Source organism: Ruegeria sp. YTSC325, from assembly GCF_059609525.1.
In genome coordinates, this window is the sequence record NZ_JBXWLY010000001.1 from 445,475 (window position 1) to 503,145 (window position 57,671).

Annotated in this window: 53 protein-coding genes (2 of these 53 running past the window's edge); 20 read left to right on the forward strand and 33 right to left on the reverse strand. The window is 55.7% G+C overall.

Translation table 11 applies throughout. The annotated features are described in order from the left end of the window. From AC2FF7_RS02285 to AC2FF7_RS02320, 8 genes are all read right to left on the reverse strand, one after another. Window positions 1-306, reverse strand: partial view of a saccharopine dehydrogenase family protein gene (locus tag AC2FF7_RS02285; protein WP_496849888.1) — the beginning only. Its footprint begins 918 nt before the window's first position; only the first 306 of its 1,224 coding nucleotides appear in the window; the start codon lies at window positions 304-306; its stop codon lies beyond the left edge, outside the window. A gap of 23 nt (window positions 307-329) precedes the next feature. After that, window positions 330-2,219: a biosynthetic arginine decarboxylase gene (speA, locus tag AC2FF7_RS02290; protein ID WP_496905131.1), complete on the reverse strand. Its 1,890-nt coding sequence runs from the start codon at window positions 2,217-2,219 to the stop codon at window positions 330-332. A 102-nt stretch (window positions 2,220-2,321) separates the two neighbouring features. Beyond that, on the reverse strand, window positions 2,322-3,404 hold the full coding sequence (locus AC2FF7_RS02295; RefSeq protein WP_480867058.1) for a DUF1513 domain-containing protein: 1,083 nt from the start codon (window positions 3,402-3,404) through the stop codon (window positions 2,322-2,324). Between the two features lie 3 nt (window positions 3,405-3,407). Next, window positions 3,408-4,421, reverse strand: a complete 1,014-nt coding sequence (locus AC2FF7_RS02300) for an imelysin family protein (protein WP_480845532.1) — start codon at window positions 4,419-4,421, stop codon at window positions 3,408-3,410. Beyond that, entirely contained in the window at window positions 4,418-5,959 is a 1,542-nt protein-coding gene (locus AC2FF7_RS02305; protein ID WP_496905132.1) for a di-heme oxidoreductase family protein, read from the reverse strand. Before AC2FF7_RS02305 ends, AC2FF7_RS02300 begins: the two co-directional genes overlap by 4 nt. Continuing rightward, on the reverse strand, window positions 5,919-6,404 hold the full coding sequence (gene bfr, locus AC2FF7_RS02310) for a bacterioferritin (RefSeq protein ID WP_170751522.1): 486 nt from the start codon (window positions 6,402-6,404) through the stop codon (window positions 5,919-5,921). Before bfr ends, AC2FF7_RS02305 begins: the two co-directional genes overlap by 41 nt. Then, complete coding sequence (locus AC2FF7_RS02315) at window positions 6,352-6,645, reverse strand: (2Fe-2S)-binding protein (protein WP_170724151.1); 294 nt, start codon at window positions 6,643-6,645, stop codon at window positions 6,352-6,354. Before AC2FF7_RS02315 ends, bfr begins: the two co-directional genes overlap by 53 nt. Window positions 6,646-6,769: 124 nt before the next feature. Continuing rightward, complete coding sequence (locus AC2FF7_RS02320) at window positions 6,770-8,032, reverse strand: imelysin family protein (protein WP_480867061.1); 1,263 nt, start codon at window positions 8,030-8,032, stop codon at window positions 6,770-6,772. Window positions 8,033-8,233: 201 nt separating this feature from the next. On the opposite strand from AC2FF7_RS02320, the gene AC2FF7_RS02325 reads away from it, so the two are divergent. Continuing rightward, the gene (locus AC2FF7_RS02325; RefSeq protein ID WP_496905133.1) at window positions 8,234-8,746 is read left to right on the forward strand and encodes a hypothetical protein; all 513 of its coding nucleotides are present in this window, start codon (window positions 8,234-8,236) and stop codon (window positions 8,744-8,746) included. Window positions 8,747-8,767: 21 nt separating this feature from the next. Here the strand turns inward: AC2FF7_RS02325 and AC2FF7_RS02330 are convergent, their stop codons facing one another. The 5 genes from AC2FF7_RS02330 to AC2FF7_RS02350 all read right to left on the reverse strand — a co-directional run bounded on the left by AC2FF7_RS02330 (window position 8,768) and on the right by AC2FF7_RS02350 (window position 14,016). Further along, window positions 8,768-9,796 (reverse strand): endonuclease/exonuclease/phosphatase family protein, encoded by a 1,029-nt coding sequence (locus AC2FF7_RS02330; protein WP_496905134.1) that lies wholly within the window; start codon window positions 9,794-9,796, stop codon window positions 8,768-8,770. Then, the gene (gene ugpC, locus AC2FF7_RS02335) at window positions 9,793-10,839 is read right to left on the reverse strand and encodes a sn-glycerol-3-phosphate ABC transporter ATP-binding protein UgpC (RefSeq protein WP_496905135.1); all 1,047 of its coding nucleotides are present in this window, start codon (window positions 10,837-10,839) and stop codon (window positions 9,793-9,795) included. Before ugpC ends, AC2FF7_RS02330 begins: the two co-directional genes overlap by 4 nt. Window positions 10,840-10,850: 11 nt before the next feature. Further along, on the reverse strand, window positions 10,851-11,744 hold the full coding sequence (locus AC2FF7_RS02340; RefSeq protein WP_480867066.1) for an ABC transporter permease subunit: 894 nt from the start codon (window positions 11,742-11,744) through the stop codon (window positions 10,851-10,853). Between the two features lie 11 nt (window positions 11,745-11,755). Continuing rightward, entirely contained in the window at window positions 11,756-12,637 is an 882-nt protein-coding gene (locus AC2FF7_RS02345; RefSeq protein ID WP_170353343.1) for an ABC transporter permease subunit, read from the reverse strand. A 74-nt stretch (window positions 12,638-12,711) separates the two neighbouring features. After that, window positions 12,712-14,016, reverse strand: a complete 1,305-nt coding sequence (locus tag AC2FF7_RS02350) for an extracellular solute-binding protein (RefSeq protein WP_496905136.1) — start codon at window positions 14,014-14,016, stop codon at window positions 12,712-12,714. Window positions 14,017-14,234: 218 nt separating this feature from the next. Here AC2FF7_RS02350 and AC2FF7_RS02355 point away from each other — a divergent pair, with 218 nt between their 5' ends. Beyond that, window positions 14,235-15,248, forward strand: coding sequence for a LacI family DNA-binding transcriptional regulator (locus AC2FF7_RS02355; RefSeq protein ID WP_480867068.1), 1,014 nt, complete (start codon window positions 14,235-14,237; stop codon window positions 15,246-15,248). Window positions 15,249-15,585: 337 nt separating this feature from the next. Here AC2FF7_RS02355 and AC2FF7_RS02360 read toward each other — a convergent pair whose 3' ends face one another. Then, a complete protein-coding gene (locus AC2FF7_RS02360) occupies window positions 15,586-16,860 on the reverse strand; it encodes an adenylate/guanylate cyclase domain-containing protein (RefSeq protein WP_170355765.1) in 1,275 nt (424 codons plus the stop codon). 676 nt (window positions 16,861-17,536) lie between these two features. On the opposite strand from AC2FF7_RS02360, the gene AC2FF7_RS02365 reads away from it, so the two are divergent. The 8 genes from AC2FF7_RS02365 to AC2FF7_RS02400 all read left to right on the forward strand — a co-directional run bounded on the left by AC2FF7_RS02365 (window position 17,537) and on the right by AC2FF7_RS02400 (window position 28,422). Beyond that, entirely contained in the window at window positions 17,537-22,681 is a 5,145-nt protein-coding gene (locus AC2FF7_RS02365; RefSeq protein ID WP_496748832.1) for a RecQ family ATP-dependent DNA helicase, read from the forward strand. Between the two features lie 489 nt (window positions 22,682-23,170). Next, window positions 23,171-24,349: a tyrosine-type recombinase/integrase gene (locus tag AC2FF7_RS02370; RefSeq protein ID WP_496748821.1), complete on the forward strand. Its 1,179-nt coding sequence runs from the start codon at window positions 23,171-23,173 to the stop codon at window positions 24,347-24,349. Further along, window positions 24,274-24,900, forward strand: a complete 627-nt coding sequence (locus AC2FF7_RS02375) for a hypothetical protein (RefSeq protein ID WP_496748820.1) — start codon at window positions 24,274-24,276, stop codon at window positions 24,898-24,900. Before AC2FF7_RS02370 ends, AC2FF7_RS02375 begins: the two co-directional genes overlap by 76 nt. A 123-nt stretch (window positions 24,901-25,023) precedes the next feature. After that, complete coding sequence (locus AC2FF7_RS02380; RefSeq protein ID WP_496748819.1) at window positions 25,024-25,281, forward strand: helix-turn-helix transcriptional regulator; 258 nt, start codon at window positions 25,024-25,026, stop codon at window positions 25,279-25,281. A 56-nt stretch (window positions 25,282-25,337) separates the two neighbouring features. Next, window positions 25,338-26,297 (forward strand): DNA-primase RepB domain-containing protein, encoded by a 960-nt coding sequence (locus AC2FF7_RS02385; protein WP_496748818.1) that lies wholly within the window; start codon window positions 25,338-25,340, stop codon window positions 26,295-26,297. Then, window positions 26,294-27,442 carry an AAA family ATPase gene (locus tag AC2FF7_RS02390; RefSeq protein WP_496905137.1) on the forward strand — a complete coding sequence of 383 codons (1,149 nt, stop codon included), beginning with the start codon at window positions 26,294-26,296 and terminating at the stop codon, window positions 27,440-27,442. The genes AC2FF7_RS02385 and AC2FF7_RS02390 overlap by 4 nt, the downstream gene beginning before the upstream one ends. Before the next feature lie 300 nt (window positions 27,443-27,742). Next, window positions 27,743-28,120, forward strand: a complete 378-nt coding sequence (locus AC2FF7_RS02395) for a hypothetical protein (protein WP_496748816.1) — start codon at window positions 27,743-27,745, stop codon at window positions 28,118-28,120. A 2-nt stretch (window positions 28,121-28,122) separates the two neighbouring features. Continuing rightward, complete coding sequence (locus AC2FF7_RS02400; RefSeq protein WP_171727350.1) at window positions 28,123-28,422, forward strand: hypothetical protein; 300 nt, start codon at window positions 28,123-28,125, stop codon at window positions 28,420-28,422. Between the two features lie 324 nt (window positions 28,423-28,746). On the opposite strand, the gene AC2FF7_RS02405 is transcribed toward AC2FF7_RS02400, so the two are convergent. From AC2FF7_RS02405 to AC2FF7_RS02425, 5 genes are all read right to left on the reverse strand, one after another. Beyond that, window positions 28,747-29,166, reverse strand: coding sequence for a DUF3010 family protein (locus tag AC2FF7_RS02405; protein ID WP_170482268.1), 420 nt, complete (start codon window positions 29,164-29,166; stop codon window positions 28,747-28,749). A 492-nt stretch (window positions 29,167-29,658) separates the two neighbouring features. Continuing rightward, the gene (locus tag AC2FF7_RS02410; RefSeq protein ID WP_108862101.1) at window positions 29,659-30,570 is read right to left on the reverse strand and encodes a glycosyltransferase family 4 protein; all 912 of its coding nucleotides are present in this window, start codon (window positions 30,568-30,570) and stop codon (window positions 29,659-29,661) included. A gap of 13 nt (window positions 30,571-30,583) precedes the next feature. Beyond that, a complete protein-coding gene (locus AC2FF7_RS02415) occupies window positions 30,584-31,570 on the reverse strand; it encodes a glycosyltransferase family 2 protein (RefSeq protein ID WP_480869492.1) in 987 nt (328 codons plus the stop codon). Between the two features lie 20 nt (window positions 31,571-31,590). Next, complete coding sequence (locus tag AC2FF7_RS02420) at window positions 31,591-32,505, reverse strand: glycosyltransferase family 2 protein (protein WP_480869494.1); 915 nt, start codon at window positions 32,503-32,505, stop codon at window positions 31,591-31,593. Beyond that, window positions 32,502-33,740, reverse strand: coding sequence for an oligosaccharide flippase family protein (locus AC2FF7_RS02425; protein ID WP_496905138.1), 1,239 nt, complete (start codon window positions 33,738-33,740; stop codon window positions 32,502-32,504). Before AC2FF7_RS02425 ends, AC2FF7_RS02420 begins: the two co-directional genes overlap by 4 nt. Before the next feature lie 194 nt (window positions 33,741-33,934). Here AC2FF7_RS02425 and AC2FF7_RS02430 point away from each other — a divergent pair, with 194 nt between their 5' ends. Next, window positions 33,935-35,164 carry a polysaccharide biosynthesis/export family protein gene (locus tag AC2FF7_RS02430; RefSeq protein ID WP_496905139.1) on the forward strand — a complete coding sequence of 410 codons (1,230 nt, stop codon included), beginning with the start codon at window positions 33,935-33,937 and terminating at the stop codon, window positions 35,162-35,164. A gap of 1 nt (window position 35,165) precedes the next feature. Here the strand turns inward: AC2FF7_RS02430 and AC2FF7_RS02435 are convergent, their stop codons facing one another. The 4 genes from AC2FF7_RS02435 to AC2FF7_RS02450 all read right to left on the reverse strand — a co-directional run bounded on the left by AC2FF7_RS02435 (window position 35,166) and on the right by AC2FF7_RS02450 (window position 40,632). Continuing rightward, window positions 35,166-37,703, reverse strand: a complete 2,538-nt coding sequence (locus AC2FF7_RS02435; RefSeq protein WP_496905140.1) for an ATP-binding protein — start codon at window positions 37,701-37,703, stop codon at window positions 35,166-35,168. Between the two features lie 45 nt (window positions 37,704-37,748). Continuing rightward, window positions 37,749-38,255 (reverse strand): putative pterin-binding protein, encoded by a 507-nt coding sequence (locus tag AC2FF7_RS02440; protein ID WP_496905141.1) that lies wholly within the window; start codon window positions 38,253-38,255, stop codon window positions 37,749-37,751. A 101-nt stretch (window positions 38,256-38,356) separates the two neighbouring features. Beyond that, window positions 38,357-39,238 carry a UTP--glucose-1-phosphate uridylyltransferase gene (locus tag AC2FF7_RS02445; RefSeq protein ID WP_170752081.1) on the reverse strand — a complete coding sequence of 294 codons (882 nt, stop codon included), beginning with the start codon at window positions 39,236-39,238 and terminating at the stop codon, window positions 38,357-38,359. Between the two features lie 20 nt (window positions 39,239-39,258). Then, entirely contained in the window at window positions 39,259-40,632 is a 1,374-nt protein-coding gene (locus tag AC2FF7_RS02450; protein ID WP_234899560.1) for a WecB/TagA/CpsF family glycosyltransferase, read from the reverse strand. A gap of 251 nt (window positions 40,633-40,883) precedes the next feature. Here AC2FF7_RS02450 and AC2FF7_RS02455 point away from each other — a divergent pair, with 251 nt between their 5' ends. The 4 genes from AC2FF7_RS02455 (at window position 40,884) to AC2FF7_RS02470 (ending at window position 44,854) form a co-directional block, all read left to right on the forward strand. Beyond that, window positions 40,884-41,498: a response regulator transcription factor gene (locus AC2FF7_RS02455; RefSeq protein ID WP_170752082.1), complete on the forward strand. Its 615-nt coding sequence runs from the start codon at window positions 40,884-40,886 to the stop codon at window positions 41,496-41,498. 114 nt (window positions 41,499-41,612) lie between these two features. Beyond that, on the forward strand, window positions 41,613-43,094 hold the full coding sequence (locus AC2FF7_RS02460) for a GumC domain-containing protein (protein WP_480869509.1): 1,482 nt from the start codon (window positions 41,613-41,615) through the stop codon (window positions 43,092-43,094). 5 nt (window positions 43,095-43,099) lie between these two features. After that, the gene (locus AC2FF7_RS02465) at window positions 43,100-44,368 is read left to right on the forward strand and encodes an O-antigen ligase domain-containing protein (RefSeq protein WP_496905160.1); all 1,269 of its coding nucleotides are present in this window, start codon (window positions 43,100-43,102) and stop codon (window positions 44,366-44,368) included. A 204-nt stretch (window positions 44,369-44,572) separates the two neighbouring features. Beyond that, window positions 44,573-44,854: an HlyU family transcriptional regulator gene (locus AC2FF7_RS02470; protein WP_170752088.1), complete on the forward strand. Its 282-nt coding sequence runs from the start codon at window positions 44,573-44,575 to the stop codon at window positions 44,852-44,854. Window positions 44,855-45,267: 413 nt separating this feature from the next. On the opposite strand, the gene AC2FF7_RS02475 is transcribed toward AC2FF7_RS02470, so the two are convergent. After that, on the reverse strand, window positions 45,268-45,516 hold the full coding sequence (locus AC2FF7_RS02475) for a hypothetical protein (RefSeq protein WP_353394984.1): 249 nt from the start codon (window positions 45,514-45,516) through the stop codon (window positions 45,268-45,270). A gap of 40 nt (window positions 45,517-45,556) precedes the next feature. Further along, complete coding sequence (locus AC2FF7_RS02480; RefSeq protein WP_353394982.1) at window positions 45,557-47,416, reverse strand: Na/Pi cotransporter family protein; 1,860 nt, start codon at window positions 47,414-47,416, stop codon at window positions 45,557-45,559. Window positions 47,417-47,677: 261 nt separating this feature from the next. On the opposite strand from AC2FF7_RS02480, the gene AC2FF7_RS02485 reads away from it, so the two are divergent. Then, window positions 47,678-49,243, forward strand: a complete 1,566-nt coding sequence (locus tag AC2FF7_RS02485; RefSeq protein ID WP_353394980.1) for an inorganic phosphate transporter — start codon at window positions 47,678-47,680, stop codon at window positions 49,241-49,243. A gap of 336 nt (window positions 49,244-49,579) precedes the next feature. Then, entirely contained in the window at window positions 49,580-50,917 is a 1,338-nt protein-coding gene (locus AC2FF7_RS02490; RefSeq protein WP_496748823.1) for an alpha/beta fold hydrolase, read from the forward strand. A 114-nt stretch (window positions 50,918-51,031) separates the two neighbouring features. Here the strand turns inward: AC2FF7_RS02490 and AC2FF7_RS02495 are convergent, their stop codons facing one another. Together AC2FF7_RS02495 and AC2FF7_RS02500 are read right to left on the reverse strand one after the other, a co-directional pair. Beyond that, window positions 51,032-51,250: a GDCCVxC domain-containing (seleno)protein gene (locus AC2FF7_RS02495; protein ID WP_083828990.1), complete on the reverse strand. Its 219-nt coding sequence runs from the start codon at window positions 51,248-51,250 to the stop codon at window positions 51,032-51,034. 4 nt (window positions 51,251-51,254) lie between these two features. Further along, window positions 51,255-51,578: a hypothetical protein gene (locus AC2FF7_RS02500; RefSeq protein WP_480714488.1), complete on the reverse strand. Its 324-nt coding sequence runs from the start codon at window positions 51,576-51,578 to the stop codon at window positions 51,255-51,257. Between the two features lie 89 nt (window positions 51,579-51,667). Between AC2FF7_RS02500 and AC2FF7_RS02505 the strand changes: the two genes are divergently transcribed. Both AC2FF7_RS02505 and AC2FF7_RS02510 read left to right on the forward strand, forming a co-directional pair. Further along, window positions 51,668-52,057, forward strand: a complete 390-nt coding sequence (locus AC2FF7_RS02505) for a MerR family transcriptional regulator (protein ID WP_496748825.1) — start codon at window positions 51,668-51,670, stop codon at window positions 52,055-52,057. A 190-nt stretch (window positions 52,058-52,247) separates the two neighbouring features. Continuing rightward, a complete protein-coding gene (locus AC2FF7_RS02510) occupies window positions 52,248-53,045 on the forward strand; it encodes a GNAT family N-acetyltransferase (RefSeq protein WP_496748826.1) in 798 nt (265 codons plus the stop codon). Window positions 53,046-53,292: 247 nt separating this feature from the next. On the opposite strand, the gene AC2FF7_RS02515 is transcribed toward AC2FF7_RS02510, so the two are convergent. From AC2FF7_RS02515 to AC2FF7_RS02535, 5 genes are all read right to left on the reverse strand, one after another. Further along, window positions 53,293-53,967 (reverse strand): class I SAM-dependent methyltransferase, encoded by a 675-nt coding sequence (locus tag AC2FF7_RS02515; protein WP_496748827.1) that lies wholly within the window; start codon window positions 53,965-53,967, stop codon window positions 53,293-53,295. Window positions 53,968-54,141: 174 nt separating this feature from the next. After that, complete coding sequence (locus AC2FF7_RS02520) at window positions 54,142-54,912, reverse strand: DUF2182 domain-containing protein (RefSeq protein WP_496848258.1); 771 nt, start codon at window positions 54,910-54,912, stop codon at window positions 54,142-54,144. A gap of 28 nt (window positions 54,913-54,940) precedes the next feature. Continuing rightward, window positions 54,941-55,561, reverse strand: a complete 621-nt coding sequence (locus AC2FF7_RS02525; RefSeq protein WP_496848257.1) for a DUF1326 domain-containing protein — start codon at window positions 55,559-55,561, stop codon at window positions 54,941-54,943. Between the two features lie 246 nt (window positions 55,562-55,807). Then, window positions 55,808-56,002 carry a DUF1059 domain-containing protein gene (locus AC2FF7_RS02530; RefSeq protein WP_170519304.1) on the reverse strand — a complete coding sequence of 65 codons (195 nt, stop codon included), beginning with the start codon at window positions 56,000-56,002 and terminating at the stop codon, window positions 55,808-55,810. Between the two features lie 31 nt (window positions 56,003-56,033). After that, on the reverse strand, window positions 56,034-56,444 hold the full coding sequence (locus tag AC2FF7_RS02535; protein WP_496748830.1) for a GFA family protein: 411 nt from the start codon (window positions 56,442-56,444) through the stop codon (window positions 56,034-56,036). Window positions 56,445-56,603: 159 nt separating this feature from the next. Between AC2FF7_RS02535 and AC2FF7_RS02540 the strand changes: the two genes are divergently transcribed. After that, entirely contained in the window at window positions 56,604-57,500 is an 897-nt protein-coding gene (locus AC2FF7_RS02540) for a LysR family transcriptional regulator (RefSeq protein ID WP_480908502.1), read from the forward strand. A 55-nt stretch (window positions 57,501-57,555) separates the two neighbouring features. On the opposite strand, the gene AC2FF7_RS02545 is transcribed toward AC2FF7_RS02540, so the two are convergent. After that, window positions 57,556-57,671: the 3' end of a flavin-containing monooxygenase gene (locus AC2FF7_RS02545; RefSeq protein WP_480714496.1), read on the reverse strand. Its footprint extends 1,117 nt past the window's final position; the window shows 116 of its 1,233 coding nt (coding positions 1,118-1,233); its start codon lies beyond the right edge, outside the window — the gene reads right to left on this strand; it ends in the stop codon at window positions 57,556-57,558.

The following is a 57,671-nucleotide window of genomic DNA, read 5'->3' on the forward strand; positions in this document are numbered from 1 at the left end:
CTCAAGGCAGGCATCCATCAGCACCAGATCCTGATAGGGCAGGGCGAGGTTTACGAGGATCTCGGCCCCGGTTTCCTTGATCAGTTTGACCGTGTCTTCGACCTTGTAGGCGTCCAGTTCGGCGGTCTTGATCTCGACCCCAACGCGTTCTTTCACGGCTGCGGCGATGGCATCGCATTTCGATTTCGTGCGGCTGGCGAGAGTGATCTCGGTGAAGATGTCCGAGTTCATCGCCATCTTGTGCACGGCGGCGTGGGATACGCCGCCTGCGCCGACAACCAGTGTTTTGCCACTCAAAGTTCCCATGGGGGTCGTCTCCTCTCAGGGGGTTATTCGTAATAGGTGTAGCCGTTGATGGAGTCGCGATACGCGCTCATCAGGGTTTTGCGGTCTTTGGCCATCAGAGTACCGGTCGAGATCGCCTCGTCCACCATTTTGCGGAAGGCGGCGACACAGTCTTGGGGGTCGAACTCGACATAGGACAGGACCTGACTGATCGTATCGCCCTCTTGTTCATGCAGCAGGTCGAAGCCACCATCGGCGCGCAAGTCGATTGTGACGACGTTGGTGTCGCCAAACAGGTTGTGCAGATCGCCCAGCGTTTCCTGATAGGCACCGACGAAGAAGACGCCCATGAAGTACTCACTGTCCTCGGGCAGGGAATGCACCGGCAGGCTGGGCGAGACGCCGTCGGCCAGAATGAACCGGTCGATCTTGCCGTCACTGTCGCAGGTGATGTCGCTCAGCGCCGCGCGGCGGTCCGGCGTTTCGTTCAGCCCTTGCAGCGGGACGATTGGGTGAAGTTGGTCGATGGCCCAGACATCGGGCAGGGATTGGAACAGCGAGAAGTTGCAGTGGTAGATATCAGCCACTTTCTCAAGCTGGTCGTCCACATCCGTGTCCAGTTCCTCACTGGCCGCCAGCGCCTTGAGGCGGGCCATCAGCGACAGGTAGATACGCTCGGCGCGGGCCATCTGGCGCAGGTCGACATAGCCGCGGCGGAACAGGGCGCGCAGCTCGTTTCGGTAGAAAGTGGCGTCGTTCCAGCATTCCTGCAGGCGATCGCTACTGAGATATCCGTGAACGGCGGCAAGGTCGGCGACCAAATGGTGATCGTCGGGTTCAACTTCGGGGCCGGTCGGTGCATCGTAGAGGGTGCTCTCAAGCACGTTGAAGACCAGCATAGACGAGGTCGCCACCACGGCGCGCCCGCTTTCGGTGACCAGCGTAGGGTGCGCAATTTCGGCCTCATCCATGGCATAGGCAACGGTTTCGACCACGTTGGCGCAGTATTCCTCAACCGTGTAGTTGATCGAATTTTCGGCGGCCTTTTTCTCACCGGTATAGTCCACGCCCATACCACCGCCGAGGTCCAGGTGGGTCAGCGGTACGCCCTCGCGCGTGAGTTCGGTGTAATACCGGCACGCCTCGCCCACGGCGCGGCGCACGTCGTTGACGTCCTGCACCTGCGATCCCAGATGCGAGTGCTGTAGCTTCAGGCAGTGCAGCAGCCCTGCCGCCTTCAGCTTGTCCACGGTGGCGACCAGTTGGTCGGTGTTCATGCCAAAGGCCGAGCGATCGCCGGAGCTTTCTTCCCATTTGCCGCTGATCTGGTTGGTCAGTTTCACCCGCACGCCGATCAGGGGTTCGATGCCCAGCTCGTTATAGACCTCGATCACCGTGTCCGCCTCTTTCGGGCTTTCCAGAACGATGACGGTGTTGAAACCGATCTTGCGGGAGAGGATGGCCAGTTGGATGAATTCGGCATCCTTGACGCCGTTGCAGACGATCAGCGCCTCGGGGGCCAAACGATGGGCTAGCGCCACGACCAGTTCGGGCTTCGATCCGGCTTCAAGCCCATAGTTGTATTTCTTGCCGAACTCGACGATGCGGTCGACCACCTGTGCCTGCTGGTTGACCTTGATCGGAAACACGCCGCGATAGGGGCCTTTGTAGCCCACGCGTGCGATGGCGTCGGCAAAACTTTCGTTCAGATGCGCGATCTCATGTTCCAGATAGGAACTGACCCGCAGCACCATCGGCGCCTTGATCCCCCGGTCATCCAGATCGGCCAGAATACCCGGCAGGCTGATCGCAGCCGCGTCGGGGACCAGTGGGTTTCGCAGGCCGATCTCGCCCTGCTCTGTAACCTCGACAAGGCCCTTGCCCCATTTCTCAACTCCATAGATGGAATGCGGTGCGTCGGGCGTCTGTTTCAATCAAGTCAGTCCTTTGATCCGTGGGGGTGCGGTTTTGCGCCTGCCCATACGGCAGCAGTTTGATTCGTCCAAGTGTAATCTATGTGACGGGAAGTAACGAAGTTACGCGCAAGTGCCGACCGGGATCAAGTGATTGTCCCAATGGCAGTCTGGGTGGGCTGAGATGCGGACTGAGGAGGTGAAGGCTCCGATCTGCCCGGTTCCGGTGGTAAAGACAAATCCCGTGGGGCCGGGGCCGATGCCGCAGACATCCTCAAGAGTGAGAGCGGCGGTCAGCGCGCCGGTAGTGACGTCGAATTGATGCAACGCATCGCCGCGCGGGCATGTGATGGCGACGCTTTGGCCGTCTCTAGTAAAGGCGATGCTGCCGGCGTAGCCCTGAAGCGTGTTCTGGTCGGCTGCTGAGGCGGCCAACAAGAGGGGGTCCTCGCCGCGCTGGTGTAGACCCAGTAGCGGAGGATGCTGCGTCCTGTCCCCCTGCCATTGCATCGCAAACGCCACCACCCCATCAGACCGCACCGCCACATGGCGGATCGAATTCTTGTGCAGCGCTCTTGGCAGCGTGACCTGCTCTAGCACCGTGCCCGCCAAGTCCAGATAGGCCAGGCTTGGCTGCATCACGGGTAGGTTCAGCTTGGTGCGCCCCGTCTCGGGGTGGGTTTCTATCCCGCCATTTGCCACGACCAGCGTCTTGCCATCAGGCATCAGGCGCACGTCGTGCGGACCAACCCCGCCCGAGGGAAACTCGCCTTGTCGGGAATATGTCGCCGTGTCCCAGACGCCGATCAGACCCGTGCCCGCCTCATAGTCGTTTTCGGTAGTGAAGAGTTGCGAGCCATCCGCTGAAAACACGCCGTGGCCATAGAAATGGCGACCTTCGGGTGCTTTCAGCCGAGCCATCTCAGCACCTGCCGCGCAGTCGATGACCACAGCGAAAGTACCTGGTCGTCGGGCAAACGCGACGGCCTGCGCGCGGGATGGGTGGGCAGCTGCAGCATGGCCACGAGCTGGCAGCGGAAGGGAAAACTGAATGTCACCGTCTACTGCTAGCCCGACAAGCCGGTAGGAGTCGTCTGGAAAGAGCGCAGCGGCTAGAAAATCAGGCGCGCCGACAGCTGCCCAACCGCGCATCGGGACGAGACCTGTAGCCACCAGGCCGGCCAGAAAATGACGTCGGTTGGTCATCTGTCAATCCCCGTCCAATGAGTTGAACCCGGCGCTGATACCCAAAGTCGGGCCTAGCCGAGTTGCGGCAATCTGACGGGAATCTTCGATTGACTGCTGCAGAGCCTCGATACGAAGCCGTCCTTGCGGTGACGACACTCTGTCAAGTGTCGGATCATCCAAGGATTGTGCGCGGAGGATTGCTTTTTCGAATGCACGATTGAGATCGGCCGAAATTTCGGGGTGGTTTGCGGATAGATGTTTCGCCAGGTCTTTCAGTGCGATCAAAGATAGCTCTACGTGCCTCAGCGAGCGGCCAGAGCGACGTGCCTCGGCGCGCTTGGGACGGGGTCGATCGAAAGTCCCCATCGGACGCCCCAAACGTGTTTGGGCGGTGAATTCCAGCCCTGTGACCAGCGATTTAAATAACTCTTGCAGGGCTTCGTCATCCGAGCGGTAAGGGCTGTCGGCACCTGGCTGGGACAATGATGGCGCGTAAACTTTCCATTCTTCCGACATGGCGTTGGCATTGCTGTTGATGTCAATCGTGATGGCACGAATGAGCGCGCAACGATAAACCTCGGTACCCTGGTCCGAAAACTGAGGTTCGAAAATCATCTGTTCCAAAGCAAAAAATCCGCGACCGGCGATCGAGGTTTCAGCGAAGAGTTCAGGGGTTTCGACAGCAGTGTCCTCCGAAGCAATCAGCCCGGACAACGCTTTGGCTGTGAACCCCTTGGTGTCGGGCCAGAAAGCCAAAGCAAACGCACGATCGTCCACTTCGGATGGACCAAACCTAAGGTGGCTGGCGGAAATCCATTTGTCGAAAGCAGCGTGATAAGCGGCGCGCAGTTCAGACGATTCAGATGTACAATCGGCCTGCGCTGTTGCGGACAGCACAAAGGTCCCCTCTGACAATTCAGAAAATCTGGGCAGTATGTGTTCTTCAGTCACATCCGCAAGAACTTGCCCACGATCCTGTGCCGACACCACTGCAGGCAGACATATTGATAGGGCCAAAGCGAATTTACGCATCATAGACTCTCTAGAAAGCGGATCAGGGCGTCGCGATCGGGTTTTGGCATGGCAACAACTGTGTCACGAGCGGTCTGTGCTTCCCCTCCGTGCCACAAGATCGCTTCGAGCAGCGAGCGTGCGCGCCCGTCATGCAGAAACTGGGTATGACCCGAAACCTGTTGTGTCAGGCCCACTCCCCACAGAGGAGCAGTGCGCCATTCCCGGCCTGTGGCCCGCGCTTCGGGGCGGTTGTCGGCCAAACCTTCGCCCATATCGTGCAGCAACAGATCGGTGTAGGGCCAGATCAATTGGAAACTGTGCTCGGGGCGGTCTTCCAAGCGGTGAGTCACATATGACGGGGTGTGGCACGACGTGCATCCCGTTTCGTGGAACACCTGTTTTCCGCGGAGAACTTGTGGATCGTCCAAGTTGTGACGCTCGGGCACCCCCAGATTCCTGCTGTAAAAGGTGATCAGGTCCATGCCTTGCTGGTCGATCTCGAAAGTGCGGTCGTCGCCATCGCCATGCGGCGCCTTCACGCAATTCACCTGCAATTCAGTGCAATCGCCGTGGCCAGCAGGATAAAGCGGGCTTGAAATTCCGATATCTCCGGCAAAGGCCGCTGCCGATTGCTCCATGATCGTGGGCATTCCGGCCTTATGGCCAAAGCGGCCCATCATGGGCTGCGCATATTCTGTGGCCCAAACGATATTGGGTCGCCCGGAAATGCCGTCTCCGTCTGCGTCGTCGGGATCGGCCTTGGCCAGTAGGTCTTCGACCGGAATCGCTTCCAGCAATCCCAAGCCGATCATTTGTGGCGCGACCCGCGGGCTAAGCATGGCCTGAGGGTGTAACGGCCCGTAACCCAGATCTGCGGCGACATATGTCGGCTTGCGCAGCGTGACAGTTTCGCCATCTGCAAGCGTAACGAGGACGTCCTCATATGTGATGTCCAGCCGGTATTCTGCCGGATGGCCGGGCAGTGCCAGATCCTGCATCTGCCCGCCATAGTTTGGTTCAGGTTGCGTGGCGATGTAATCTTCGATCTCGGTAGGGTTGGCCCCGCCGGGGATCGATATGCGCAGGAACATCGACACGGCACTGTCATTCAGCCCATTTGGCGTATGACCGCGCCCGTCTTTGATGTGGCATCGCTGGCACGACCGCGCATTATAGAGCGGGCCCAGCCCATCTGACGCCAATGTCGATGACGGAGAGGAGACCCAGAGCTTTTTAAAAAGCCCATTGCCGACCTTGAAGTCCAGCTCCTGTTCGAATTCCAGATTGCCTGACGGTTGCGAAAACGCGTCCGCATCCGTGCGCAAACGAACAGTCGCCGCCCCTGCGGGCAACTCTTCGAACTGTTGCGGTGCGCTGAAATCTTCAGGCGGGGCGGTCACTTTGGCGATCCGCGCGGCCTCGTCTTCGGTTCTCGGCAGAAAGTTGAGGTGAAGGTCCTGCAATTCGCCGGACAGTGAGGGGGTGGCCGCCAAAGCCGCCACCGCCAAGATCGAAAGTTTACTCGCCTTCGTCCATTTTCGATGCGTTGAGATGCGCATAATTGGCTTCGCCAATCCTTTCATACAGATCAAGCTGCGTTTCGAGGAAGTCGATATGACCCTCTTCGTCGCTGATCAATTCTTCAAACAGGGACATGGTTACGTAGTCCCCGGCTTCGCGGCAGTATTCGCGGGCCTCAACATACAAAGCGCGCGCGTCGTGTTCGGCGGCCAGATCGCATTCCAGCGTTTCTTTGGGCGTTTGTCCGATCCGGAGAGGGTCCAGCTTTTGTAGGTTGGGGTGGCCTTCCAGAAAGATGATCCGTTCGATCAGCTTGTCTGCGTGGCCCATCTCTTCGATGCTTTCCTCGCGGCTTTTCTTGGCCATATGGCCAAGACCCCAATCTTCCTGCAAACGGTAGTGCAACCAATACTGGCTGACCGCTGTCAGCTCATGCCGCAGGGATTTGTTGAGGTATTCGATTACTTTGGGGTCGCCCTTCATCTGCACTCTCCTGTGATACTTCGCTGCGCAACGCGCGAAGTTGCATGGGGACTTCCAGCTTATCGCTGGAACGCATCGTGTCTAGGAAAAGTGGCATGCATCCGCCACAATCCGCTGATTTTCCAAGGGCATGATAGATTTTGCCCGGGGTGATCACTGCATGGGGGTCCGACGCGCGCATCCAGTCGATCGCGGCATGGATTTCGGTGTCCGAGATGTTCGTGCAATGGCAAACGATCATGGCAAGATGCCTTAGGCTGCTAATCTGACTATAATAGTAGGTTAATTGACGGAAGTCCTGCGTCATACTGTCATTCAGCTCTCAAAAGCCCGAGAGGCGGCGGTGAGCCGCCTCTCGGCCAAGGTCACTGAAATACTGCGTTCGGGTTATCCAGACTGTCCGAACCTTCGATGCTGATCTGATCCAGCTCCAGCGTCGTAACGATCCGTTCGATCGTTTTGGTCTGGTCGACCAGACCGTTCACGCCGCCCATGATCAAAGCTTCGCCACCTTCGTTGCCGCGTTCCAGCATCTGGTCATATGCAAAACCGGCTTCAGCAGTCGATTTGATCAGGCCCAATGCCTGCATGGTGTTGGCCAGCTTAACCTTCATCTCAGCGTCCAGCGCCGGGTCGGTCGCGGTGACCAGATCGGACAGTGATGCCCCTGAAATCGGAGTTCCATCGATCCGGGTGTAGCTGCCCAGATAAACGTTCTGGATGCCCAAGCCGTCGTAATAGTGGCTGTTATGGGTGTTGTCAGAAAAACAATCATGCTCTTCTTCCGGGTCATTCAGCATCAGGCCAAGACGCATCCGCTCGCCCGCCTGTTCGCCATAAGACAGCGAACCCATACCAGTTAGAATTGCGCTGACACCTGCAGCTTCGTTTTCGGTCAAAGCAACGCGCGCATCACCACCTTCGGCCCACTGGGTTGCCATCCACTCCAGATCGCTGACCAACAGGTCGGTGGCTGCGCTTAGGTATTGACCGCGTCGGTCGCAATGTCCGCCGGTGCAGTCGTCACCTTGGGCATAATCGGTCCACGGACGGTCACCTGCGCCAGCATCATGGCCGTTCAGGTCCTGACCCCACAAAAGAAACTCGATCGCGTGGTAGCCAGTGGCCACGTTTGCCTCGATCCCGTCTGCTTCGTGCAGGGTTTCTGCCAGCAATTCAGGTGTGATTTCCGATGCGTCGATTGTTTCGCCCGACAGCGTAAAGCTTGGATTGGCGATGACGTTCAGTGCTGCAAGCTCGTTTTCATCCGACGGCCCGCCGTGGGCGGCATCGACATAGTCGATCAGACCTTCGTCCAGAGGCCACGCGTTCACCTTGCCTTCCCAGTCATCAACAATCGCGTTGCCAAAGCGGTAGACCTCGGTCTGTTGATAGGGAACACGGGCGGCGATCCATACCGCGCGGGCAGTGTTCAGGGTTGCATCTGACGGGTTGGCAATCAGCGCGTTCACTGCAGATTGCAACGTCTGGGCTGCAATCAGGCTGTCTTGATACTTGGCTTCGGCAATATTGGCGTAAGTGGTCAGAACATCAGTTTTCGCCGGGGCAGCGACCGCAGAAACGGCGCAAAGTGTCAGGGCGCTTGTGGTTGCAATCAATCTGGTCATTGGGGGCAGGTCTTTCATCTCAGAAATTCAGGTCCGGCGCCACGAAAGCGTCGGCTGCCTGATAACTGAGTGAATTAGTCGACTATGTCAACCTGAGTTTTACTGTCAGGTATTTGGGTGTGGAGACTTCCCCAAATATAGTGGGCTTCCATCTTCAAGGCCGCACCTGTAGGAGGTACTACCAGTTTAAGTTAAAGTTAGTTGATTGGTTTTTTTGTGCGTAGGATTTGTTTTTCGACTGTTTTAGCGGCACTGTCGTTTTTATTTTTCAGCCAGGCTGGTCCGGCAACAGCGTGGCGCGATAGAGAGCCGAGTGGTGAAGCAGTTCACTCTGGTTCCCGCCTTCTGATATCCATGACAGTCGCCACTTTTGATGTGCTAGGGGACGTCTCCGCCAGTGGGGTTGCAGACGACAACGCGCTGATCGCTCGGGCGATCTCGGATTTGTCAGACCCTCATGGATTTTTGGGCCTTCCGGTCGAGGCCGAGTGTTCAGTAACGTCTGCGCGTGTGGTTCTTTCGGGTCACGGGCTAGGTCGCGGGACCTTGGTGGCCGGTGATGTTTTGGATTTGAAGTTCGAAGCGAAATATGAAGTTGCGTGTCAGGATGCAGCTGTGTTGAAGCGCCTTGGGGAAATTCTTACCCCTTTTGCCAACGCTAAAGGTTTCAGCATCCATATGGCAGATGCGGGTCTATCCTTGCAAAGCTCCTGAAGTGCGGGGCCAAGCTGGGCGTCAGGAATTACTTCGCCCGGCTCGGTCTTTAAAGGTAATGCGACTCCAGACGCAGTCATGATCCGAGAGTGGCTTTCCATCTTTTGATATGGACGTCACGATACCTGTCTCTAACGGGGTCAGTTTCCGACCAGCCAGCCAGTCCAGTTTCATCTGACGTTCGGGATGCGGCGTGATAAGGCTGGGGCGTGTGGTGAAACCCGGCGCGGTGAAACCCCAATCATAGCCCTGAGATTCGGCCAATCCGAACAGGGTTTCGTCCCTCCAATCAAAGGCGGGGGGTATATGATTGCCGGTGTTCAGGTCTCCTCCGATCAGAACGGGCAGACCGGGCGCGAATTCGTCTATAGCTCGCAACAGCTTCTGGAATTGACCGAAACGATGCGCAGCATCAGCATTGCTTTCCAGATGTGTGGACACCAGGCATACAAGCCCGCGGCCGTATGGAACCACCGCAGCGATCGCCATGCGACCTCCGATTCTTGGCTGCTCTGGGTCAGCGGCACCGGAATCGGTGCAGAACCAGTGTCCGTGATCGTCCAGCCGGATAAGCGCCGTACGTTCGAACGGAACCGAGGACAAGATCGCGTTGCCATGCCAACCGAGAGAATTGGTAGCGTCCGTGCAATAGGCGCGTTCGGTTGCTCCGCCCAAACCAAGCTCGTGAAACTCGACCCCGAAAGCATAGGTCATGCCAAGTGCGCTCGCCATTGCCTCGGTCGTGTGCCGTTGCGCCGTGCGGGCCATGCCGTGGTCTACTTCGGACAACAGAACGACATCAGGAGAGACACTTTGCAGATGCGCGGCCGTCTCTTCCGGAAACAAACAGCGCTCAACGTTCCAGGCGGCGGCCGTGAATTCTGACGGCAACTGGTCTGCCTTAGGTGTTCCACCCACCTGGACAGCATTCAATGCCGGAAGATCACCAAGCAAATGACGGTGTGTTTGCGCCGTGCGATCTGCCGACAGGATTGCGGCCCGCTGGTTCGGTGAAACCGCAGGTAGCGTCGCAAGGGTTTGAGTAATCACAGTCGCAGCCCCGTATCCTTGTCGAACAGGCGCAGTGCTTCGGGCTTCAACTTGATCCGTGTTTCACCTGTATGGGCTGTATCTTCTTTACCAATCATGACCGAGAACGGCTGGTCATCGATCCGCCCATGCAGCAGGCGATGAGCGCCCAATTCCTCAAGGATATCAATGTGAAACTTCACCTGGCCTTGGGCGTCTAGCTCTACATCTTCGGGGCGTATGCCCATTGTGATCGGGCCGCTAAGCGCCTCAGGGGCGACCATTAACGCGTCATACCCATTTATTTTGACCTGTTTCTGATCGATTTCCGCCCGGATCAGGTTCATCGGTGGTGCCCCCATGAACGAGGCCACGAAGGTCGAGGCGGGGTTGTGGTAGATTTCCGACGGCGTACCGATCTGTTCGATCCGGCCCGCGTTCAGGACGATGATCCGGTCGGCCATCGTCATCGCCTCGACCTGATCGTGGGTCACGTAGACGGCTGTGGTGCCAAGGCGGCGTTGCAGGGCCTTAATCTCGATCCGCATCTGGTTGCGCAGCTTAGCGTCGAGGTTCGACAACGGTTCATCAAACAAGAACAGCGCCGGGTCACGCACTACGGCACGGCCCATGGCGACGCGCTGACGCTGACCGCCCGACAGCTGCGCTGGTTTGCGGTCCAGATACTCGGTCAGGTTCAGCATCCGGGCTGCGTCTTCGACCTTGGCCGCGATCTCGGAGGCCGGGGTGCCGCGATTCTTGAGGCCATAGCCGATATTCTTGCGCACCGTCATATGCGGATATAGCGCATAGTTCTGGAACACCATCGCGATGTCCCGGTCCGCCGGATCCACGTCATTGACCACCCGGTCGCCGATCTTCAGTTCACCTTCGGTGATCTCCTCCAACCCCGCAATCATCCGCAGCAGGGTGGATTTGCCACAACCCGAGGGGCCGACCAGCACGACAAACTCGCCGTCCTGAATGGTGAAGCTTGTGGTCTGAACCGCCTGAAAGCCGTTGGGATAGACCTTGCGGATGCCCTCTAATGAAACCTGAGCCATGCGCGTATTCCTTATTTGTCGGATTCTGTGAGGCCCTTAACGAACCAGTTTTGGAAAAAGACGACGATCGCCACGGGTGGGATCATCGCGACAATGGCTAGTGCCAATGCCTGCCCGTGTTCTGGGATCTGACTATCAGTGTAGGACAGCACGATCTGTTTGATGCCCCGGACCAGGGTGAAAAAGCTCTCATCCGTCGTGATCAGTGTCGGCCACAGATATTGGTTCCAGCCAAAGACAAACATGATGATGAAGATCGCAGCGATCATGGTCCGGCTAAGCGGTACAAGGATATCGACAAAGAACTTCCATGGGCCTGCGCCGTCAATCCGGGCGGCCTCGGCCAACTCCTCAGGGACGGACATGAAGAACTGACGGAAAAAGAACGTGCCGGTTGCGGATGCGATCAGCGGTACGATCAGACCGGTATAGGTGTTTGTCAGGCCCAGTTTCTGGATCGCCTCGTATGAGGGCAAGATGCGGACTTCAAGCGGCAGCAGAAGCGTGGTGAAGATGACCCAGAAAGCCAGCGTCGCGAACCGCAGACGGAAATAGACGATGGCATAGGCCGCCATCATCGAAATCACGATTTTGCCCACCGCAAAGCCGATGCCAAGGATGAACGAGTTCATCAGCATCAGCGTGCCATCCACCGTCTGGGTGAACCCACCCTTTTCGAACATGGCGGCATGGAAGTTCTTGCCCAGATCGTCGCCCAGCGTCAGCTGCAACCCCTCGCGGTGGATCGTCACCGCATCATGGCTGGCTGTGGTCAGCGCCAGCAGCGGTGGTATCATCATCAGCAAAGCGCCTAGGATCAGGACGATGTGATCGCCGATCGCGCCCCATTTGATGCGGCGGGGACGATGGGTTTCAACGGGAGTTTCGAGTGTTGTCTCAGCCATGTCCAAAGCCCTTACGTATAGTGAATCCGGCGTTCCACCAGCCGGAACTGAAACACGGTCAGCAAAAGAACCAGCACCATCAGGATGACCGATTGCGCCGATGATCCGCCCAGGTCGTTGCCTCGAAAGCCGTCCAGATAAACCTTGTAGACCAGCGTCATCGGGTTGTTGCCCGGCTCGCCCTTCATCAATGCATCGATGATGCCGAACGTGTCGAACAGGGCGTAGGTGATGTTGATGATCAGCAAGAAAAATGCGGTGGGGGCCAGCAGCGGGAAGGTCACCTGCCAGAACCGTCCGGTGGCGGATCGGTTGTCGATCATCGCGGCCTCGCGCACCGATCGGGGGATGGATTGCAGGCCCGAGAGGAAGAAGATGAAGTTCACCGGGATCTGCTTCCATACGGCCACGATGACCATGGCGGTTGCAGTTGCGTTGTAGTCCACGCCCAGTTTGAAATCCCACCCGAACATCTGAAAGAACTTGGTCAGCGGTCCGGTGCTTTGATCAAAGAACAGGATACCCATGAAGCCGGCGACCGGCGGCGCGATGGCATAAACCCACATCAGCAGCGTGCGATATGTTTTGGCGCCTCGGATTACCTTGTCTGCCTTCACGGCCAGCAACAGCGCGATGGCCAGAGAGAAGAACGTCACCAGAACCGAGTAGATGATCGTAAATCCGGCGACACGCTTGTACTGGTCGTTGCCCACAAGCGACGTGTAGTTCTCGCCACCCACAAAGGTCGAGCCAAACCCGAAAGGGTCCTGCAGATAGAATGAGGATTGCAGTGCCCAGCCCGCAGGCCAGTAAAAAAAGATGGCGATGATCATCAGCTGTGGCAGCAGTAGCGCCACAGGCAGCCAGATATTGTCGAAGCCCGCACGTTTCATTGAGTGGTCCAGTAAGAAAAAGAGCGATGGCCGCGCCGTGACAGCGCGACCATCCCTGGGGGTGATACGGGTGCTTAGCCCTGGGTCTTGGCGAAGCGGGCCAGCAGTTCGTTGGCTTCCTCTTCGATGGTTTTGAACGCGGTTTCCACGTTAGTCTCACCTGTCAGGATACGGCCATATTCGCGGTTCATGATGTCGCGGATCTGAACGTAAAAGCCCATGCGGTAACCCTTGGTGTTGTCGCCAGCCTTGTCTTGCAGCTGGTTGACGCCAACTTCGGCAGCCGGGTAACGGTCATAGTGGCCGTCTTTCTTGGCAACTTCATAAGCGGCCTCGGTGATCGGCACATAGCCGGTTTCCTGATGCCAGAAATACTGGGTTTCAGGCGCGGTCAGGAAGCGGAAGAATTCGGCCGTGGCTTTGTTCTCCTCGTCCGATTGGCCGGACATGGCAAACAGAGCGGCACCACCGATGAAGGTCTGTGTGGGCTCGGCGGTCACTGCTTCCCAATAGGGCAACTCGGTCGCGCTGAATTCGAACGGCAGATCTTTCTGCAGTAGGCCGCCGAACGAGCCCGAAGAACCCAGCCACATGGCAACTTTGCCTTCCTCGAACGGCTTGGCGTTGTCGCCCCAGCCGGTGCCGTACCATTCGAACAGACCGTCGTCTTTCCACTCGGACACAGCGGTGAAATGCGCTTTGATGGCGTCGTTGTTCACCAGGATCTGCGTGTCGGTGCCGTCATAGCCGTTGTTGTTGGTGGCAAACGGCAGGTTGTGGCGCGACATGAAGTTTTCGGTGAAGATCCAGGGCAGGTGCGACTGGCTCAGCGCGATGTAGCCTGCGTCTTTCAGCGCGGGGGCGGTTGTCGCCTGGAACTCTTCCCAGGTTTTCGGCGGGGTAACGCCCGCCGCTTCCAGCGCGTCCACGTTGTAGTACAGGATCGGCGTGGAAGAGTTGAAGGGCATCCCGATCATCTTGCCGTCGCTGTCGGCATAGAAATAACGCACACCGGCGATATAGTCGTTGATGTCGAAGTCGACGCCATTATTGGCCAGAAGGTCCTGAACCGGGATGGTTGCGCCCTTGGCTCCGATTACGGTCGCGGCACCGGCGTCGAACACCTGCATGACGTTGGGCTGTTCGCCCGCGCGGAAGGCGGCGATACCTGCAGTCAGGGTTTCTTCGTAGCTGCCTTTATAGACCGGAGTGATCTTGTATTCGTCTTGCGAGGCGTTGAAATCCTCGGCCAGTTTATTGACGGTTTCGCCCAGCTGGCCGCCCATGGCGTGCCACCATGTGATCTCGGTTTCGGCAAAGGCCGCGGTCGCGGAAAACGCGACAGCCGCAGCGGTTGCGCAGAATGTCAGGTTGGTCATGTCTCTCTCCGGTTTGGTGGTTCCCGCGCTTGCGGCCAACACACCAGTTCGCGGGGCTGGTGCCCCTTGCAGCATAAAAAAGCAGAGCAAACGGACACGGTCCGCTTGCGAATGCACAGTGTGTGCACACGTGGTCACATACGCAGTTCCTGTGACAGTTCGGTGAAAGATTTATTGCAATATTGACAAATTATATGGAAACGGAGGACAGCTTGGGGGTGGCTGACGACAACAGTAAACCTGCCGAAAGGCCCCGCCGTGTAACGGCGCAAACCGTCGCTGACGCCGCCGGGGTTTCGCGGTCTGCCGTGTCGCGCGCGTTTACTCCGGGCGCGTATCTTGATGCGGGTAAGCGCCGGAAAATTCAAGACATTGCGACACATATGGGGTATCAACCAAATGCGTTGGCCGCAGGGTTGAAGGGCGGACGCTCGCATCTTGTGGCGGTGTTTATTGGCAATATGCGCAGCGCGTATGACTCGGAATTCGTGCATCGCTTGGTCGGTCGATTGAATGCTTTGAACAAGTGGCCGGTCCTGATTGATGGCGAAGATGATCGGGCCGGCTCCGCCATCGACCAGGTGCTCCGCTACCCGCTGGACGCTTTGATTCTGCGCGGCGGCAGTATGCCTGAGTCGGTAGTGACGCAATGCAGTAAATTCGGCGTCCCAATGATCTCATCAGGGCGCATCGTAGATGCATTGGGCGTAGACAATGTATGCTGCAGAAACGCGCGAGGTATGCAGATAGCGACTCGGGTTTTGGTTGATCGCGGTCGTCAACGATTTGGCTATATCGCGGGCGCAACAGGGTTTGGGTCCTCCGCTGACCGCAAAGCTGGCGTGACGCAAGCGCTGAGGGATGCCGGTCTTTCTTTGGTGGCAGAAGAGGTCGGAGAGTTCACAGTTGAAGCAGGATACCGTGCAGCGATGAGGATGCTTGAAGCCCACCAGCTGGACACGTTGATTTGTGCCAATGACGCAAGCGCCATCGGTGCCCTGACAGCGGCGCGAGAACTTGGCTTGGATGTCCCGGGATCTTTATCGATTGTAGGCTTCGATGACATTGAAATGGCGGGCTGGCCTATGTTTAACCTCAGCACAGTAAACAATCCAATTGACGAGGCTGTCGAGCAGGTCATCTGGCTGCTAGAGCGGCGTCTCGCCGACCCGGCAAAAGAAAGTGAGACAGTGTTGATTGACCCCTTCTTCGTTCCGCGCGGGACACACTGAAACGTGTGGGAAGAAATGGTAGCGGAGGAGGGACTTGAACCCCCGACACGCGGATTATGATTCAGTCTGACTTGCCCCACACCACGCCACAAGCTGCCCCAGCCAACCACATTAACTATTTGGCTTTGTTAGGATTAAGGTGTGCAGGCGGACACATGCAGCCACAACGCGACACACCCAACCACAGGGTTGTTTGTCACCCATACGCTACCCAGTCCTGAAAGCGGACATTGATGTGCAGCGTGGCGAATGACCGCTCCGAGCCCAAAGCTGACCGGTTTAATTCCAGCACCAGCGCCTAAACGAATGATTGCCAATCGCCTAATGCAATTGAGCGTTATGTGAAAATTTCGTAAGAAAAGACCTCTAAATCTTCCTCAAAACCCCGCAAAGAATGCCGCCCCAATTTTTTCGGCTCTTCAGATACCAAGTTCACAAAATCGCCTGTTGCTAAAAGCCGCGCCTCCAGTTTTCGCGTCAGGCCCTCTAACCTGCTGGCTATCGCGACTGATGGGCCAGTTACCGTAAAGTCCAAGCGCTTTTCAGTACCAACATTCCCGTAGACAGCCGCCCCAGTGTGCAAACCAACCCCAAATTCAGCACGGTCTAATGGATCAAGTTCTTCATTCCTTTGGAACGCTTCACGCGCCGCGGACAGGGCAGCTTCGCACATGTCTTCGGGTAGTCTTCGTTGACCATCAAAAGGAAAGATCGCAAGCAATCCATCGCCAACGAATTTAAGAACCTCTCCGCCGTGATCGTGTACCGCCCCACCGACACAATCGAAGAATTGGTTGACCGTCGCGACATATTTTTCCGATGACAAGCGCTGGCTCAAAGCCGTAGAGCCGCGCATATCGCTGAACAAGAGAGCACAGTCAATTATGCTGACATCTCCCCGGGCTATTTGACCGTTCAGTACGGATCGACCGGACAACTTGCCTAGATAGACCTCCATCAACTCAGCTGCCAAGAACTGCTCCGACAATACACGCGCTGCACCAAGCAAAGGTAAAGATAGCCGCGACAGACCATCTACCTCACGGTCTGTGAAACCAGAACGACGCTTTGTAGCAAAAGACACCGACGCGCCCAAAGCCCACTCCATATCTCCGTCAAAGACAACGGTACGATTGCCGAATGGTGCACTGCATACGACATAGTCGGTGACACCTGCTTCAGCGAGTTTTCGGAAAAGCGGAAATTTGTTACGGGTCGCTTGGTCTGTCAGATTTGCTCGCATGAAAGGAAACTTGATTGTGCCGTTCGCAAGTCCATCCGCCAAGTCCCAAACTTCCTCATTAAAGTGCTGTTTCGCAATCTCATTGGCCAATTTCGAATTCTCTCCGAAGGGTGCTTTGTCGAAGAGATCAGCCGTTACTGAGCTGCGTGGAAGAACAGTCCATTCAATACGATGGTTCGATGCATCCCACGTTGCATCGAGCAATCCAATTACAGGGTGCATCATCAGGCGGCCCAAGGAAACACGCGTGACCGGCACGCCACCATCGATCAGTCTGTTACTTAACTGCTCGACTAGTCCACCAAGATCAGCATCAAAAAAGGCCAGCTTTTGCAGCCAATCTGCAATGCGATCGAAAACATCCGCCATAACTTACACCTCCACCATCATCTTGTTACAGCCGAAGGCTTGTGTCATTCGGTTTGTCTTCGAACGCTCAATTCTCTAGCGATGGGTTTGCAAATTCTCACGCGCGTTCGCTCGCGATATTGGCCAAAGCCCGTCAATTTTTCGGCCTTGGAAAAAGTGCCAGGCACAACAGTCGATAGAGAAACGTGACTATTCAACTTTAAAGTACTCTTTCCAAGGTCCTGTGCAGCGGTGCAACTAACGGCCGCTTTGTCCGCATAGTGGTCGTTCGAGGGACCTGCGGCGAATGTCTACTTCGAGCCAAAGGCGACTTATGTGATGAGCGCAGCATTAGTCGTTTGGGTGGGAACTTTGACCAACAAGCCTGTCTGGAACCTGCCAGCTTCGGTCTCGCAAAAAGTTCCCGATTGATGTTCTCGACCGGCAGTTGGTTCCGGATAGGAAGATCTGCGAACCCGAAGAAAAAGAAACTGGCCGCACCTCGCAAACCTGGCATGGCACCGGGACAACATATTTTGTCAAATGGTCGCCGAAGGTTCCGCTCCTTGGGAATAATTATTAACCTGCCAATATGAAAAACTTAATTTCCCGTGGCATATCAAGGGCCCTTGGCCGTGGCGGACCAAAGCCGCTTGAAAAGCCAGGGGCTATTCCGCCAGAAATTCAGAGTACTCAAATACCGCGGGAGCAATCCAAAATCTTGTCGCGCTGCCTATCGATTGATCTGGAAGTCGACCCCAAGGAAGCCCAGGTATTCGCCTTTGCAGCCGTGCCGGAAGGCGATGGAGAGGGGATTGTTCATCGAAAAGGCGACCTGAAAGCCGCGCTCGAAAAGCTCGACCTGTTTTGCGCCGGTTTCGCACATATCATTGGGCACAACATTCTGCGCCATGACCTGCCGCATCTCATGGCGGTCTCGCCGCGCTTCGCAAAGCTCGTGGACGGACCGATTGACACGCTGTGGCTCAACCCCTTGGCGTTCCCGCGCAATCCCTACCATCATTTGGTCAAGCACTACCGCGATGGGCGGCTTCAAAGTGGTCACGTCAACGATCCCGAGCTCGACGCGCGTCTTGTGTTCGAGGTTCTTCGCAACCAGATCGACGCCTTCGTCTCGCTCAACACGTTGTCGCCAGAGACGATGATGGCTTATCACTGGCTGTGCTGCCGAGGTCCCGGTAGCGACGGTTTTGATCGTTTGTTCAGCGACGTGCGCGGGGCGTCCATCCCGACGGAAGCTGAAGCGCGCGAGGCCATTCGAACGCTGCTAAAAGACGTAGCCTGCAGCGCGCAGGTGGACGCTCTGCTCGAGCGGCTCTCGGACACTGGGCTCGGTTGGCCGATGGCATATGCCCTTGCCTGGATTTCGGTCGCTGGTGGGGATTCTGTAATGCCGCCTTGGGTGCGGGCGCAGTTCCGTGACGCAGCACGGCTCGTCAAAGACCTGAGAGATACGAATTGTCGTGATCCGCACTGTGCCTATTGCGCAGAGCACAACGATCCCAGCCGTGCACTCGAACGCTGGTTCGGCTTTCCAAGTTTCCGCCCGGAGCCAGTCGACGAGGACGGACGCCCGCTTCAAGAAAAGATCGTGGCGACGGCTATGGAAGGCGACAACCTGTTGGGCATCCTGCCGACGGGCACGGGTAAATCCATCTGCTATCAGATCCCCGCGCTGTCTCGGTACGACAAGACCGGGGCCTTGACCGTCGTTATATCGCCGCTTGTAGCGCTGATGGCAGACCAGGTTCAGGGCTTAGTACGGGCCGGAATTTCCTCAGCGGTTACGATTAACGGGCTATTGTCTTTGCCCGAGCGTCAGGATGCGCTCGACAAGGTGCGGCTTGGGGATGCTGCGATCCTTTTGATTTCGCCTGAACAACTGCGCAGCACAACAGTTCGGGCCGTTCTGGCACAGCGCGAGGTGGGGCTGTGGGTGCTGGACGAGGCGCACTGCGTGTCTAAATGGGGGCACGATTTCCGACCCGACTATCGCTACGTTTCACGGTTTATTAAGGAAAGCTCAGGCGACGAACCGGCTCCGGTGCTTTGCTTGACCGCAACAGCAAAGCCGGACGTCGTGCAGGACATCCGCAGTCATTTCAAAGAGCGGTTGGGGTCCGAGCTGGCGTTAATCGACGGTGGCGCATCGCGGTCGAACCTGAGCTTCCAGGTGCTACCAACGCAGCGGACAACCAAGATGACCGATATCCTCGACACGATCGAGGCCCAGCTTCCGCGCGAGGGTGTGTCGGGGGCGGTTGTCTATTGTGCGACCCGAAACGCTACCGAGCGCGTAGCGGAATTCTTAAAACAACAGGGCATCGCCGCTGAACGGTATCATGCGGGCCTTAGCGCCGATGACAAGCGTGAGATCCAAGAGGACTTCCGCGTCGGCAATCTGCGCGTGATCGCGGCCACCAACGCCTTTGGGATGGGGGTCGACAAACCGGACATTCGTCTGGTGGTTCACGGGGACGTGCCCGGGTCGCTGGAAAACTACCTGCAAGAGGCGGGTCGCGCCGGGCGGGACCGCGAACCTGCAAACTGCGTCCTCTTGTTCAATACTGAAGACGTCGATCGTCAGTTCAGCCTCAGCGCGCGTTCTCGACTCGCGCGGCACGAAATCGGCGCAATCTTGAAGGCGCTTCGGCGCCTTGATGCTCGGACTGGAAAAGGTGGTGAAATTGTCGCTACACCCGGTGAGATCGTTCATGAGGAGAAAGAGCGAGATTTCCAGCGGGACAGCAATACCGACGATACGCGGGTAAAGACGGCCGTGGCCTGGCTGGAAGAAGCACACCTTCTGAACCGCGAAGAAAACCGGGTGCAGGTATTCCCCGCCTCGCTCCGTATAAGGAGCATGCAGGAGGTCCGCAAAATCCTTGCATCCGCCGAGATCACCGAACGGCGGCGCGAGGATCTGGCCGCCATCGTGCAGCATATCATCAACGCGCCGCAGGAAGAAGGCATCACCACGGACGAGCTCTGCGGCGCCAGTGGGCTTACGATGTCGGGCCTGCGCAAAGCCTTGGCGGACCTCGAGGCCCTGGGGATCGCAAAGGACGATACAAACATCACCATCTTCGTGCATGTGCGTGTCGAGAACGCCTCGCCGAAACGGTTCCAAGGGGCATCCCAGTTGGAAGCTGACCTTATTGCGACCCTTAGAGAGCAAGCACCAGACGCGGACATCAATGAGGCTTTGCCATGCCATCTGGCCTCAGTGGCGCAGGCCCTGCGGGAGCAGGGACACGCCTCCGTGCGGCCCGATATTGTCGAGGGGCTGCTCCGCGGGATTGCGCAGGATGGCCGCGACATGGATGGCGGCAAAGGCAATATCGGCCTGCGCAAGGTGTCCAAAGGCAGTGTCATGGTGCGAATGCAAAGATCATGGGGGGTAATCGAACAGACCGCTCAGCTTCGCCGGCAGGCCGCAGAGCGTTTGGTTTCTTACTTGATCAACAAGGTTCAGGCTGGCCTACGTGGGAAAGATGTTCCTGTCGAGACCACGCTTGGCGACCTTCTTGCAGCGATCAACAGCGATGCGCTGTTGCGGGCATCTGTCAATGATCCAGCAAAGCTGATGGACCGGGCGCTTCTGTGGCTGCACGAACAGCAGGTGGTGACTCTGGGCAAGGGATTGTCCGTGTTCCGCTCCGCCATGACGTTGCACATCAATCGGAAAGGCGGCACTTTTACCACCCAACATTTCGCGCCGCTCGAAGACCACTACACTGAACAGACCGTCCAGACCCACGTGATGGCGGCATATGCGAGCAAAGGCATCGACGATATCGATCAGGCCCAGCGGCTCGCGCATGACTATTTCGCAATGGATCAGTCCGATTTCATGAAAGCTTGGATGCCGGGGAAAATTTCGGAATTCAGACGGCAGGCAACGCCTCAGTCCTATGCCGAGATCGTCGACAATCTGGGGAATTCTACACAAGAGCAGATCGTGCGTGACGACCGCGAACAGACCAATGTGCTTGTCCTCGCGGGGCCGGGATCGGGCAAGACACGCGTATTGGTCCATCGCGTCGCCTATCTGGTCAGGATCAAGCGCGAGGATCCAAACGGTATACTGGTGCTCGCCTATAATCGTCACGCGGCGGCCGAGATCCGGGAACGCTTGCGTCTACTGATCGGCGAAGATGCTCGCTTCGTGACGGTCTTGACCATCCATGCCTTAGCCATGAGGTTGGTTGGCGCGAGTTTCGCCGGACGGGTGGCGGCCGAGGAACCTGATTTCGAGACGCTTCTGATCGATGCGGCACGTCTCTTGCGCGGCGACGGGCTGGACAAAATCGAGGCCGAAGCCTTGCGAGAGACATTGATCCAGGGGTTTCGATGGATTCTCGTGGACGAATATCAGGACGTTGGGCCCGAGGAATACGCCTTGATCGCAGCGGTGGCCGGTCGCAGTATCGACGACCCCGATCAACGGATCAGCCTGTTTGCGGTCGGCGATGACGACCAGAATATTTATGCGTTTGCCGGTGCATCGGTGCGCCACATCCGGCAATTCGAACAGGATTATTCAGCCAAGCCGGTCTTTCTGACCGACAATTACCGCTCGTCGAAAAACATCATCAGCGCAGCGAACGCCGTGATCGAAGGATCTCGGGAACGTATGAAAACAGGGCATGGGATTACCGTCGACCAATCACGGCAAAAGGACCCGGCTGGGGGTATCATGGAACGTCTCGATCCTGTTGCGCAGGGGCGGGTCCAAATCCTTGGCTGTCCGGCCGGAAATGACGCTCAGGCCCTTGCGGCAGTCAACGAGATGATCCGCCTGTCAAAACTGATACCGGATTGGAGCTGGAAGGGGGCGGCAATCATTTCTCGTGATTGGCGTAAGCTTCTGCCGGTTCGCGACTTTGCCGAGGCACATGGAATTCCCGTCGAAATGGCGAACGAAAACTTGCCAAGTGTTTGGCGTACACGTGAGATGCGGACGTTCATCGACGGCCTACGCGAGAGGCATACAGCCTTGGTCAGCTTAGGCGATCTTACGGAAACCCTGAATGCGATACCCACAAGCCGTTGGACTGACCGGATCGGCGAGGGACTTGGCCAACTTGCGCGTGAAGTTGATGGCAAAGCGCTCCCGAGCACTGACGTGATCGAATGGTTCGCTGAATGGTCGAAGGATTCATGGGGCGAGCAGCGCGGCCTCAAATTGTTGACGGCGCACCGCGCGAAGGGCCTCGAATTCGATGATGTCGTGATTTTGGATGGAGGTTGGGAACGGCCTTCACGAAACGAAGATCAGGACGCGCCGAGGCGATTGTTCTATGTTGCTATGACACGCGCGCGGCGTAATTTGATCGTCATGAGCAACGACAATCACGAATACCTTCCCAGCGTGTCGCCTTCCGTCGTCACGCGGCAAGTGGTGCCTGACTTGGGGACAGTCCCTGGCCCACGCCGGTTCTTTCAATCGCCCGAAATGAAGATGGTCGACCTGTCATTCGCAGGACGCCAAGGAGTTCGGCACGTTGTTCATAACGCGATCGCCGAAGCACAGGTCGGCGCGCCAGTCAGGCTCTCCAGTGTCGGAGATCGCTGGCAGATCGAGGATCTTCAAGGGCGGGCCCTCGGGCGGATGGCTAAAGCCTTCTCGCCCCCGATTGGCACGAAATTTGTCACCGGCGAGATTGCGGCCATCATACACTGGCGTAAGGAAGATGCCGATGAGAGTTTTCATCACCTGATGAAACGCGCCAATTGGGAAGTCGTGGTGCCTGAACTGGTATTCGAACAGGTCAAAGGGGCTGAAAGGGCATTCGGAAAGCATCAGAATGGCAAGTAAGGCGGTCAAGCCGTCGTTCGCTGCATTTGAAATAAAGAACTGCTCAGGGCCGTTATCACACGTCCTAACAAACTGTCTTATCGCAGCTATGTCCGCGCACCAGCCGTTGACCGCAATGCCGCTAGATGACCGCTTCGGCGCAATGCCCGCCACCTACACGACAACGTTTGGAGGCCCAAAAGCTTAGTCGGATTCCTTTGTGAGAAGTTCCATAGGCGTATCGAGATGTTCCAGTATTTTGGATTTTAGGCGGAAATTCCGAGCGCTTATCGCTTTCCGCTTATTCCAGATTTTCCATATTGCGCCTTATGCGTCTTAGATTCGGCGAAAACATACTTGAGCGGGAATTTGCGGCTTCTACTCGCCTCGACAGTTCCCGACATACGGCCACATTCCGCCACATCTGCAGCGATGACAAATATCTGTTTTCTTGAGATAATTCTGTCTGTCACCCATGAGATTAGCCGACTGTCAGATTATATATCTTGTATGAAAAAGAAGCTTACATCCCGCTACGTTGATAATCTTAAAGCACCCGGCCCGAAACGCTTGGAAGTCTACGATCAGACCTTGCCGGGGTTTGGCATTCGTGTGTCGACCTCTGGCGGCAAGACCTGGTTTTGTTCACCGCGTGTCAACGGGCGCATCAAGCGGATCAAGATCGGAACTTACCCTGCGCTGGCGCTCTCAGAAGCGCGCGACCGTGCGAGAGAGTTGCTACGCGACATACAGCTCGGCGTTGCTCCTGCTGAAAAACTGACCACTCTCGGTGAGGCCGTCCCCCAATTTATTGAGCTTTGGGCAATGCCACGCAATCGCGGCTGGAAGGAGCAGGAACGTCTGCTGAATCAGAAATGGGCCCGGCTCTTCGACAAGTCGTTGGAAGATATCGAACGCAGTGAAGTTGTTCGTATCCTGGATGAGATCGTTGCGAACGGGACGCCGGGCAGAGCCAATCATGCACTGGCCGTTCTGAAGAAACTTTTGAACTGGTGCCTGGATCGCGGGATGATCAAAGCCAACCCGATCGCTGGTCTCAAACCTCCTACTAAACCGAAGGCTCGTGATCGCATTCTAACCGATGCAGAGCTGAGTTCGCTTTGGTCGGCCGCTGAAGACGAAGGGTATCCTTTCGGTATGTTGACGCAGGTATTGATCCTAACCGGACAACGCCGTGGCGAGGTTTCCGAGATGCGCTGGTCACAGGTCGATTTTGCGACGGCGACATGGACGATACCCGCCGAGCGTGCGAAGAACGGCATCGCGCATGATGTTCCATTGTCGCCAGCAGTCATCGACATCCTGAATGTAATGCCGCGCTTTGCCAGGTCCGATTTCGTGTTCACCACCACCGGCACGACGCCTGTTTCAGGCTTTGGCCGCGCCAAGGACCGTTTCGATCAAGAGATCGGCGCTAGCGACTGGTGGATGCATGACCTACGCCGCACCGCTGCGTCAGGCATGGCACGGATCGGCGTGCCGCCGCATATAATTGAAAAAGTGCTGAATCATAAATCGGGTATCATCTCCGGCGTTGCAGCTGTCTATAATCGTTACTCATACGCAGATGAGAAACGCGAGGCATTGGAGCAATGGGCGACAGAGATCAAAGCAACGAAGTCTTCTCAGCCGGTCGCACTCAAGAACTCCTCGAAACGCTACGCGTAACTGCGTCTTCGGAAGTCTTTGCTGCCTTCCGCGATGAACTCAATGAGAATGCTTCGCGCTGGCAACGAATAATTCGAACAACGCCACTTCCCCTTCCAGGGTCACCATTCGATGCCACGACGAGTCATAGAATTCGTTGGCTGGAACGGAATGTGATCAATCCCGGTGACAAGCTGCTAAATGCACTTAGAGAAGACAACCACGCGTATTTTTCTCCATGGACGGCAGAGCACGAAATTGGTCTGCCTCCAATTGAACCTGCGCTCATAGAGCAAAACCAGCGCCTATTAGAATATGCTAAGGAACTTCATTCCTGGCTCAAGTACTACCAGAACGAACGGGAAGGGCTTTATTCAGAGCTGAAGTACGAAATCGTCGGTGAGATCATTGATCTCGTTAGACAGCACTTCCCTACGGTCAAACTCTCTCGAGGAACCTATGTTCCCAAACATGGACAAGGCGGGAATACCGTGCAGTTTTTGCGCGAGACCTATTTTGACATCACCGGTGTCCACGACCCCTTGGACGCTCCTATTCAAAAGTGTCTCTAGGCAAGTTTGAAACTCCTGTTCCGTTTCGGCCTCTTTGTTTCATTCGCGATCGTGGAAAGGTTCGGCTGAAACTGTTTTCCTTCAACTGCGCCACCTGATTGGCGTTCATAACAGGAGAACAAAATGCGCGACAATTTCGAAAATCCCAGGTCTAGAGCCTGGTTGCCGCCGCCGCTGGATCCCCAGATCGGCAAAATCGTAGTGAACTACGACGATCTACGAGACATGGGAATTACCTATAGCAAAGAGCACCTTCGTAGACTTGAGGCCGATGGTCTCTTCCCCAATCGGATACGCCTCAGCGCCGCTCGCGTCGCATGGAAATACGACGAGGTCATCGCCTGGATAAACCGTCGCGCTGACGAAAGACCGATCGACTAGATCCATCCGCAAGCCACAGCAGGCCCCAAATCCAAAAAAATTAAAAGGAGAACAACATGTCCAAGGACGTGAACGATAATCAATTGGCTAAAGACTGGTGGGATGAACCTACCAAGTTTTTGCAAGGAGTTTGGCAACATCATAGCGAAGGGTTTGTCTTTCTTTCCACCAAAGGGCCCAGAGGGTGGAAAGATCACCCCATTCCAGTAAACGCGATGGATGACGCGATTATTCAAGTCTTCGCAAACTTCCCGCGTGATCGCTTTGATATATATTTTGCACCGAATCCGTTCTCGAAGCCCGAACGGAAGACTGTGTACGGATTGCCAACACAATTTGGTTGGGCGGATATTGATCTCGCAGATCCATCGAAGTTCAGACCGAAACCAAACTTTTTGTGGAGTACCTCATCTGGCCGATATCAAGCGCTTTGGAAGTGGCGAACAGCAAAAAGACCAAAAGTTGCAGAGGCTATAAGTAAGAAACTTGCTTATGAATTCGGCGCCGATCAAAGTGGTTGGGATTTTCCACAAGTTTTGAGAGTGCCTGGCACTTTCAATCTGAAGGATGCTTATGATCGCCCCAAAGTGCTTCTGCTGAAATCGGATTTCACGGCACAACGTGCCCCACGCGTCAAAGTCCAACCAAAGCAAGCGCGCAAGGCGAAGGTCAAAGTTTCTAATAATGTATCACTTTCGGATGATAAGCGCGCACGCAAAGACGCCATCAGTGCCTTGCTACGACATAAGCGCTCATTGTCAGGGGTCGGTCAAGCAATCCTAAAAGGACTGCAAAATCCAAAGGGCATGCACGTACATGCAGTCGGCGACAGAAGCAGCATGATATGGAAGAGAATTCGATCGTTACACAAATCCGGATTAAGCGAGGCTGAGATCATCACAGTTATGTGGCTCGACCCATACTTTCGATCGAAACATGGAACCAACCTTGGTGCGCTAGAAGGTGAATTGGCCCGTTTTTATGAGAAACTTGCTAACGGGGAGGTCAACCTGTGAAGCGCCTCGCCAAAAATGCTCAGGTTCAAGGGGTCATTGCTAAAGCAGTTTTGTCCAATGGATATTCAGTCGACCCCGCAGACTGGGACTGCTTGCCGCTGCCGGAGCGTGATTGGCTCTGGGAAGGTTGGATACCAAAGGGAAAAGTCACCGCTCTCTATGGGGATGGCGGCACAGGCAAAACGTTGCTAGCGCTTCAGCTCGCTACAGCCTGCGCAACTGGCCGCCAGTTCATCGGGCACGACGTAAGAGAGGGGCGTGCATTCGCCCTTCTCGCAGAAAATGAAGAACTGGATACACGCCATACTCTATCAGACATCTGCAAGAGCGGAGGCATAACGCTTCGGGATCTTCGGGGAAGGCTGCGCATAGCGTCGCTTGCGGGAGAGGACAACCACCTCGTGGACTACCACGCTGATGCAGAAGATTCACCATTTTGGACTCGGCTGCTCCTAGAAATAACTATGTTCAAGCCAGACCTCATTATTCTCGACCCAGTTGCCGAACTTTTCTGGGGTAATGAAAGCGATCGGGGACAGGTCAGCGATTTTGTTCGGCGGTTCGGAACAAAATTGGCGATGGAGACAGGGGCTGCAGTCCTGTTTCTAGCGCATCCGAGCAAGACTGGTAAAGCTACGGGAACGAGCGGGTCAACTGCGTGGAGCAACGCTGTCCGCAGTCGCCTGCATCTTCGCGAACCTGATGATCAGACTGCTGATCCAAGCTACCGGCAGCTCACGGTAGAGAAATCCAATTTCGCCGCTCGAAAACAATCGATTGGACTAGTTTGGCGCGATGGCGTGTTCCTGCAAGAGACACCAGACGCGTATCGTGATCGCCGTGAAGAAGATCTGCTTCGGTTTGTTGCCGCTGTTTCCAAAGGCTTCAACATTGGCGAATTTTGGTCACCGCATCACCAAGCAAACCGACGGTATGTTGTCACTGCGTTGTTAGAGCGTATGGAGATGAGCGCAGAATTTTTGAAGTCACTCTTGAACACTGCACTGGAACGTCAGTTGCTGGTGGAATTCACTGTCGACGCGCACACCCGCACAAGAGCGCTGGCGACGCCGGAACAAGCCGCCGAGTATCAAGCGACGAAGGCGCATAGTCGCAAACAACGCAAGAAACGCCTAACACGCTGAAACTAATGATGAAATTTGCGCGGCGCGAAACTAACGCGTAACTGCGTCGCGCAACCGATTATCATATTGAAATCGCTGCGCTTTTCGTGCGTGCGAAACACATGCATATACTACGTATATGTGTGCGCCACGATACGTGGCGACACATACTTGTACGTTTTGATCGTTTTCATGGGTGCAATACGAATGATGGCATTCGACGAATGTCATTGTTAATAACGGTTTAGAGCGCACTGACGATCGCTTATCATCCCCTCGAAATCCCATGCGATACAAACCAGGGACACGTGGATTATGGCCATGCCAATGCACGAACCGACGGACGATCAACGGCACATTGTCGAAGTGTTGGTTGCGGGCGGCACACCTAAGACAATTATCGCGAAGGCATTGGGCATCGGCATGAAGACCTTGCAAAGGCACTATGTAGATGAACTGGAAACCGGTCTCGAACTTGCCAACGCCAAGGTCGTGCGTCGGCTGTTTAGGCTGATCGAACAGGGGTCAACGCCAGCGACGATCTTTTGGTTGAAAACACGCGCAGGGTGGAAAGAAGGCCAGACGGTGGAGATCGAACAGAAGACAGAACAGCAGGCGTACGACTTCACAAAGCTATCGGATCAGGAACGCGCTGACCTGCGCGCGAAACTAGAAACTGTTGTCGGGCGGAGGCACTGACCATGAAACCACATATCCGAGAAGTTGAACTGATGCAGACCTACGACGCAGAACTCGACTGCTTTGTGCGCGACATTAGGATATGCCCAGATACTGGCGTTGGTGTGTTGTCCACTTTCGGTGACCGTAGTCCGGACATGTCCGCTTGTATCGAACGGTTTGAGGAGCTCGACCGCGAGTTAGAAGAGATCCAGGTGGTCAATTGGTTCGGAGACCAAGCAGTGCTAGACGGTTGCTTTCTTCGCGTTGATGGATGCTGGCAAGCGTTCGTGTACCCCCACAAACGCCGCCAGACACGCTGAGATCGCCGCTGGGGCGCTTCTAGGCAATTTGACGACGTTACCCCCGCGAAACAGGGCTCCGGCGGTCCTGGGGGCATCCTGGTAGCGCCAATCAAGAACGCCAGTGGCCAACGTTCGAAGCATTGTGTTTCCAATGACACGCAAACTCCGTATGCGCGTGTCGATCGGTGTTTCATCTTTGATCTCTATTCAAGATCAATAACTTAAAGACAGCGTGCGGGTGCGCGCCAATAAGCCTGGGTGACACATGGGTGACAGTCTCTGGATTTCGGTTGGTAGCATAACAAACCACAATACCCCCGAACGCCTATCCCAGATCTGACATCAGCCCTTTGCCAATGTATAAGCACCAGAAAGAAAGGCGTTCTTTAAATAGACCGGCAGCTTCTCGGGATACTCTTTCACTTCCTTCTTGGCGAAATTGGACAAAGCCACCGGATTGACGAACCTAGTGTGACATCCTTCTGTGAGTTGGATCAGAGTCTCGATTTTGAAAGAGACCGCACCGCCTGCCATACGGCCTTTCTTTGCGCGCGTTTTGATCGCAAATGTTCCAACCTCGTTTTCGCGAGCAAACTCATCAAGCTTGGCCATGAATGAACGCAGATCTGCCTCGGATGTGTCATCCTCGAGTTCAATCCTTGTGGTCTTCGGTCGGAGCATCTCTACCTTGCCCTCGTCATCCAGGTCGACAACGGCAAGCCGAACTTCCTGTGCCGATATCTCGCAACCGCAAACTCTCATATGTCGTTCCTTTGTGTGACAGTTCCTCACTAACATCTTTCGGTCCAGAATATATGCCACCTATACCGCTGTTTGCGCCTTATCGCAGTCAACAAGCTTAGTCATTCAGATCCGCAATGCTGGCATAGGCAAGACGGTTGAAGGCGGTCATGCCGCGCCTAAGTGCCCAAAAAGTCCAGCCAAGTCTCTCTGTGAGGTTGTCCGTAGGCGTCGGCGGGGATTTCTAAATTTTGAGTTTTGATCTTGCTTAGCTTGACAAAGCGGACATTCACTCGGCTCACATCGAACTTCTGCTCCGCGGGACATAGCTGCCGTCCACTTGGCACAAGGCAATAACCGCTCGCAGTCCACAGAGGGCACCAAGATGTACTGCGCTAAGTAGGCTCGCGCACAAAACGCAAAGCTGGCCTCAGGCAATTTCTTTGAAATCACAGTTGATTTTGCAGCGAATGGCTCGGCAATAACGCAAAAGATCCAGTGTCAAATTTTGATTCAGCTGCTTTTCTCAATAGTGTTGGAAAGCAGAAAATTATTGATCGCAAGTCGCCAATCATAAGGGTCAAGGTTGCAGAATGAAACTCTCGTATCTCCTTCACGGTCACGTAACCCATCAACTTTACTGGCGATCACATTGCGCTTCGCGGCAAGCGCTTCGTCCAGCACAAGTCCGTAAGCCTCCCAACGCGACGGAATCGCAACAATATCGACGGCTTGATAGGCCTCTGCAGGGTCCTCGGCGTGGCCTCGAAATTCTATGCGCGGGTCACCCTCTGCCAGTGTCTCAAGGTATAAACGCTGACTGCCTTCGCCAAAGATCAACAAACGCGCGCCCGGCGTTCGGGTTAACCGAAAGCCTTGGATCAGGATGTCGAAGCCTTTCTGCTGCTCGAGCCGCCCGATGGCACCAATTGTGGTCTTTGACTTGGGAGGCATCGTGTTGCGCGACAACTGCTCAAGATCAACGGTCGGAGGAATGACGGTCAGCTTTTCCGAGGCGGCCAGGCGTCTTTCCTTCATCCAGCCCGACTGCGAATGGCTGACCGCGACCACCTGATCGAAGAAGGAATAGATCACCCTCAGCATTGCAAAGAACCGACGTTTGTGTGGGACATTCAGAGTGGTGAATGCCCGGGTGTAACTGTGTTCGACATGGACCAGTCGAGTGTCCAGATGCATTGCGCGAAGCGCCGAGAACGCGGGTAAGCTTCTCCAGCTTGGTACGACGTGGGACACGATGACATCCGCATTCAGTTTGCCCCAAGAAAATGCAGTCCGTTTGACCTTCAACACCTTTTGATCGACCGTTTCGGACAGATCTGATTGCGCCAAAAGATGGTCGAGCATCCGCATCACGCCGCCCGCTGTCGTGTCGTCCACCAGGTGGAGTATCTTTTTCTGTTCCATGATGACGCCTCTCTCAGATCGATTGCAGTTTGGATTTCATTTGTCCCAGCCGGGTGATCGGGCCGGGTCCGAACGTTTTCAACACAAGGGCTGCGGCGAAAGTGCTGAACGTTTTCACAGGTTCCTCAAACACCGGGCGGAGGCTTTCCTGGACGCTGCGTGCAAACAACTCCCAAGCTTTGTCCCGATCGAGGTTGGTGATAGCCCGCCGCGCCAGATAGCGCAGCTGATAAGCACGGGACGAGGGTTCGTGCCGGGCAAAGAATTCAGGGTTCAGCGGGCGCAGCTTCGCGACCATCCTCTCCCACGCCTCTAACTGGCGATCTAAAGCCGCCGAAAGCCCGCCTGCATTGATCCGGTAGTGGGTCAGCAGCCCCGGAACACCTTCGATCTGCCAATCGGTCTTCAACATCAGCCGCATCCAGCATTCGATATCTTCGGACTGCCGGAAGGTCTCATCGAAGACCCAATCCCGCTCGGTTTCAAAGCTCGGGCGGTAGGCCAAAGCCTCCAGCACTGTCTTTCGAATAACGGCCGCCGATCCGTTGCCGATCGGGTTGCGGTTCAGAACATGTGCTGCGGTCACATTCTTCAGGCGGGGTGCTTGTTTGATCCCCATCATGCACCCCGCTTCGTCGATCAAGGCACTGCCGGAGTAACTAACCCCCACGTCCGGTTCGGCCTTGAGATGGTGAACATGAGCCGCCAGCTTCTCGGGCATCCACAGATCGTCGGCGTCGCAAAAGCCGACTAATTTACCCCGCGCGGCAGCGATGCCAGTATTTCTTGCCCCCGCCAGCCCACGATTGGCTTGCCGGACAAGTCGTACGCGTGTGTCGCCTTGGTGCGCGCGAGCAATCTCGGAGGTCGCGTCCTGCGATCCATCGTCGACGATGATGATTTCGAAATCGTCATAGGTCTGCGCCTGCAGTGAGGCGAGCGTTTCGGCCAAGGTTGCTTCGGCATTGTAAGCGGGTACGACGATGGATGCTGTGGGCATGGTGATCTCCTTCAGAATTCTCATGAAAACAACGCGCTTTTGAGTGCTTGCGGCAGGATCGGAGCCAGTGCGGCCCCTGCTGCGGTGGGCAGACCTCGGCGCAGGGGCAGCAGGAAACTGCGCGCATCCAGACTCAAACCGTTGCGTGTGTAAGACAGGGCCTGATCTTGATGCCCCAGCCGCAATGCCCGACGCGCGAGATAACGCAAATAGACGGCCTCGGACGATCGGGACGGGAACACGCCATAAGACGCAGCCGTTTTGACCGCGTAGGCCCGCCCAGCGCGCATTGCGGCCAAATCCGAAGACAATCCCCCGGCACTGGTGCGATACCAGACCTGAAAATGATTGACCCCTTTGATTGTGAACCCTTCGCCTGCGAGGCGGATCAACAGCTCCAAGTCTTCGTTATGAACCGTTCTGGTGTCCAAACCGCCCACTGCGTTGAAGACTTCACCGCGGATCGAAAGATTCGACATGGTGCAGACCGGGTTTTCCGCCAACAGGTCCTGAACGGTCAGGGGGGCACCAGGAACGGTCGAGTATGTCTGAGAATCTCCGGGCTGATCGGCAAAGAACCGGATCTGTCCGAAAACCGCGTCCGTAGAGGAAGGTTGGAAGGCTTCGTTTAGTTGCGCCAGCTTGTCCTTGTGCCACAAGTCGTCCGCGTCGCAGAATGCCAGTATGTCACCCTTGGCCAGTTCCGCCCCATAGTTACGCGCGGCACTTGGGCCATCGAAGGGGTTACTTACGACCCGGATACGGGGGTCTTGCGCGATGTGGTCCAGCACGGTGGACAAGCACACGCTTGAGGGACGATCGCCGACGCAAATCGCCTCCCAATTCGTGAAGCTTTGCGCGCGAATGCTGGTCAGCGTTTCGGCAATTGTATCCGCGTCGGTGTGAAACGGCACGATGACGGTAAAGCGGGTCATTGGTAGCGGAGCCCTTCTGTTGTTTGGTGATCCCGAGGCAGCAGCAACCAAGAGGCTGTCAGCATCAGAGCAGTACTCGTCAGCAAGTATCCGATCGCCACTGGCATCAGCCCGAACGGCGCCATGATCGCGGTGTTAAGGATCAGTGCGAAAGCCAAGGCTGCGCTGACCCGTAGCTCGATAAACGCGCGGTTTTCGGACCGCAGCCAACCGGCCACGGCAGACCAGATAACACTGGGCAATGCGGCAAGGCACAGCACCGAGACCACGGGTGAAATCTGGTGCCACTCGGCTCCCAGCAGCAGTGGCACATAGATCGGCGCGAGCGCGGCTTGCAGCAAAACCAGCGGGCTCAGCACCAGGAGCGACGTGCCGAGCCCGTGACGCAGCGCCTTGGTTTTGTCCGGGGCTACGCACAGATGTGGGAAAAGAACGACTGAAAAGGCCTGGGTGAACGAAGTCGCCAAGCCGAGCCCGGCGTTGAAGGCCATGAAGTAGATACCAAGGCTCTCAGCCCCCAGCATCACGCCGACCACAAGCTTGTCAGCTTGCAGACGCAGAACTTTGACAACCTCAACCCCCAGTACAGCACAGCCGAAGCCAACAAAGGAGCGAAGGGCGGCAAACCCTTGTTTGGCGTCAGGTGCCCAGGGACGCAGGCGGCGCATCAGGACCAGCCAGATCGGCGCCGCCAGCAAACGGGGCAGTACCAAAGCCAATGGCGAGGCCCAGAGCAGCGCCAGTAGCGCCGCCGTGACATTCGCACCAACCACCTGCCCTCCGGCAATGGCGGCGGTCTGTTGCAACTTACCCTCGCGCATCGCGAGCGCGGCCTGCACCAGACCGGCAGGCATGAACAGGTACTCTCCGGCCAGAAAGGCGAGCAACAGTGCCAGCGTCTCGTGCCCTATCGCGTAGAGGAACGCAGCGATAGCCAGTTGCAGCAAAAACAACGCTCCGCACCAGACCCAGAAGATACGATGCGCGCTGTTGCAGCGTTTTTCCAGCTCGGCCGGCGGGGCTTGGATGATCATCTGCCCCACGCCGTTTTCGGTCAGAGCCTTTAGGATTTCCCCCGCTGCAAGGGCAGCGGCAGCCAGACCGATCGCCTCGGGGCTGAGGCTGCGGGCCACGACGACAACGACCACAAGACGCGACGCCTTTGCAGCCACTTCGGACGCAGCATAGGCCAGCAGATGCCGCAAGAAACTGGTATGTGCCAATCGCTGAGTCATGTCGCCAAATGTCCAAAATAGTGTCGGGATCAGTTCTAATTGGTCGCGGCATCCCTGTCCCAGACGCGGGAGAACAGCTGGGCGCACCATCCGGCGAGCGACCTATCCGAATGGGATAAACGGCAATCCCAATGCCGGTCTGACGCACATCAAGACACTGCTGTAGCTGTGGATGCAGTTCAGGAGAGTTCAAAATGACACGACATTTCAAAGTATTGGTTTTAGGGGCCGTCAGCGCGATCGCTCTGTCGGGTTGCAGCAGCATGAAAACCCCGCGCAACATCGAATCCGTTGCGAAAGGCGATAGTTATCAGGCGCAGTACCGTGCCCCATCGCGGCGAAGGGCAAATACGGCCCTGCTACAAGCGGAAAATCTGAACGGGCGCGCCTGTATACCTCAAACCGGGGATCAGGGCGCAAGCGCCTTTGCTAAATGGTCACAGCCAACGCTGAGCCCTCTGCTGGGCGAGAAGCTTTCGCGCAATGACATGGTGCAGATTACCATCGACGGGGATGAGCTTCTTAGCGACACTTATGTTGTATCCCGCGATGGCGACCTGAAACTGCCCTACCTGCCGCCGGTGCGCGCGCAGGGCAGAACAACCGAACAGGTGGAGCGGGATGTCGCCCGCGTTCTGGTGGCGGCGCAGTTCTACGACAGCTCCCCACGCGTCACGGCACGCATCAGCGATTTCGCCTCGGTCACTGTCGGTGTGAAAGGCGCAGTGTTCGAACCCCACTCGGTCGAGATCGGAGGCACCCCCGGCGATGCGCTCGATCGAGGGCGCCAAGGCGCGCTTGGGGCGTCGACCGAGGCGCGCAATCTATCGGTCGCCATTCGCGCCGCCGGAGGGGTACGCCCGGATGCGGATTTGTCAGCGGTCGAGTTGCACCGGCAGGGCACGATCTACCGGATGGACCTGCGCGGAGTGTTCGAAGGCTCGGACCCGACTGACATCATGCTGCTGACTGGGGACCAGATCGTGGTCAATAGCCGCGGGTGTTTTCAGGACGATCTGATGCGACCCAGCCCGATCAGCCCGCCCGGTGTGACGCTGTACATGTCCAACCTTACGCAACCAGCCGCGGGCAACGCGCAATCCGCTATTGGACGCGACGTGCGAGAGGTTCCCTATGGCACGCGCTATCTGCAGGCCGTGGTCGACACCAACTGCGTCGGCGGGGCCAAGACGACCAATGCCAATCGCAGTGCGGTCCTGTTCACCCGCAACCCGATGACCGGGAACTCGATCGTTATTGAACGCAATATCGAAAAGCTGCTGCGACGTGGGGATCGCGATGACTATGACCCCTATGTTCTGCCAGGAGATGCGATTGCATGCTACGACAGTAAGGTTACCGGCCTGACCGAGGTCGCCCGCGCAGTTGGCATCGTCGGCGCAGCGGCGCTGCTGGCGCCCTAAGTCAATCCCAAGCGGGCGATGATTTCGCCCGCTCCCAAGCAGTGGAGACTGCAGCGAGTTTGTTAGTGATGTCTTTGTGTTCTTTGGCTGCAGTCTCTACCGCAACTAACGCCTCTCGAAACTCTTCCACGCCGAAGGTTGCTGCACTCCCAGCCAGTTTGTGACAGGCCTGAGCTATTTGACTTAAATCTGTCTGGTCAAATGCCCCGGTTTCTAGCTGTTCAACCAATTCATCCCCTTCGGCAATGAACTTGGCATGCAGGCGGGCAAAGACTTCAGGGCCGAGGCTGCCTTTCAACTCCGCTAACGGATCTGGCTGCGCATGCTCCGAAATCTGCCCGTCGGTGCGCGTGACCACTGAAAGCGCCCTGCGCAGGGCACTCAGCGAAATCGGTTTTCCAATGAAAGCCGTCATACCGGCCGCGCGAAAGGTCTCAACCGCATCTGGCAGGACATTGGCCGACACAGCGATAATCGGCACATCGGTCGACTGACCCTGACCGCCACGAATATGGCGCGCAGCAGTTGGCCCATCCATCACTGGCATGCTGATATCCATCAGGATCGCATCGAACCTCTGACGGCTGGCCTTGTCGACGCCAACCTGCCCGTTCTCCGCCGTAGTTACACGGTGCCCGTCCAGCGCAAGCATATTGCAGATGACCTCGAGGTTGATCTCGTTGTCTTCGACCACCAACAAGTTCAGCGAGAGAGCGGTCTCGGTAATGATCTGAGCAGCTTCTAGCAGTTGGTCGCGCGCTGACGGCTGTAACGGTATCCGCAGCCAAAAAACGCTTCCTTCGCCCAATGTGCTTTCCGCCCCCACCTCACCACCCATGGCCTGCGCGAACCTGCGGGCAATTCCCAGGCCAAGCCCGGTTCCTCCGACCGTTCGACCGATAGAGGGATCGCTGGTGTGGAAGTCATCAAAAATGGCGTCGATCTCATCCTCGGCGATGCCAGCCCCGCTGTCGATCACACGCACTTCGTAGACATGCGCTTTACCCTGACCGCAAGGTTCACATCTTTCGACCTCGATCGACACACGGCCATTTTCGGTAAACTTGATCGCATTACCCACAAGGTTCAGCAGAATTTGCCGCAACCTTTGCGCGTCAGTCGCGACATGCGGATAAGCTCCGCCCACCCATTGCCACGAGATTGAATTGCCGCGCGAGGCCGCATTGCCGCTTTGACCATCCACAAGGTCCTGCAACATCGCGTTCAGGTCGGTTGGCTCGTGCGCGACAGACAGCTTGCCGGCCTCGAACCGAGCAATATCCAGCACTGCATCCACATGATTTTGCAGAACCTGGCCCGAGATCTCCATGTTGCGGACAAACTGAGACTGCTGTTTGGTCGTGCGTGTATTCTTGAGAAGGGTGAGGTTGCCCAGCAACCCGTTCAACGGGGTTCTGATCTCATGACTCATAACAGTCAGAAAATCCGACTTGGCCTTTTCCCCGGCAAGGGCACGGTCGCGGGCCGAGACAAGCTCTTTCTGATCCGCAACGCTTTGTGAGATATCGCGGACAAAACCGATAACAATTTCCTCGTCCCCGGCCTGAGCGGATTGCAAGGCGAGTTCGACGGGAAATACATCGCCATTCTTGCGCAACGCCTCAAGTTGAACGCGACCCTTGCCAACCACGTGGCGGTCGCCCCCGCTCTGCATCCGCTCCATGCCTGCATTATGCGCCGCGCGTAGATGCGCGGGAACAATCAAGTCGCCGATCGAACGCCCTTTGGCCTCATCTTCGGAATACCCGAAAATCGCCTGTGCAGCTGGGTTGAACTCCAGCACTTCGCCGTCGGCGTTCACCACGATCACGGCATCCAATGATGTAGAAAGGATCGTATTCATGCGCTGGTTGGCTTGCTGGATTGCCCCACCACGTCGATCTGCCTTGCGATTGACCACCAAGAGATAGGCGCTGACCGCAGTCAGCGTCAGAAACAATCCCCCGGACAAAACGGCTAGTTGAAACAGGCTGAGCGCGGTTTCTTCACGGCGCTGATCCGACTGGCTTGCAAAGTACGAGATCGCCGAGACCGAAAGCTCTCGCACTTTTTGAGCGATCCCCTGCGCGCCGTCATAGAGAACCGGCAGCCCCGCCTTCAACCCAGGGTCCTCAGCATCGATTGTAGGCACCGAGACCTCCAGATATGCGGAGACGTCGTTCAGAGGTTCAGCGAATTTCGGGTCACTTCGCAGCGTTTCAAACAGACGCGAGGTGTCTAGAATTTCGATACGGCTGTAAAAAAGATCGAAACGGCGCCGGACAAGGTCCAGGTTTTCTGTGCTTGGCTCTGCGTCCGATACACCCGTCTCAAGCGCGTTGAGGTAGAACAGGAACTCGACCTCGACCTGCGTCAACGTCCATTGCACGTTATCTGTCTGGGCTGACTGCCGGTCGCTTAGGTCGGATATCACCTTGACGGACAGCAACACGACCAAAGCAAGGGCACCCAAAACGGCGATACCGATGAGCCCGAGAGCCCACCGGCGACGCGAGTGGTATTGGAAATTTCTTGTCAAAGTCTGGCCCGTATCACCCACTTCACACTGTGTTTTAACCCCACGCTATTTTACGATTTCCAACCTGTCGAGTTGCCAAATGCTGCGAGAGTAAATCACCTCGGTCTGGTACTTGGTGTCACTGTCATATGGATATACGATCCATAGCGGTCCTTTCTGCCGCCGGGACATCGCCACGCCGTCCATCTCATAGGCGACAATCGGGTCTTGCGCCGATATTGAGCCCACAGGTATCTCAACCGCGTAGTCGTTGATCGCCGTTGCCCGGATCGTAGCACCTTCTGCTTCGACCTGTTCCAGCAAGACAGAGAGGGGAACGCCGACAAAAGTGGCCTCGCCTTCAGTCCAGATCGTCGAGGTTTCAAAGCTGCGCTGCGGTAGCGCCTGCAACATTTCCATATCGAACTGCGCCGCCCCGTCGGGGCCGGTCTGTGCAATGTTGCCCGAAACGGTCAGGACCACTCCTCCTGTCGGAGTGCCCAAGTCTGCGGCTTGCGCAGGCGTCAGGCAAATGGTGAACGCCGCTGTGAGGATCGCAAAAAACATACGCATCGTAGTCTCCACTTCATTGACCTCAAGAAACCAGAAAGAGATCCGCCGCGACAGATGGGCATGGGGATACGCACCTATCCGAACGGATAGGTGCGCAGGTCTCATGCCGCGGCAGACAGGAGGTTCATGCGCTGACGCAACATGGATTTGAAACCGTCACGCAGCTCGGCACGTTCCAGCGCAAAGACGGTCGTTGCCTCCAGATATCCGGCGACTGACCCACAATCGAAGCGCTCTCCTTGAAAAGCGAAACCGCAGCATCCGGTCGCTTCGATATCGGCCGCAATCGCATCGGTCAGTTGAATTTCATTACCCGCGCCGGGTGCCAAACCGTCCAGCTGATCGAAGATCGAAGGGTGCAGCAGATACCGCCCGACAATGCCAAACTCAGACGGAGCCTGATCGGCCGCGGGCTTTTCGACCAACCCTTTCAGATGCTGTACCTGCCCTGTCCCATGCGCGATATCGACCACGCCATAGTCGCTGATCCGGTCGGATGGAACGGCCTCGGTTGCGATCATGTGGCTGCCTTGAAAGTTCTGGACCATTTGCGCCAGGACCGGGCGCCGCGCGTGGATCACATCATCCGGCAGGATCACCGCGAAGGGATCGTCACCTACAAAGTCGCGCGCCAGAGACACCGCGTGGCCCAAACCACGAGGGCTGTCTTGTTGGATAAAGTTGTATGTCTCATCATCAAGATTCGATCGGCGCAAACGGTTCAGCAGGTTGGTCTTGCCACCATCCTTCAGTTTGCGCTCCAGCCCTGAGTTGCGCCCGAAATACGCCTCGAGCACGGATTGTCCGGTTGAGGTGACGAAGATGAATTCATCAATCCCCGCGGCGCGAGCCTCGTCCACAGCGTATTGGATCAAAGGGCGGTCGATCAGCGGCAACATTTCCTTTGCCACAGATTTGGTGGCGGGCAGAAACCTTGTGCCCAGACCCGCGACCGGGAAAACAGCTTTGCGAATACCTGTCATTTCAATGCTCCTAGGTTTGATCAGTAAGCGCCGCGACCTGACACGACGGCACGTGCGGTCATTGCAATGAGGATGAGGTTCAGAAGGGGCGAGCGGGAGCGGACATAGGCTGCATCCAGTGCGATCATGTGGTCAAAGCCGATGCCGGCGCGGCCCGAAACCTGCCAGAGGCCGGTGATGCCGGGACGCACCTGCAGGCGCTCCAGCGCTTGTTCGGGATAGGCAGCAACCTCTTCGGGCAAAGCTGGGCGCGGGCCGACCAGCGACATGTCCCCTTTTAGCACGTTGAAGATTTGCGGTAATTCATCCAGCGAGAACCGGCGCAGAACCTTCCCAACGCGGGTGATGCGTGGGTCATTTTTGGCTTTGAAGCACACGCCCTTACGATCCGAATGGGTGAGCAAATCCGCACGTCGCGCTTCGGCGTCCTGCGTCATCGAGCGAAACTTGTACATCGTAAAGGGCACCCCGTTTCGACCAATACGTGTCTGCCGAAAAAAGGCGGAGCCGCGACTGTCCAATCGCACCAATGCGGCGATTGCGGCCATGGGAAGGGCCAGAAGAGACAGCGCGACCACCGCCAAAGTGAGGTCCAGCAGGCGACATGCTGAGACCTTGGGAACAGAATTGTGCGCGACACGCACGAGGAATTCGAAATTACCCACTAGATATCTGCGGGCCATACGGCGGGGCTCCATCGCCAACCGCCATGCCCATTCCATCCGGGCGCGCCGAACGATGCGCGGTGCCCGACGCACATTCCCGGCCAGGAAGTCGAACAAAGCACCCACGCCAAGCGCGATTCCAGGGTCAAGCCGGTGACGGTTCTGCGTAATCCAAAGCTCCTGCAGTGGGACGCCCATAGCGATCAACAGAATGTCCGCGCCAGATTGGTTGATATCGTCGATCGCCTCATCAACCCGCGCTGCCCCTTCATAGCCATCGCGCGTACCAACCACGACCAAATCGGGGATCATGTGCTGCAACCGCGCCGCCGCAGCCTGAGCTGTTCCGGGACTTCCCCCCAACAGGTAGACCGACTGGCCAAGACGCGCGGCACGTTTTAGTAGTTTTGGAACAAAATCCGTACCGTTCAGATTCTCGGCCAACGGGACGCCTTGCAACTTCGCAGCGACCTCCACCCCAATTCCGTCAGGTAGGATCATATCTGCCCGGGCCAAAGCTGCTCGATATGTATGGTTGCGGGCCCTTATATTTGCGCAATGTGCATTCAGGAAAAACACAGTCCGGCGGGTCCCATCCAGCAGTTTTGAGATCACCTGTCCGGATCGGGCGTTCACAACTGGCAGACCCAAAATCTCAGGCTTTTCCAAAGTTGGTTTGGGTGTTGGCTGCGCGCCTTTATGCATATCTTGGACTGACAGGAACTGCATGGAACTCTCCGATCAACGATGACAATCTGTGCTTCAGACTGCCAATGAGACCCTGCAACCGATAGGCGAGCATCCGGAGAGGGATCGGAGAATAGGTCTATTAAAACGACCCCGCAGCACATAGCGTGGTGAAAACGGCCGGCTGACCTATCCGATTGGATATTCACCTGTCCGTCAGGAAGGCTTCATGCCATGGGTTCAATGTTTTACTAACGCATTTGGGTGTGGTTGGGGGCAGACGGAGATTTGAGATGAAAGTTCTTATTGCTGACGACCACGACCTTATTTTGGATACGCTCGTTGCCTTCATAGATGCAGCAGGCGGGATCGAGGTGGAGACCGCGCCGGATTTCCCAGCCGCGAAAACTTTGATTGAGAACGACGGAGCCTTTGATCTGGTTCTTCTGGACCTGAACATGCCCGGCATGAACGGGTTGGCCGGACTTGAAACCTGCATCGCTTTGGACGGTGCCCAGCATGTGGCCCTGTTTACCGGCGACACCTCGCGTGATCTGGCGCAACGCGCGCTAGAGCTTGGTGCAGCCGGTTTCGTCCCAAAAACTTTACCGGCTAAATCTCTGGTCAACGCGATCCGCTTTATGGCGATGGGGGAACAATACCTTCCTGCGGGTTTCATGAACGCAGAGCAGCCGGAAGACTCCCACCCCATGGCTCAAAAACTGACAGAGCGTGAGCGGCAAGTTCTGAAAGGGCTGACTGAGGGCAAATCCAACAAGGAAATCGCTCGTGATCTGGATCTGTCAGAGCCGACGATCAAACTGCATATGAAGACTTTGTACCGAAAAGTTGGTGTCAGCAATCGAACGCAGGCCGCCCTGGCCGCGCGCGAGGCTGGGTTGTTCTAGGCCTAACTATCCGAAGGGATAGGGGACGCTCCCAATCCCCTCGGCCCCTAGCCTGCTGAGCGAATGATCAGCAATCAGATGCGGTGTATCACCCTTGTAAGAAAGGGTTTTTCCATGCCGCAACAGATTTCGAACTCCTCTGAGTCCACGCGCGACATGCAATTTCTGCATTGGGTGCGCATTTCCCGATCCAATTTCAGAACGCTCGGGTGGCGCCGCATCGTAAAGGGCGGGCGCCTTAGCGATGTAGGCCGCCTGCCTCGTTACGTGGCATTATACCTTCTTGGGGCGAGTTGCATCTGGGCCCCGATCAGCGGCCATTTGGCGACCGCGCCTGTCAAATACACCTCTCACGCATCATTAATCCTGCCAGGATCTGGCGCTTCGGCATCGGTCAATCTGGCCAATATCGGTCAGGCATCCTCGTACGCGAATTCCGCCTTTGCCAACGGGTCAATCAGCCCGACCGAGACGTATAAACGTTTGTTGTCGGCCGACCGTATACTCGACGCGGCAGCCAAGGCGGTAGAGGCTGACCGGGACGCGTTTGGAAAGCCGCGGGTGCAACTGGTCGATCAAACCAGCCTGATCCATATCGAGCTTCAGGCGGCCTCTCCGGCAGACGCTCAGCAATATGGAGACGCCTTGGTGGCCGCCTTTTTCGCTGAGATTGACGCCCTGCGGGCCGACGAACTTGCCACCCGCGAGGCCAGCAATATTGGCGCGATCGAAGACTACACACGAGCAATTCAGGCCACGCGGGCCGAGATCAAACAGCTGCAATCGCAAAGCGGTCTGATATCAGTCGCGCAATACCAAGAGCAGGTCGCCGCTAATGACCGTGCAAAGCAGGAGCTGCGAACGCAGGAGAGCGAGCTGGCACGCCAATCGGAACGTGTCGCCGCGCTTCAAGTCGCGTTGAATCTGCCCTCTGACGCAGCGGCGGCAACGCTGAAACTCTATGCTGATGCGCAGTACCTATCGTTGCTTGCGGATGTGTCGGTGGGGGCTGCAAAGCTGGCGCAAGTCGACGCGACCTACGGATCGCGCCACCCAATCTATGTGAATGCCCAAAACGAATATGAAGGGGCGCGTTCGGTTGCTTTAAAACGCGCGGCGCAGGTGACTGGTCTTGAGGTCGAGCAGCTCGGTGGACTGGATCGCGCGCCGGAAGGGCAACGGGCGCAGTTGCTCAGCGAGTTGGTGCGCGAAGATGCCTTGCGCGCCGGATTGGAAGAGCATGTCGCGACACAGCGCGCGCAAGTTCGTTTGGAAACCCTGCGCCTGTCAGACCTCGCCCCCATCGCCGCTGAATTGGAGGACCGGCAGAGAGATTTCGCCGTGGCAGAAGCCGTGTTCGCCTCTGCCATCGCGCGGTCCGAGTCGAAAAAGACCGATGTTTATGCCTCCTATCCCTTGATCCAAGTTCTGGAGAACCCGTCTCTGCCGGCTCGCCCGTCTTCGCCGAACAAGAAGATCTCGATTGCCGCCGGGATCGTTGCAAGCCTTATGCTGCTGATGGGTTTGGTTCTGGCATGGATCCGAAACCCGCTGATCTCAAAGCTGCTGAAAGACCAGAAAGAGGCCGCAGTTTGACGCGTGTGGCCCCTCAAACGCCAGCCGAAAAGATCGTCTGGTGTACGCTGATCTGGACATGGCCGTTCTACGGGCTTGGCGCGCTGTATGTTGTCGGTCCGGTGCTAGGTTGGATGTTGGCTACGATAGCCGGGGTGTCACTTTATCTCGGCCCGGTGATCCGTTTGGATATGCGTGCAACGGGCCCTGTACCTGCTCTGGTCTGGATCTGGAGCGTTGGCATGCTGGTGATGCTGGTCTCACTTTGGGCAGGCCACGCGGACTGGAACCTTGGCACCACCAAAACGATCAAATCGAGTATCGGATGGGCAAAGGGTTGGGCGCTGATCCCGTTGTTTATCCTAGCAGGGGCGGTTTTGCCAATACGGCGCGAGGTTTTGGTCAGAGGGCAATGTGTGGTAGGCCTTTGGACCTTGTGCCTTCTGCCGTTGCTCATTGCCGCCCCGTATGCCGGTCTGCCGCATCTGCTGTTTACATCTCCCCTTAAAGCAGTGGGCGGCCCGGGACCTGAATATTTCTCGGTCTACCTGTATACAATCGACCCCGCCAGCGGCACGCCACGGTGGCAGTTCTTTGCGCCCTGGTCGCCATTCGCAGCCTTGTTGGGTGTCTGCATGGTCCTATTTGCCCTGGAAGAAAAACACAGCAGCTGGAAGGTCATCGGCTTGGCTGCCGGAGTTCTGATGATCCTTATGTCCAAGTCCCGAATGGGTATGGTCGGATTGGTGATCTGCTCGCTGTCACCCCGCCTCTTGCCACTTGTCGCCCGCAGCTTGGGGTGGATTCTATTGTCTGCAGTCACCACCACCGTAGCCGTTTGGAGCGCAATCTTTGTCGAATTCGGCAACCGAGCCCTTTACAGGTTCAAATCCGCGCGCGCCGATAGTACCCGCGTACGCGAAACTCTGCAGCGTATAGCTTATGAGCGCTGGCAATCGGATGCGATGGTTTTCGGGCACGGCACAGTCAGACCCGGTGCGCATCTTGTTGAGTACATGCCGATCGGCAGCCATCACACCTGGTACGGATTGCTATTCGTGAAAGGGCTGACCGGATTTGCCGCGTTTCTCGTTCCTTTCCTCGGTCATTTAGCAATCGTCACCCTGGACGCCATAAAGTCGGAACGCGGGAGGCTGCCGCTCGGGCTGTTGCTCACAGTTCTCCTGCTGACCTTTGGAGAGAACGTTGAAATCCAAACCTATCTACTCTGGCCGACCTTACTGATGCTCGGATTGCATTTGCGAGAGGTCAAATCAGTGTGTCTGGGAAGCTGATACGCCGCAAGGATTGTTGCGACACCAGCGTAGTGTCAGACGTCACTCTTTTGGGTTGGTTCTTCACTGCTGATAGGGACATTTTGACCTTGTAAAGTGAGTACTTTCACATCGGGCAACCAACGAATTGACCGTGAAATGCTCTTCAGCCCGGCATTTAGTGGCACTAGTCGCCGACTAGAGCCGGCTGAAAGGAGCCGCTCGTTGTCTCTCTACTCAAAACTCTTCGGCGGCGTTGAGAAGTCCAAGCCGGACCCGCTCTCTTACAAAGGGTTCGAGATCTTCCCCGACCTGATGGCGGAAGGCAGCAAATACCGTCTGTTGGTCCGTTTGGAGAAGACCATCGACGGAGATCGAAAGACCCATACTTTGATCAGGGCGGACGTGTTTGACAGCCGGAATCAAGTCGAGAGCTTTAGCATTGCAAAGCCGAAGCAAATGATTGGTGAGCAGGACGAAAACGTTTTCGACTTGGCAAGCCGGTAGCTTGAAGCTCGATCTATGATCGGGAGCACTATATGAGCGGCACCGTGCGCGCGCCGCTAGGCATGCTTCTACGTCCAAGATTGAACGGACGGCTTAGGTTATCATTGGTTAACCATTTGTTAGGCAAAGGAGACTGTTTATCCGTCCTGTTGGTTTGTTAACGGATTCCGCAAAGCGCGGAAAGCGAACGTTCGCGTAAAACACTGTAAGACAGGTTTGTCCCGCATCGCAGTCATTAATGTACTGCAGAGAGAATGGCTCCTTTGCGGACAAACCTGCCGTTCGGTGTTCAAACAGAATTGACGGATAAGAACACTTAAACGCGTTGTTTGAGCATACTGGCATCAGGCTCAAATTGGTTGCGAAGTCTCTCAGCACGACTCAAACCAATTTCTAGAGGCAGGACCAGCGTATTAGTCGATCTCCCTCAATAGCCACTCCGCCCGTTTGACGCTCTCGTGCGCTGTTCCGAGTTTTCGAACCAGCCTGGCTTTCCTATCAGAATTCTTTTCAATATGAATTTCGGCCTCAATATCTGCTGCCTTCTTGCGCAGCTTCTTGAGTACCTTTTGAACATGGCTGGATTTAATTTTCTCCGCTTTGCCCGCCTCAAGACGCGAGTTGTACTCGACCATTTTTTCGGCAAGTTTTTTCAATCCCATCTTAACCCCCCCCCGCAGATCGTCGCACAATTTCAGCATGCTATTTGCTTTCTACGACTTTACTGTGACGTTTTTCGGATTCGTCTTCCTTAGAGAGCGCATCGGTTTCAATCTGATACTCACCCAGTTCTTCTTCTTCCAAAGCCAACAAACGTTCGACTTCGGCCATAGCGCTGTCTCGTTCGATGTAAAAGGTTCTCGCTGCTTCGATCAGTTTACGCATCGCGCTGTAGGCATAGTCCGAGTCGTTTAGAAATGAAGTTGCAGCATCGGGAGTGAGTTGGTTTTTTCGAATGAGATGTTCTACACGGCGCGCAGCGGTCCGGGCATCCTCTTCTACTTGTGCACGTTCCTGATCAAGCCAGAGCGCACTACGCTCATCCGGTTCCGAGTTTTCAAGTTTTTGAATTTCGACGAGTATTCTGGCAATTTCAGTACGGAGGCCATCATACAGTTCGGTTGCACTCCCGGACAACCGTACAGTGTGACGCAAGATATTCTTTCGCAGGTGTTTGACCGACTTAACCGCTTGAACGATGTCACCGGCGATATCCCTCAGTGCATAAACACGTTCCGCAACGTCTGGTTCGACACGTTTTTCCCCGACGCGCGTCGAGAATTCTACAATGGCAGAATAGAGCGTCTTGATCTTGCGCCGGTAGCTTTCCTCGATATCCATGTCGGTAGGTGTTCGACTGCTGCGAACCACCTCTGCAACGCTGTTCGCGCCAAGTACATCCTTCTTATGCAGATTCAGGCCATGCAAGATCAACGTCATCGCGTTTTCGTAGAGATGCATGACTTCCTTTCGAAGTGCGATCTCAAGAGTCTGTGGGAAATCATCGGCCGCATCGTTCAGGTACCGCGGTTGACTGACATCGGGGGTTGGTTCGACGATACTGCGTTCAAGAAAGGAAATCAGCCAACGCATCAATGGTAACATGAGCAAGACGCCGAGCACGTTAAAGATGGTATGGAACACCGCCAACTTCAGAGCATAATCTTCCGCACCGATGCCCACGGTACCACTGATCAGGTCGACCGTCTCACTCAGCGGGACTATGAAAATCAAAGCTACCGCCGCAGTCGTTGTATTGAAGATCAGGTGCGCCAATGCGAGTCGCTTGCCCTGAAAATTGGCGCTGATCGAGCCAATAATCGCCGTAATCGTGGTTCCAATATTAGCCCCGATCGCCAGAGCCAGCGCGTTTTCATAGCTTATTTGTGAAGCGGCAAGCGCGGTGAGAGTAAGCACCATCGTCGCGTGGCTCGACTGCATAATCACGGTTGCGGCAGTCCCCAACAAACAATAGACCACCAGCCCCCAAAACCCCGACAAAGCAAATCGCATTAGGTCGACCTGATCCTTGAACGCGTCGAAACCCTCTTTCATGTAATGAATGCCTAAAAACAGAAAACCCAGTCCTCCAAGGGCGTAACCAATCCCACGGAGCACCTTCGGCTTCTGAAACACAAGAATTATGCTAAGGCCGATAATTGGCATGGCATAGGTTGCGATATTCACCTTTAATCCTAGCCCGGCGACCAACCACGCACCCGTCGTCGTTCCGATATTGGCCCCAAAGATTATCCCCACCCCACCGACCAGAGAAATAAGGTCCGCACTTAAAAACGAAATCGTTATGACCGAAACCAGTGAGCTGGACTGCAACAACGCAGTAGAGACGAAACCGAATAAGAGAGATCGCGAAACGGATTTTGTCGCCCGCTGAAGCATTCGTTCTAGTGTTCCGCCTCCAAGTAGCTTGAAGCCGTCTTCAAGCATAAGCATGCCAAACAAAAATATAGCGATCCCAGCTGCAACCACCTGCGCGTCAGGACTTACCCAAAAGGCAATTAGTAGCGCGCCAATTGCGACCGGTAGGTAGTACTTGATCATTCAATCAGTCCAAATTTTTGGATCGCAAAGACACCGCATGGCGCGAATTTCGACCTACAGGAAGACCGCACACTAACCTCAACCAACGTTCGTGCAGCGCCAAGATTCTCAGCAGATACCACACCCCAAACCCGGGCGCTTTCTGACCTCGATGTTTCTACTACCGCAACGTACATGTCTCATTGATTCAAATCATGGCGTAGGAACTCTACTTGCCCAAATGTTTGGACTGACTTGCTACATGAGACCGATGGACCAAACATGTTGAGAACTGAAAGAGTAGAAAAAGCAGTTCGCCTAAACCGGGAAGAACTGTTCCGGTTTGGTACGGCTCTGCTCTTCATCGTCGGCATCATGCTGGTAGCAATGGCCAGATCAGAAGGCGGAACAGACGGAGTGCTCTTGATCGTCGCCGCAATGATCGGTGGATACATGGCTATGAACATTGGCGCGAACGACGTAGCGAACAATGTTGGCCCCGCCGTCGGGTCCCAAGCAATTACTTTGACCGGCGCTATCCTGATTGCGGCTTTCTTTGAAGCAGGCGGCGCCATGATTGCGGGGGGCGATGTTGTCGGCACAATAAAAAAAGGCATTATCGACCCGGACTTGGTGGCGGACCGAGACACATTCATCTGGCTGATGACGGCGGCTCTACTCGCGGCAGCGGTGTGGCTGAACTTCGCCACAGCTGTCGGTGCCCCGGTTTCCACAACGCATTCAATCGTCGGTGGCGTACTTGGGGCTGGGATAGCTGCAGCCGGTTGGAGCATAGCGGACTGGTATCAGGTTGGGATGATCGCGGCGAGCTGGATTATTTCTCCCGTCCTTGGAGGAGTCATTGCGGCAACTTTCCTTTACGTCATCAAGCGCACAATAACCTATAAATCGGATGTATTGACTGCAGCCAACCGAATGGTGCCATTCCTTGTTGCCGTTATGGCGTGGGCCTTCGGCACGTATCTTATGCTCAAAGGTGTGAAGAAGTTGGTGAAGGTCGACTTCCCTACAGCCCTGGTGATTGGCCTGTTGCTTGCGATCGTCGTTTACTTTCTTATTCGTCCGTATGTCGCAAACACGACAAAGCGTCTGGAAAACAAAAAATCAAGCGTGAACGATCTCTTCACCGTTCCGCTAATCTTCGCAGCAGCGCTCCTGAGTTTTGCTCATGGTGCCAATGACGTCGCCAATGCAGTGGGCCCACTAGCCGGTATCAACGAAGCGATCGCCGCCGGTGCCGTGGCCACGAAAGCCTCTATTCCGATATGGGTAATGGCGGTTGGAGCCATAGGCATTTCACTCGGTCTCGCGCTTTATGGACCCAAATTGATCCGAACCGTAGGAAGCGAGATCACCGAACTTGATAAAATGCGCGCATATTGCATCGCGATGGCGGCGGCGATTACGGTTATTGTCGCCTCGCAGCTGGGGTTACCAGTCAGTTCCACCCATATCGCTGTTGGGGGTGTATTCGGGGTCGGATTTTTGCGTGAATACATCAAGTCCAGCTACGCCCGCATGCTGGACGAAATTAGAGAGCACCACGCCGACCATGACCCAGAAGCGGTTGAAGCATTCCTCGAGAGATTTGAAGCTGCTGACGTCACGACTAAGGGCGAGATATTGCGCGATATGAAGGCACAGGCTTCCTCCGACCGAGTTTTGGCTAAGAAAGAACGAAAAGCTCTCGGCAGGGTGCACCGGATCGAATTGGTCAAGCGAAACCTATTGCTCCGAATTGCAGCTGCATGGGTTATCACGGTCCCTTTGGCAGGCACTCTTGCAGCTATGTTCTTTTTCATGATCCGCGGAATGTTGTTGCCTTAGGTATTCTGAATCAAACCTAGAGAGACTACGGCTTTTCGTTTGACAGGCTTCAATCGCCTCGGGCTTTGATACTAATTTATATCGATTGCGACCGTCCACATTGGGCTCGATGCGGTCATTGACTGCACTCGGCATGAGCGGCTGCTTCGCCGGAAATGCAGACCTCCGGTTTTTACCTGATTATTACAATCCTTGCATGACGCACGTTGCGCTCAACTAAAGAGATCATTGACCGATAGGCCAATCGAACTTCAATATGATCATGCGCTGGCTCCGTCGGAACCACATTGAAAATATGGGCGGAGTATTGGCCAGAGAACGACTGGGGGGGGGTGCATGACTGCCAATGTGGAGACCCTTTTCACCGAAAGCGACGGGCTGTCCATCGCCTATCAAGTTTGGGGCGATGGGCCGCGCAATCTTGTGTTGGTCCCCGGAATGATTTCGCATCTGGAAGCGTCCATGGAAAATCCGGGCTACCTGCAGTGGATGACAGCTCTCAGTTCGGTGGGAAGATTGGTTACCTTCGACAAGCGCGGCAACGGCATGTCAGACCGCATTCAGGGGACACCAACCCTTGAAGAGCGCGTCATGGATATAGAGGCTGTGATGGATGTCACTGAAATGACCTCAGCCACGGTCATTGCTTTCTCCGAGGGGGCCTCACTTGCCTGTGTCTATGCCGCGATGCGCCCCGAGCGCGTCGAACGTCTGGCTTTGTGCGGCGGGTACGCTCAAGGCCGTCTTACTCGCGGTTACCTGACCCCTGAAAGCCTTAAAATCGCGTTGAAGCAGTTCCGCGAGAATTGGGGGAAGCTCTATAAACCTCACCCATTTTCGGCTTTTGGCCCAAGTGAGGACGATGCTGAAGCTCAGGAAGCATGGGCGCATTTCCAAAGGATGAGCGCGACCCCTATTACAGTCGCCAACCTGTTCGAATTGGCTGCCCGGATAGATATCCGGGAACTGCTTCCTTCTATTTCGCAACCTACTTTGGTCATACATCGCGAATTCGAAGAACCCAACGGGGCTGATTGCGCCCAGGATTTTCTGCGTTTGATGCCATCCACTAGATACAAAACCATACCGGGCCACGAGCATGTGCCATGGGAAGGCGACGTGGACAGCTACGCGGCCGCAATCGTCGAGTTTGTTACCGGCGAAGCACCGGCGACGATCCAACCCAAGCGCACCCTTGCTACCGTTCTGTTCTCAGATCTCGTCGCGTCCACCTCACAACAAGCACGTATCGGTGATGAGAATTGGCGCCACCTTATGAACCGCCACGATGACGTCTGCGCAAACCAGATCTCTCGACACGGTGGTCATCTGGTGAAATTCACCGGCGACGGCGTGCTGGCGACGTTCAGTTCTCCTACAAGTGCGCTGGCCTGCGCTGGTTCTTTACGTGAAGCATTGTCTGCGATCGACCTTAACGCACGCTTCGGCGCTCACACAGGTGAGATTGAAATTCGCGGCGAGGATATCAGCGGCCTTGGCGTGGTCATAGCCGCTCGGGTGATGGGCCAAGCCCAGGAAGGACAGGTTTTGGCCTCCGATCTCACGCGGCAACTGATGCTTGGTGCGCCGTTCGAGTTTCAAGACTGCGGAGAGCACGAGTTGAAGGGCGTTCCAAATTCTTGGAGACTGCACGCGGTCAGCCCTACGAAATAAACAACTCGGAACGCTGGCATTGCCTACTGGTCTTTACCACGCGATCCGATTGTCGGCTTTGGGCTCGGTTCGGTCATTCGTGAAATGACTGCGCAGCGGACAAAGCAGACTTTGTCATCCGCAACAACTATCGCCATTCTGGATCGGCGGGCAAGGCACCGTGGCATAGGAGCAGTAGACACAACAGTCCCCTTCCAACGGCTTCAAGACCGCTGCGCAAGACTTGCATTCATAGAACCACTGGCAAGCATCCGTCGGCATTATTTCGGTTTCGCTGTGACCGCATTTCGGGCACGTCAGGGTGCTTTCAAGCACTACAGTTTGCTCTGTCATTGTTTCACATCTGCATTATCAGGTAATCGTTGATCCGGGCCTCGTTAAAGACGACGACCCAAGCTAACGCGGTGATTGCGGTCGTCCCCGAAAGCCACCATTTCAACTTTGTTAGGGAACCGCGCTGATAAGATACAAGCCACGATATAGCGACAAGCGCCGTCGAAATCGTCAATACGTAGTAGCTTGCCGCCGCGATCTTTCCGAAAATGGCCAGCCAACTGCCCCCTAGTCCCAGCAACATCATAGTCATGGGTAATACACAGCAAGTCGCGACGCCGAGTGCTGACAGTGATCCCAGATAACTAACGCTAAGGTACTTCTGCATTTCTTTCCCTTGACTAGTTGGAGTTGTCGAAGTGTCAGCCTCTCGTATAATTCCTGTAGTCACTACAGGATCAAGACGGGAAAACTCACATGTTTGCGATTGGGGAAGCATCCCGGCAAAGCGGTGTCGGCATTGAAACGATCCGCTACTACGAGCGCGAAGGGATCGTGCCCAAACCAGAACGGGCACCTAATAACCGGCGAATGTACTCCGCGCACGATGTTGGAAGGCTTCGTTTCCTGAAAAAATGCCGTGATTTGGGCTTTCCACTAGCCGATACAAAGACGCTTCTCAGCCTGTCCGAAGGCGACGGAGAGGATTGCCGATCCGTAAAAGAGCTGGCTGAGCTTCATATCTTCAATGTGCGGGAAAAGATAAACGAACTGAAGCGCTTGGAAGCGGCGCTGAACGAACTCACAGTCAACTGCGACGGCGGGAATGTCTCTTGCCCCATGCTCTCAAAACTGCGTACCGACTAGTGAAACCTTGGGCTCGGTGCTGTCGTTCGTCGAATTGTGGTGAGTAACCGCAATGCGGACATAGTTGCCATTCACCCTCGACCAATAACTCTCTTTTCGTCGCGGTCTCGCGTCTGACGTGCGCTTGACGACGCAACTTATATCAAACGATCATCGTCGAACCATTTTGCAGCGGCCCAAAGGATAACCCATGGAAGTATTTGGAAGTGATGCACAGCGGCGTATGTCGACCATGGGTGAGCACCTTATCCAGCTGTTGGGCGATGACCCTCGATTTTGTAGCCATGGACGCGGTATTCAAATTGCCAACGAGTACAGCGGGGCTTTGGATGATGCCGTTTCAATGGCCCGAATACTTGGCATCACGGCGATAGAAAGCATACCGCGTCAGGAGGTAACGAGGACGCGAGAAGTCATTGAAAGTCAGGGATTAAAAACTGACACAATCGCTTGTTATCTTGGCGGGCTGAAGTGCGTTGACATCGCTCGGAAAGTAATCGCAACACGGGCGCTGCCCGAGGATTTGACCGTACGTGTGATTGATCGAGACTCTCCGCCAGAATGGCTTCAAGCTTTCGCAGAAGTCGCGATGAGCCACGGTGTTCTGCCGCCAATAGGGCCAGTTATGCGCGGATTATCTCGCCCCGGATTTGCTATGGTCGTCGTTGATAGATTAGGTGCTCCAGTTGCAACTGCGGGTTCGGTTCTGTGCCATCCGCCCAGCAGTCGGTTGCATCGTCGCGCTCAATGGGGGCAACTTTCGACCAAACCTGACCGCATGGGTGAAGGTATTGCAAAAGTCTTGGGCGCCAAAGCTATGATACACTCTCATGAAAAGCTTGGCGCAACAGGGTTCAAGACAGGCATCGCTCCTGGCAACGCTGCCTCAGCACGGTTGTGCGAAAGACTTGGCTTGGAGGATAGCGGCAGCGACATAGTCGCGATCATCGACCCGAATGTATACTCGGAAGATCGGTTGACCAAGTGAGCCATTCGGAAGTTTGTTGTCGCGTTATATCAACGACACTCGCGCCAACCTGACTGAAACTTCTTAAAAAACTACGATTAGGACGAGTTCTAGTTGCATTGGGCTAGTTGTAGCCGCTTGCCGGAGGTTACTGGCCAATTGCTTTGCCGAACCCAAGGCCGCGTCCATGATTTCATCGAATAATCTCCAAGGATCGCTATGTGGGCACAATTGCCATACGGAGCTGGATCTCGCGGTATGGCAGCCGTTAACAGGAAACGATAAAGTGGTATGCGGCGCAGGGCTGGTGTAAAACGATCTTCCCATCAAGGGTTTCGACCGACCGGTTGAATGCGTCTTCCACGTCGGAAGAAACCTTTTCATAAGCTCTAGAACGATCTGGATCCGGCCAAACAATCTTTTCCAGGAACGCTTCGAAACTCGGATATTCACGAGTAAGGACGTACTCTTTTTTGTTTTCCAACCGAAATCCGTCTACTCCGTCCAAGTGGTTAAGTGTTTCGTGAGAATGCGTTCGAACGAGGGTTTCGTCTTCCACCAATCGTACAACGTCAAACATTGTCCCATAAGGATAGGGCTCCACTATGTGCAACCGCCCACTGCTTCCAAGAACGCGGCGAATTTCAGTGAACGCAGTGTTCTGAGCCTCCACTGGAACGTGATGAAGTGAGAAGAACAAACACGCTAGGTCCTGCGAGCCGGAGTCGAGGGGCAGATCTTCGGCAGCCCCAAGCCTAACGTCTATATTTCTTGGAAGATCTTCTTTGGCCTTCGCAACTTTGTCCGGATCTATTTCTATTGCGGTGACTTTGGCCCCTGCTGCGTACAAGTCTCGCGAATAGACGCCGTCACCCGCACCAACATCGACGACTTGAAGCCCATTAAGTTCGCATATCGATTTTAGGTGATCGATGTGAGTCATTGCCAACTCCAGCAAATCTGAATTGTCCTGCAACAGATTAGCACACCAATTCCCCTGTTTCCGTTTTGGGTTCGGAGCGGAACTTAATCTCCCGCAGAAATTGCTTGTCCGGCGACGTGTTGAAGATCGCTCTGTGGCGGCATTTATCCAGCCTGTGAATGCACCAACGTTTCCTCAGGCGAGCATGATCAGCGACCCGCCCCAGACAATCAAAACCACGCCCAATCCACGACTCAGAAACCGCCCGAATGGCAACGTCTTTTCCGCCAACACCACGATTGTAAGTACGGCAACCCACGGCAGGTTCATAACGCCCAATACAAACAACAGCACCATCAGCATCCAGCAGCAGCCAAGACAGTAGGCCCCGTGGTGAAGCCCCATCTTCGCGGCACCCAGGGACCCCTCCTGCCAATGAGCCGTCAGAAAACTCATGGGCGAGCGGCAATGCTCCAGGCAAGCGTTCTTGAGCGGCGTCCATTGAAACAACCCGGCGAGTATCAACATCACGCCGCCCACAGTCGGCGCAACCCTCCCCATCATTGAGGAAAGCGCGCCACCAGTGTGCAGCCACCAATTCAATACAGTCGCCGCCAGCGAGAACCCCAGCCAAACCAACAGATACCCCGCAACGAAGCTGCCCGTTGGCACGAAGGGTCGCCCTGCCTCCTCCCGCTTCGCGCGGACCCGCTCGTAGATCATTACGGCGGGTGTAACCGAAGGCAGCATCATCGCGAACATCATCACCGCCCACATGATAAGCATGAAGACAAAATCCGCGACTGACCAATGCATCATCATCGGCATGGCCATGTCGCCAAACATCGTCATCGAGGACGAACCAAGCCCGAGGTAAATTGTATAGGCCCACGCCAGCGCCGTGAGCGCAACTAGCGCTGCCAGCACCAGCGCCCGATCTCGTCGTGCGACCCCTACAGCATTCATTATGATGGCCTAAAGATCCGGCCCGGCCTCAGCCGGCCCAAGCGACTTGTCCGACCACACCCGACCGGCCCGTCCAGGTCACGGGCATATCCGCGTCGTTCCAAGTGGTTCCTTCACTGGGGGCCAGATCACCTTCATGCCCCTCATGCCCGAAGGCGAGGCTGAACGCGGCGTTCTGCAGTTTCATCTTGTTGCCTAGGTCATTGACCAGACGGCGGGATTTCATCTCGCCCACACCGGCCACGCTTGCAGTTATTTCGCCATCGGCCTCGGTCACGCTGATCCCGGCGCGTTTGGTCGGAAGCCAGGTCGACAACAGGCTTGCCGGCACCTCCATGCCGCCGCCGGACGCACCCTGCAAGATAGTCTCCAATGCCGCCGCCTGCGCATCGCTGGCGTTTTCGTCAATGTACACTCGCCCGGTGCCGTTCGCATCGAACAGTGTCGGCCCGGGGAAATGCAATGAGACAATCGCATTTTGGTTAGTAAGGTCCACGCCTTCATGAGAGCCCTCGCTAATGCGTATCAACAGGGATGTCGCGCAATACCCTTGGTCCAAGAGCATAAGGTCAGCTTGTCCGAACCAGCATGGGCAAAGCATGTTGCAATTGCAGGTTTCGACGAGTTCCCCTGAAACATTCCAAGACATGATTTCTCCTCCCATCCCATATTTTCCACGGCTGCATTTTAGCAGAAAGGCTGCTTTTCACCAATCAACCAGAAGGTTAACCATGTCTCCTCATGGCTCAGAGATGCCTATCCCTACAACTTGCATGATTAGCTGGTTGGTAGCCCATGCCGGTCCTTCTCAAAAAAGTCGCCATTCGTCAGCAAGCGATCCAAACCGAAGTTCAAGGCCGATATCTCGTTGGGCGTCGAAGCTCAACTGATCTTATCAAGCTGGCTTAATCAGTGTTTCCAAGTATGCCCGAGTGTCGGCGTCCCACGAACTGGGGTCCTCTCCATGGGCGACTACCGCGTGCAGTTCCATGAGCTTCCAGACTTCGTCCTTGGTCGCAGCAACTACTTTACCTGGGCAGGCCTCCATGCCTTCGCAATCCTTGCAGGCATATGAGTATGCAGTGTACATCGCTTTCTCCCCCGTGCGCTCGGAAAGTTGGTTAGAACTCAAGATACGTCGGCAGCCCGTCGTCGAGTTTTATCCATGGCTGCTGATGTGAAACGAAAACGTGGGCCTTAGGTTGCGCAATCGATGGGTCGTCCAACGTTACAGCAGAAAACCAAGCGTCAGCGCTCCAGTCTTGGCCCTCAACTTCATTTAGGGCGGCATATGTCAACGTCGTTCCGCAGTCCCGACAAAACCCGCGGCGAATACCCGGAGTTTTCTCCATGTGTTGGATTTCGCCTTTTATAACGGCGAAGTCTTCGGCGGCTACCTTAGCCCAAGTTGCAAAGGCGCCACCAAGGGCCATTTGGCATGAACGACAATGGCAATGTCCCGACCAGACAGGTGGTGTCGCGATCTGGTATCGAACAGCACCACAGTAACATCCACCTTGAAGTTTTTCCATCGTATCAAGATCTCCTGGCATGCGGCTAGGTTGACATCGGTACTAAAGCATCCGCACCAATTTTTTATAGTAACAGCGCAGATTTCACTGTGAATAATGTCAAGAATGCCGATATCATGCGACTCAAATAGTCTAACCAAACGTTAGAAAATCTACAGTATGGATTGGTTGCACCTTCCCCCGATGAACGCTTTGCGCGCTTTCTCAGCAGTTGCGGAAGCAGGGAGTTACACCGTGGCGGCTGAACGCTTGAACGTGACCCAAGCGGCTGTCAGCCAGCAGGTGAAATCGTTGGAAAGGCATTTGGGTGTAGCTCTCGTTGCTAAACGTGGGCGCAGCATTGAGCTGACCGAGCCAGGCATCATGCTTTCACGTGAACTGGGTATCGGCTTTGAAATTATCGGAAGGGGCGTCGAACGACTGGCGGAACATGCAGCGCACCGTCCCGTTCAAGTGACCATGTCACCAGCATTCGCAGTGGAGTGGCTATTGCCGAGAATGGCAGAGTTTCAACAACAACATCCAGAGATCACTTTGATGCTGAACCCAACTTCTGAACTGGTTCAGATAAAGCCGGGTGGTATCGATGTCGCCATTCGGTATCACGATAAACGCATGCCAAGAAAAGAAGAGGATACTGTCCTTGTTTCCGACATGGTCGTGATCGGAGCACCTTCACTGGTGGAAGGCCAAGATCTGCGTGACCCGGCCTCTTTAACGAAGCTGCCCTGGTTACAGGAACTGGGCACCAACGAGGCGGCCGACTGGTTCACCTATCATGGGGTCGTACCTCCCGAGCCATTGACCATAAATCACATGCCTGGGAACCTGATCATGACTGCGGTTCGCCGGGGTGACGGTATCACGTATTCTGCCAGAGCTTTTTTCGAGGACGATCTGTCATCTGGTCGGATGATTGAGTTGTTCTCTGAGCCACTCTTCGGCGTCTATTACATCCAGACTCAAGCAGAATTTCAGCGTCCCGAGGCTAAGATGTTCGTCAAGTGGCTTAAAGCACAATCACAAGTCGTATCGGCACACACGTCCGTAAACTGATCTAGTTACAGTTGGAAACCTTAGATCCAAGCTGGGCTCTAGGCTGTCTCGTAGCTTATTTGTCCGAAGTTGAAATCAAGTGATCAACTACGTACTCCGCGTCCTCGCCCACGCCATAAAACAGGCCAGACCCTTGTGTATGCATCCAATGCAGTCCACAGAAGTACAGGC

Bases quoted from the DNA above. Each gene is read 5' to 3' on its own strand.
- AC2FF7_RS02345 (WP_170353343.1), bottom strand. From the start codon at position 12,637: ATGAAACGTGCGGGCTTCGACAATATCTGGCTGCCTGTGGCGCTACTG.
- AC2FF7_RS02430 (WP_496905139.1), top strand. From the start codon at position 33,935: ATGACACGACATTTCAAAGTATTGGTTTTAGGGGCCGTCAGCGCGATC.
- AC2FF7_RS02480 (WP_353394982.1), bottom strand. From the start codon at position 47,416: ATGATCAAGTACTACCTACCGGTCGCAATTGGCGCGCTACTAATTGCC.
- AC2FF7_RS02540 (WP_480908502.1), top strand. From the start codon at position 56,604: ATGGATTGGTTGCACCTTCCCCCGATGAACGCTTTGCGCGCTTTCTCA.
- AC2FF7_RS02295 (WP_480867058.1), bottom strand. From the start codon at position 3,404: ATGACCAACCGACGTCATTTTCTGGCCGGCCTGGTGGCTACAGGTCTC.
- AC2FF7_RS02490 (WP_496748823.1), top strand. From the start codon at position 49,580: ATGACTGCCAATGTGGAGACCCTTTTCACCGAAAGCGACGGGCTGTCC.
- AC2FF7_RS02400 (WP_171727350.1), top strand. From the start codon at position 28,123: ATGAAACCACATATCCGAGAAGTTGAACTGATGCAGACCTACGACGCA.
- AC2FF7_RS02500 (WP_480714488.1), bottom strand. From the start codon at position 51,578: ATGCAGAAGTACCTTAGCGTTAGTTATCTGGGATCACTGTCAGCACTC.
- AC2FF7_RS02495 (WP_083828990.1), bottom strand. From the start codon at position 51,250: ATGACAGAGCAAACTGTAGTGCTTGAAAGCACCCTGACGTGCCCGAAA.
- AC2FF7_RS02360 (WP_170355765.1), bottom strand. From the start codon at position 16,860: ATGGCGGATGTTTTCGATCGCATTGCAGATTGGCTGCAAAAGCTGGCC.
- AC2FF7_RS02410 (WP_108862101.1), bottom strand. From the start codon at position 30,570: ATGGAACAGAAAAAGATACTCCACCTGGTGGACGACACGACAGCGGGC.
- AC2FF7_RS02460 (WP_480869509.1), top strand. From the start codon at position 41,613: ATGCCGCAACAGATTTCGAACTCCTCTGAGTCCACGCGCGACATGCAA.
- AC2FF7_RS02520 (WP_496848258.1), bottom strand. From the start codon at position 54,912: ATGAATGCTGTAGGGGTCGCACGACGAGATCGGGCGCTGGTGCTGGCA.
- AC2FF7_RS02530 (WP_170519304.1), bottom strand. From the start codon at position 56,002: ATGTACACTGCATACTCATATGCCTGCAAGGATTGCGAAGGCATGGAG.
- AC2FF7_RS02440 (WP_496905141.1), bottom strand. From the start codon at position 38,255: ATGCGTATGTTTTTTGCGATCCTCACAGCGGCGTTCACCATTTGCCTG.
- AC2FF7_RS02535 (WP_496748830.1), bottom strand. From the start codon at position 56,444: ATGGAAAAACTTCAAGGTGGATGTTACTGTGGTGCTGTTCGATACCAG.
- AC2FF7_RS02340 (WP_480867066.1), bottom strand. From the start codon at position 11,744: ATGGCTGAGACAACACTCGAAACTCCCGTTGAAACCCATCGTCCCCGC.
- AC2FF7_RS02505 (WP_496748825.1), top strand. From the start codon at position 51,668: ATGTTTGCGATTGGGGAAGCATCCCGGCAAAGCGGTGTCGGCATTGAA.
- AC2FF7_RS02385 (WP_496748818.1), top strand. From the start codon at position 25,338: ATGTCCAAGGACGTGAACGATAATCAATTGGCTAAAGACTGGTGGGAT.
- AC2FF7_RS02300 (WP_480845532.1), bottom strand. From the start codon at position 4,421: ATGATGCGTAAATTCGCTTTGGCCCTATCAATATGTCTGCCTGCAGTG.
- AC2FF7_RS02305 (WP_496905132.1), bottom strand. From the start codon at position 5,959: ATGCGCATCTCAACGCATCGAAAATGGACGAAGGCGAGTAAACTTTCG.
- AC2FF7_RS02375 (WP_496748820.1), top strand. From the start codon at position 24,274: ATGGGCGACAGAGATCAAAGCAACGAAGTCTTCTCAGCCGGTCGCACT.
- AC2FF7_RS02415 (WP_480869492.1), bottom strand. From the start codon at position 31,570: ATGCCCACAGCATCCATCGTCGTACCCGCTTACAATGCCGAAGCAACC.
- AC2FF7_RS02350 (WP_496905136.1), bottom strand. From the start codon at position 14,016: ATGACCAACCTGACATTCTGCGCAACCGCTGCGGCTGTCGCGTTTTCC.
- bfr (WP_170751522.1), bottom strand. From the start codon at position 6,404: ATGAAGGGCGACCCCAAAGTAATCGAATACCTCAACAAATCCCTGCGG.
- AC2FF7_RS02420 (WP_480869494.1), bottom strand. From the start codon at position 32,505: ATGACCCGCTTTACCGTCATCGTGCCGTTTCACACCGACGCGGATACA.
- AC2FF7_RS02425 (WP_496905138.1), bottom strand. From the start codon at position 33,740: ATGACTCAGCGATTGGCACATACCAGTTTCTTGCGGCATCTGCTGGCC.
- ugpC (WP_496905135.1), bottom strand. From the start codon at position 10,839: ATGGCTCAGGTTTCATTAGAGGGCATCCGCAAGGTCTATCCCAACGGC.
- AC2FF7_RS02395 (WP_496748816.1), top strand. From the start codon at position 27,743: ATGCCAATGCACGAACCGACGGACGATCAACGGCACATTGTCGAAGTG.
- AC2FF7_RS02485 (WP_353394980.1), top strand. From the start codon at position 47,678: ATGTTGAGAACTGAAAGAGTAGAAAAAGCAGTTCGCCTAAACCGGGAA.
- AC2FF7_RS02380 (WP_496748819.1), top strand. From the start codon at position 25,024: ATGCGCGACAATTTCGAAAATCCCAGGTCTAGAGCCTGGTTGCCGCCG.
- AC2FF7_RS02515 (WP_496748827.1), bottom strand. From the start codon at position 53,967: ATGACTCACATCGATCACCTAAAATCGATATGCGAACTTAATGGGCTT.
- AC2FF7_RS02450 (WP_234899560.1), bottom strand. From the start codon at position 40,632: ATGCAGTTCCTGTCAGTCCAAGATATGCATAAAGGCGCGCAGCCAACA.
- AC2FF7_RS02370 (WP_496748821.1), top strand. From the start codon at position 23,171: ATGAAAAAGAAGCTTACATCCCGCTACGTTGATAATCTTAAAGCACCC.
- AC2FF7_RS02320 (WP_480867061.1), bottom strand. From the start codon at position 8,032: ATGACCAGATTGATTGCAACCACAAGCGCCCTGACACTTTGCGCCGTT.
- AC2FF7_RS02525 (WP_496848257.1), bottom strand. From the start codon at position 55,561: ATGTCTTGGAATGTTTCAGGGGAACTCGTCGAAACCTGCAATTGCAAC.
- AC2FF7_RS02475 (WP_353394984.1), bottom strand. From the start codon at position 45,516: ATGGGATTGAAAAAACTTGCCGAAAAAATGGTCGAGTACAACTCGCGT.
- AC2FF7_RS02510 (WP_496748826.1), top strand. From the start codon at position 52,248: ATGGAAGTATTTGGAAGTGATGCACAGCGGCGTATGTCGACCATGGGT.
- AC2FF7_RS02315 (WP_170724151.1), bottom strand. From the start codon at position 6,645: ATGATCGTTTGCCATTGCACGAACATCTCGGACACCGAAATCCATGCC.
- AC2FF7_RS02455 (WP_170752082.1), top strand. From the start codon at position 40,884: ATGAAAGTTCTTATTGCTGACGACCACGACCTTATTTTGGATACGCTC.
- AC2FF7_RS02445 (WP_170752081.1), bottom strand. From the start codon at position 39,238: ATGACAGGTATTCGCAAAGCTGTTTTCCCGGTCGCGGGTCTGGGCACA.
- AC2FF7_RS02405 (WP_170482268.1), bottom strand. From the start codon at position 29,166: ATGAGAGTTTGCGGTTGCGAGATATCGGCACAGGAAGTTCGGCTTGCC.